Annotated in this window: 57 protein-coding genes, 4 tRNA genes and 2 pseudogenes (2 of these 63 cut by a window edge); 24 read left to right on the top strand and 39 right to left on the bottom strand. The window is 37.8% G+C overall.

Features of this window, described 5'->3' with window-relative positions; genetic code table 11:
- Window positions 1-192, bottom strand: the start of a protein-coding gene (locus ACS604_RS05410) for a heavy metal response regulator transcription factor (protein WP_474770597.1). Its footprint begins 480 nt before the window's first position; the window shows 192 of its 672 coding nt (coding positions 1-192); it begins with the start codon at window positions 190-192; its stop codon lies off the left edge, out of view.
- Window positions 193-317: 125 nt separating this feature from the next.
- Here ACS604_RS05410 and ACS604_RS05405 point away from each other — a divergent pair, with 125 nt between their 5' ends.
- Together ACS604_RS05405 and uraH are read left to right on the top strand one after the other, a co-directional pair.
- Window positions 318-785 (top strand): GlcG/HbpS family heme-binding protein, encoded by a 468-nt coding sequence (locus ACS604_RS05405; protein WP_474770984.1) that lies wholly within the window; start codon window positions 318-320, stop codon window positions 783-785.
- 11 nt (window positions 786-796) lie between these two features.
- On the top strand, window positions 797-1198 hold the full coding sequence (gene uraH / locus ACS604_RS05400; RefSeq protein WP_005046214.1) for a hydroxyisourate hydrolase: 402 nt from the start codon (window positions 797-799) through the stop codon (window positions 1196-1198).
- Between the two features lie 60 nt (window positions 1199-1258).
- Here the strand turns inward: uraH and ACS604_RS05395 are convergent, their stop codons facing one another.
- The 6 genes from ACS604_RS05395 to ACS604_RS05370 form a co-directional block, all read right to left on the bottom strand.
- Window positions 1259-1966, bottom strand: coding sequence for a PqiC family protein (locus tag ACS604_RS05395; RefSeq protein WP_474770595.1), 708 nt, complete (start codon window positions 1964-1966; stop codon window positions 1259-1261).
- Entirely contained in the window at window positions 1956-3623 is a 1668-nt protein-coding gene (locus tag ACS604_RS05390) for a PqiB family protein (RefSeq protein ID WP_174758371.1), read from the bottom strand. The genes ACS604_RS05395 and ACS604_RS05390 overlap by 11 nt, the downstream gene beginning before the upstream one ends.
- A 7-nt stretch (window positions 3624-3630) precedes the next feature.
- Window positions 3631-4440, bottom strand: coding sequence for a paraquat-inducible protein A (locus ACS604_RS05385; RefSeq protein ID WP_474770593.1), 810 nt, complete (start codon window positions 4438-4440; stop codon window positions 3631-3633).
- Complete coding sequence (locus ACS604_RS05380) at window positions 4437-5045, bottom strand: paraquat-inducible protein A (protein WP_004791338.1); 609 nt, start codon at window positions 5043-5045, stop codon at window positions 4437-4439. The genes ACS604_RS05385 and ACS604_RS05380 overlap by 4 nt, the downstream gene beginning before the upstream one ends.
- A gap of 216 nt (window positions 5046-5261) precedes the next feature.
- A complete protein-coding gene (locus ACS604_RS05375) occupies window positions 5262-5816 on the bottom strand; it encodes a TetR/AcrR family transcriptional regulator (RefSeq protein ID WP_474770592.1) in 555 nt (184 codons plus the stop codon).
- 680 nt (window positions 5817-6496) lie between these two features.
- Window positions 6497-7588, bottom strand: a complete 1092-nt coding sequence (locus ACS604_RS05370; protein ID WP_474770590.1) for a DUF6670 family protein — start codon at window positions 7586-7588, stop codon at window positions 6497-6499.
- A gap of 351 nt (window positions 7589-7939) precedes the next feature.
- Between ACS604_RS05370 and ACS604_RS05365 the strand changes: the two genes are divergently transcribed.
- On the top strand, window positions 7940-8341 hold the full coding sequence (locus ACS604_RS05365; protein ID WP_353157414.1) for a DoxX-like family protein: 402 nt from the start codon (window positions 7940-7942) through the stop codon (window positions 8339-8341).
- A gap of 27 nt (window positions 8342-8368) precedes the next feature.
- On the top strand, window positions 8369-9202 hold the full coding sequence (locus ACS604_RS05360; protein ID WP_174732348.1) for an SDR family NAD(P)-dependent oxidoreductase: 834 nt from the start codon (window positions 8369-8371) through the stop codon (window positions 9200-9202).
- An 86-nt stretch (window positions 9203-9288) separates the two neighbouring features.
- Here the strand turns inward: ACS604_RS05360 and ACS604_RS05355 are convergent, their stop codons facing one another.
- The gene (locus ACS604_RS05355) at window positions 9289-11118 is read right to left on the bottom strand and encodes a monovalent cation:proton antiporter-2 (CPA2) family protein (protein WP_474770588.1); all 1830 of its coding nucleotides are present in this window, start codon (window positions 11116-11118) and stop codon (window positions 9289-9291) included.
- 210 nt (window positions 11119-11328) lie between these two features.
- Entirely contained in the window at window positions 11329-12564 is a 1236-nt protein-coding gene (gene gltS / locus ACS604_RS05350; RefSeq protein WP_474770586.1) for a sodium/glutamate symporter, read from the bottom strand.
- A 359-nt stretch (window positions 12565-12923) separates the two neighbouring features.
- Here gltS and ACS604_RS05345 point away from each other — a divergent pair, with 359 nt between their 5' ends.
- The 4 genes from ACS604_RS05345 to ACS604_RS05330 all read left to right on the top strand — a co-directional run bounded on the left by ACS604_RS05345 (window position 12924) and on the right by ACS604_RS05330 (window position 16607).
- Complete coding sequence (locus tag ACS604_RS05345) at window positions 12924-14075, top strand: alpha/beta fold hydrolase (RefSeq protein ID WP_474770584.1); 1152 nt, start codon at window positions 12924-12926, stop codon at window positions 14073-14075.
- 152 nt (window positions 14076-14227) lie between these two features.
- A complete protein-coding gene (locus tag ACS604_RS05340) occupies window positions 14228-15061 on the top strand; it encodes an AraC family transcriptional regulator (RefSeq protein WP_474770582.1) in 834 nt (277 codons plus the stop codon).
- A 50-nt stretch (window positions 15062-15111) separates the two neighbouring features.
- On the top strand, window positions 15112-15717 hold the full coding sequence (locus ACS604_RS05335; RefSeq protein ID WP_474770580.1) for a LysE family translocator: 606 nt from the start codon (window positions 15112-15114) through the stop codon (window positions 15715-15717).
- A 548-nt stretch (window positions 15718-16265) separates the two neighbouring features.
- Window positions 16266-16607 carry a hypothetical protein gene (locus ACS604_RS05330; protein WP_443273427.1) on the top strand — a complete coding sequence of 114 codons (342 nt, stop codon included), beginning with the start codon at window positions 16266-16268 and terminating at the stop codon, window positions 16605-16607.
- On the opposite strand, the gene ACS604_RS05325 is transcribed toward ACS604_RS05330, so the two are convergent.
- From ACS604_RS05325 to ACS604_RS05290, 8 genes are all read right to left on the bottom strand, one after another.
- Entirely contained in the window at window positions 16582-17052 is a 471-nt protein-coding gene (locus ACS604_RS05325; RefSeq protein ID WP_474770578.1) for an AnBLUF65 family BLUF photoreceptors, read from the bottom strand. The two genes, ACS604_RS05330 and ACS604_RS05325, sit on opposite strands and share 26 nt — an antisense overlap.
- Window positions 17053-17334: 282 nt before the next feature.
- A complete protein-coding gene (locus tag ACS604_RS05320) occupies window positions 17335-17544 on the bottom strand; it encodes a cold-shock protein (protein WP_003650775.1) in 210 nt (69 codons plus the stop codon).
- Window positions 17545-18003: 459 nt separating this feature from the next.
- Window positions 18004-18077 (bottom strand) — tRNA-Trp (locus ACS604_RS05315).
- Window positions 18078-18145: 68 nt separating this feature from the next.
- Window positions 18146-18230 (bottom strand) — tRNA-Leu (locus tag ACS604_RS05310).
- 27 nt (window positions 18231-18257) lie between these two features.
- Window positions 18258-18331, bottom strand: a tRNA-Trp gene (locus tag ACS604_RS05305).
- A 53-nt stretch (window positions 18332-18384) separates the two neighbouring features.
- Window positions 18385-18469 (bottom strand) — tRNA-Leu (locus tag ACS604_RS05300).
- 102 nt (window positions 18470-18571) lie between these two features.
- On the bottom strand, window positions 18572-19378 hold the full coding sequence (locus tag ACS604_RS05295) for a protein kinase domain-containing protein (protein ID WP_174727812.1): 807 nt from the start codon (window positions 19376-19378) through the stop codon (window positions 18572-18574).
- Window positions 19365-20873: a DUF3336 domain-containing protein gene (locus tag ACS604_RS05290; protein ID WP_174741001.1), complete on the bottom strand. Its 1509-nt coding sequence runs from the start codon at window positions 20871-20873 to the stop codon at window positions 19365-19367. The genes ACS604_RS05295 and ACS604_RS05290 overlap by 14 nt, the downstream gene beginning before the upstream one ends.
- A 178-nt stretch (window positions 20874-21051) precedes the next feature.
- Between ACS604_RS05290 and ACS604_RS05285 the strand changes: the two genes are divergently transcribed.
- Together ACS604_RS05285 and ACS604_RS05280 are read left to right on the top strand one after the other, a co-directional pair.
- Window positions 21052-21933, top strand: a complete 882-nt coding sequence (locus ACS604_RS05285) for an ATP-binding protein (protein ID WP_151963191.1) — start codon at window positions 21052-21054, stop codon at window positions 21931-21933.
- A 108-nt stretch (window positions 21934-22041) separates the two neighbouring features.
- Complete coding sequence (locus tag ACS604_RS05280; RefSeq protein WP_474770576.1) at window positions 22042-23145, top strand: DUF6670 family protein; 1104 nt, start codon at window positions 22042-22044, stop codon at window positions 23143-23145.
- Window positions 23146-23147: 2 nt separating this feature from the next.
- Here the strand turns inward: ACS604_RS05280 and tsaD are convergent, their stop codons facing one another.
- On the bottom strand, window positions 23148-24158 hold the full coding sequence (gene tsaD, locus ACS604_RS05275) for a tRNA (adenosine(37)-N6)-threonylcarbamoyltransferase complex transferase subunit TsaD (protein ID WP_174759834.1): 1011 nt from the start codon (window positions 24156-24158) through the stop codon (window positions 23148-23150).
- 145 nt (window positions 24159-24303) lie between these two features.
- Between tsaD and rpsU the strand changes: the two genes are divergently transcribed.
- Window positions 24304-24519 (top strand): 30S ribosomal protein S21, encoded by a 216-nt coding sequence (gene rpsU / locus ACS604_RS05270; protein ID WP_001136722.1) that lies wholly within the window; start codon window positions 24304-24306, stop codon window positions 24517-24519.
- Window positions 24520-24544: 25 nt separating this feature from the next.
- Window positions 24545-24991 (top strand): GatB/YqeY domain-containing protein, encoded by a 447-nt coding sequence (locus ACS604_RS05265; protein ID WP_003650763.1) that lies wholly within the window; start codon window positions 24545-24547, stop codon window positions 24989-24991.
- 90 nt (window positions 24992-25081) lie between these two features.
- On the opposite strand, the gene ACS604_RS05260 is transcribed toward ACS604_RS05265, so the two are convergent.
- From ACS604_RS05260 to ACS604_RS05205, 12 genes are all read right to left on the bottom strand, one after another.
- Entirely contained in the window at window positions 25082-26509 is a 1428-nt protein-coding gene (locus ACS604_RS05260; RefSeq protein WP_474770562.1) for a M48 family metalloprotease, read from the bottom strand.
- 142 nt (window positions 26510-26651) lie between these two features.
- Window positions 26652-27617, bottom strand: a complete 966-nt coding sequence (locus tag ACS604_RS05255) for a 2-hydroxyacid dehydrogenase (RefSeq protein ID WP_474770560.1) — start codon at window positions 27615-27617, stop codon at window positions 26652-26654.
- A gap of 11 nt (window positions 27618-27628) precedes the next feature.
- A complete protein-coding gene (locus ACS604_RS05250; RefSeq protein WP_474770559.1) occupies window positions 27629-28276 on the bottom strand; it encodes a hypothetical protein in 648 nt (215 codons plus the stop codon).
- Window positions 28277-28376: 100 nt separating this feature from the next.
- On the bottom strand, window positions 28377-30266 hold the full coding sequence (locus ACS604_RS05245; RefSeq protein ID WP_005306963.1) for a M48 family metalloprotease: 1890 nt from the start codon (window positions 30264-30266) through the stop codon (window positions 28377-28379).
- A gap of 78 nt (window positions 30267-30344) precedes the next feature.
- Window positions 30345-31886 carry an amidophosphoribosyltransferase gene (purF, locus tag ACS604_RS05240; protein ID WP_005306965.1) on the bottom strand — a complete coding sequence of 514 codons (1542 nt, stop codon included), beginning with the start codon at window positions 31884-31886 and terminating at the stop codon, window positions 30345-30347.
- A gap of 25 nt (window positions 31887-31911) precedes the next feature.
- Complete coding sequence (locus ACS604_RS05235; RefSeq protein WP_107882606.1) at window positions 31912-32499, bottom strand: CvpA family protein; 588 nt, start codon at window positions 32497-32499, stop codon at window positions 31912-31914.
- Window positions 32500-32505: 6 nt separating this feature from the next.
- A complete protein-coding gene (locus tag ACS604_RS05230) occupies window positions 32506-33510 on the bottom strand; it encodes a quinone-dependent dihydroorotate dehydrogenase (protein WP_474770558.1) in 1005 nt (334 codons plus the stop codon).
- Window positions 33511-33599: 89 nt separating this feature from the next.
- The gene (gene gspM, locus ACS604_RS05225) at window positions 33600-34079 is read right to left on the bottom strand and encodes a type II secretion system protein GspM (RefSeq protein WP_474770557.1); all 480 of its coding nucleotides are present in this window, start codon (window positions 34077-34079) and stop codon (window positions 33600-33602) included.
- Window positions 34079-35218 (bottom strand): type II secretion system protein GspL, encoded by a 1140-nt coding sequence (gene gspL, locus ACS604_RS05220; protein WP_474770555.1) that lies wholly within the window; start codon window positions 35216-35218, stop codon window positions 34079-34081. Before gspL ends, gspM begins: the two co-directional genes overlap by 1 nt.
- 23 nt (window positions 35219-35241) lie before the next feature.
- Entirely contained in the window at window positions 35242-35697 is a 456-nt protein-coding gene (locus ACS604_RS05215) for a SixA phosphatase family protein (protein ID WP_004791265.1), read from the bottom strand.
- 56 nt (window positions 35698-35753) lie between these two features.
- Entirely contained in the window at window positions 35754-36827 is a 1074-nt protein-coding gene (locus ACS604_RS05210) for an NAD(P)H-dependent glycerol-3-phosphate dehydrogenase (protein WP_005306983.1), read from the bottom strand.
- Window positions 36828-36861: 34 nt separating this feature from the next.
- The gene (locus ACS604_RS05205; RefSeq protein ID WP_474770552.1) at window positions 36862-37437 is read right to left on the bottom strand and encodes a nitroreductase family protein; all 576 of its coding nucleotides are present in this window, start codon (window positions 37435-37437) and stop codon (window positions 36862-36864) included.
- A 208-nt stretch (window positions 37438-37645) separates the two neighbouring features.
- Here ACS604_RS05205 and ACS604_RS05200 point away from each other — a divergent pair, with 208 nt between their 5' ends.
- Window positions 37646-38026: a hypothetical protein gene (locus tag ACS604_RS05200; protein ID WP_003650739.1), complete on the top strand. Its 381-nt coding sequence runs from the start codon at window positions 37646-37648 to the stop codon at window positions 38024-38026.
- A 38-nt stretch (window positions 38027-38064) separates the two neighbouring features.
- On the opposite strand, the gene rhlB is transcribed toward ACS604_RS05200, so the two are convergent.
- Together rhlB and ACS604_RS05190 are read right to left on the bottom strand one after the other, a co-directional pair.
- A complete protein-coding gene (gene rhlB, locus ACS604_RS05195; protein WP_004791258.1) occupies window positions 38065-39216 on the bottom strand; it encodes an ATP-dependent RNA helicase RhlB in 1152 nt (383 codons plus the stop codon).
- A gap of 103 nt (window positions 39217-39319) precedes the next feature.
- Window positions 39320-39532, bottom strand: coding sequence for a cold-shock protein (locus ACS604_RS05190; protein ID WP_000126912.1), 213 nt, complete (start codon window positions 39530-39532; stop codon window positions 39320-39322).
- A gap of 375 nt (window positions 39533-39907) precedes the next feature.
- Between ACS604_RS05190 and ACS604_RS05185 the strand changes: the two genes are divergently transcribed.
- From ACS604_RS05185 to ACS604_RS05165, 5 genes are all read left to right on the top strand, one after another.
- On the top strand, window positions 39908-40153 hold the full coding sequence (locus tag ACS604_RS05185) for a sulfurtransferase TusA family protein (RefSeq protein WP_004791256.1): 246 nt from the start codon (window positions 39908-39910) through the stop codon (window positions 40151-40153).
- 133 nt (window positions 40154-40286) lie between these two features.
- Window positions 40287-41153: an RNA polymerase sigma factor RpoH gene (gene rpoH, locus ACS604_RS05180; RefSeq protein ID WP_474770539.1), complete on the top strand. Its 867-nt coding sequence runs from the start codon at window positions 40287-40289 to the stop codon at window positions 41151-41153.
- A 112-nt stretch (window positions 41154-41265) separates the two neighbouring features.
- Window positions 41266-41631 carry a DUF423 domain-containing protein gene (locus ACS604_RS05175; protein ID WP_004643452.1) on the top strand — a complete coding sequence of 122 codons (366 nt, stop codon included), beginning with the start codon at window positions 41266-41268 and terminating at the stop codon, window positions 41629-41631.
- Between the two features lie 13 nt (window positions 41632-41644).
- Window positions 41645-41842, top strand: a complete 198-nt coding sequence (gene thiS / locus ACS604_RS05170) for a sulfur carrier protein ThiS (RefSeq protein ID WP_004791249.1) — start codon at window positions 41645-41647, stop codon at window positions 41840-41842.
- Window positions 41843-41855: 13 nt separating this feature from the next.
- On the top strand, window positions 41856-42641 hold the full coding sequence (locus tag ACS604_RS05165) for a thiazole synthase (protein WP_001154366.1): 786 nt from the start codon (window positions 41856-41858) through the stop codon (window positions 42639-42641).
- Between the two features lie 198 nt (window positions 42642-42839).
- Here the strand turns inward: ACS604_RS05165 and yaaA are convergent, their stop codons facing one another.
- Window positions 42840-43619, bottom strand: coding sequence for a peroxide stress protein YaaA (yaaA, locus tag ACS604_RS05160; RefSeq protein WP_474770502.1), 780 nt, complete (start codon window positions 43617-43619; stop codon window positions 42840-42842).
- Between the two features lie 125 nt (window positions 43620-43744).
- Here yaaA and ACS604_RS05155 point away from each other — a divergent pair, with 125 nt between their 5' ends.
- Window positions 43745-44377, top strand: a complete 633-nt coding sequence (locus ACS604_RS05155; RefSeq protein WP_474770501.1) for an alpha/beta hydrolase — start codon at window positions 43745-43747, stop codon at window positions 44375-44377.
- Window positions 44378-44436: 59 nt separating this feature from the next.
- On the opposite strand, the gene rtcR is transcribed toward ACS604_RS05155, so the two are convergent.
- The gene (gene rtcR, locus ACS604_RS05150; protein ID WP_474770500.1) at window positions 44437-46035 is read right to left on the bottom strand and encodes an RNA repair transcriptional activator RtcR; all 1599 of its coding nucleotides are present in this window, start codon (window positions 46033-46035) and stop codon (window positions 44437-44439) included.
- 67 nt (window positions 46036-46102) lie between these two features.
- On the opposite strand from rtcR, the gene ACS604_RS05145 reads away from it, so the two are divergent.
- The 5 genes and pseudogenes from ACS604_RS05145 to rtcA all read left to right on the top strand — a co-directional run bounded on the left by ACS604_RS05145 (window position 46103) and on the right by rtcA (window position 50475).
- Window positions 46103-47080, top strand: coding sequence for a ribonuclease Z (locus tag ACS604_RS05145; RefSeq protein WP_474770498.1), 978 nt, complete (start codon window positions 46103-46105; stop codon window positions 47078-47080).
- 251 nt (window positions 47081-47331) lie between these two features.
- Entirely contained in the window at window positions 47332-48600 is a 1269-nt protein-coding gene (locus tag ACS604_RS05140; protein ID WP_086262597.1) for an RtcB family protein, read from the top strand.
- Window positions 48601-48604: 4 nt separating this feature from the next.
- Window positions 48605-48697: pseudogene (locus ACS604_RS05135) on the top strand (DUF7684 family protein); the annotation flags it as partial.
- A 12-nt stretch (window positions 48698-48709) separates the two neighbouring features.
- Window positions 48710-49168 carry a DIP1984 family protein gene (locus ACS604_RS05130; RefSeq protein WP_353157348.1) on the top strand — a complete coding sequence of 153 codons (459 nt, stop codon included), beginning with the start codon at window positions 48710-48712 and terminating at the stop codon, window positions 49166-49168.
- Window positions 49169-49428: 260 nt separating this feature from the next.
- The gene (rtcA, locus tag ACS604_RS05125; protein WP_474770497.1) at window positions 49429-50475 is read left to right on the top strand and encodes an RNA 3'-terminal phosphate cyclase; all 1047 of its coding nucleotides are present in this window, start codon (window positions 49429-49431) and stop codon (window positions 50473-50475) included.
- A 33-nt stretch (window positions 50476-50508) separates the two neighbouring features.
- Here rtcA and ACS604_RS05120 read toward each other — a convergent pair whose 3' ends face one another.
- The 5 genes and pseudogenes from ACS604_RS05120 to pheA all read right to left on the bottom strand — a co-directional run.
- Window positions 50509-51969 (bottom strand): aminoacyl-histidine dipeptidase, encoded by a 1461-nt coding sequence (locus ACS604_RS05120; protein WP_474770495.1) that lies wholly within the window; start codon window positions 51967-51969, stop codon window positions 50509-50511.
- A 149-nt stretch (window positions 51970-52118) separates the two neighbouring features.
- Window positions 52119-53549, bottom strand: a pseudogene (locus ACS604_RS05115) (formylglycine-generating enzyme family protein).
- Between the two features lie 233 nt (window positions 53550-53782).
- On the bottom strand, window positions 53783-54166 hold the full coding sequence (locus ACS604_RS05110; protein WP_474770493.1) for a hypothetical protein: 384 nt from the start codon (window positions 54164-54166) through the stop codon (window positions 53783-53785).
- Window positions 54167-54293: 127 nt separating this feature from the next.
- A complete protein-coding gene (locus ACS604_RS05105; protein ID WP_049837095.1) occupies window positions 54294-56540 on the bottom strand; it encodes a bifunctional prephenate dehydrogenase/3-phosphoshikimate 1-carboxyvinyltransferase in 2247 nt (748 codons plus the stop codon).
- A gap of 107 nt (window positions 56541-56647) precedes the next feature.
- Window positions 56648-57671, bottom strand: partial view of a prephenate dehydratase gene (gene pheA / locus ACS604_RS05100; protein ID WP_003650703.1) — the 3' portion only. The gene runs 86 nt beyond the window's last position; 1024 of the gene's 1110 nt are visible here — the last part of the coding sequence; its start codon lies beyond the right edge, outside the window; the stop codon is at window positions 56648-56650.

Genomic DNA, 57671 nt, shown 5'->3' with positions numbered 1-57671 from the left:
CTGTAATACACTCCAACCGTCTATGTCCGGTAACATGACATCAAGAATAAGCAAATCATATTGATCTCTCTTTAGCAATTCCAACCCTTGCAGCCCTAAGTGAACACACTCTGCTTGATATCCAGACTCTTTTAATCCTTTGACCAAATAAGTAGCAATCTTGATCTCGTCTTCAATAATAAGGATACGCATTTTGTAGAGACTCATTTGAAAGATGACAACTTTGTAATGTGATTGTCACGCTTGAAGTTAAGCAATGTGTTTAAGATTTTCAAAGCGACATAGAGGCGATCATTATGAAAAAATTAAACTGGCTGATGTTAACAGCCTTGCTATTCGGTAATAGTACTTTTGCACAGCCCCCTGCTTTGAATCAAGTTTATTCGTTAGATCTAAAAACCGCACATCTGCTAGCCGACAGTGCTAAAGAGGCCTGCAAAAAACTAAATCAAAACATTGCAGTGGTTGTTGTAGATCGTGGCGGTAATCCTTTAACTGCCGAACGGCATGAGCTGGTGGGTCCGCATAATTTAATGGCTGCCGAGAAAAAAGCCTATACCGCGTTATCTACCAAAACATCGACCTTGGTTTTAAGCCAAAACAGTAACCAAAACCCCGATGCAAAAAATTTAACCACCGTAGCGAATTTACTTTTGTTAGGCGGCGGCGTACCTGTTCGTTTTGAGAACCAAGTGATCGGAGCGATTGGGGTTGCAGGTGCTGGCGGCGCACAAAATGACAATCAATGCGCAAGCAAAGCCATTGAAACCGTTTTTCATTCATAAGGAGCTTTACCATGCCTAAATCATTTATTGCTTTATCTTCGTTATTTATTGCTTCAGCTACATTTGCACAAACTAATCCACTAAGTGTGCATGTGTTAAACCTAGAAACGGGTTTGCCCTCTTCTCAGGTTGAAGTGGTTTTAGAAAAAAACACCAATAACCAGTGGGTTAAGCTCAACCAGCAAGTGACCGATTCAAATGGTCGTATCACTGCGCTCTATCCAGAAAACAAAAAACTAGAGCAAGGGGTTTATAAAGTTACCTTTAAAACTGAAGACTGGTTTAAAAAGAACAAACAACAAACTTTTTTTGCTGAAGTACCTGTAATTTTTAAAGTCGATGGAAGCGTAAATCACTACCATATTCCGTTACTACTTAGCCCTTACGGTTATTCAACCTATCGAGGCAACTAAAATAGAAAACCCCTTTATCTGTTGTACACAAATAAAGGGGTTGGTTAAAAGCGATGCGTTTTACGAACAAACACCATTGCTAATAACCGATTTTTTATTTGAATCTAACGCCACAATTGAAGAAGAAACCGTATTAATAATTTGAGTCATGGCCTCACTTGAAGCACTCACAATTGCATCCATCTTTTTAGCTTTTTGATCAATCGGCTGTTTAAAAGCAATTCGACAATTGAGCTGGGATCCTACATTAGTGATGACTTTTGCATTATTTGACTCTAATTGAGTGGGTGGTATTTGACGCTTCACCACCCAAGATACCGCAATATTAATATAGCTTTTATCTACAATATCAAAATGAGAAAAGTCCGTAGAAACTCGATATAACGGTTGATTGTTTCCAGCCAGCCCACTGCTATAACTGTCAATTGCCCCTAATTTTTGCTGTAAACCCGCCGACAAGGTATCGCGTAATTGCGTACCCATAGTCGATGTCCAGCGTTCATTATTTAATACCGTAGATTTACCACTACTGTCTTGTAGCACCAAAGGCGCACGGTCCAATCGGTCTGGAATCCCGACCGGTAATACCTCAATCACCTGCACAGTTGATTTTGTAGCCGCAGTGATTTTAGGAGACATCGTATAATAGTTTGGCGTTGGCGAACTCGAACATGCCGTCATGGCAACTGCTGTTAAAAACAGGCCGCTCCCAAGCAGCCATTTGACTGCTTTGGGATGCTGAAAAGATAGAGTGTTTTTATTTTTCATCATCGGTCTCTGGTGTTTTACCACGAATAATTGATTCAGGGTGTTGTTCAATATAGTCTGCCATTAACTGTAATGAAGCTGCCGCACGTGTCATTTGCTGCAATGCTTTACGTACGTCTTGTTGTAACGGCGCATCACTCGACAAAATAGACTCAGATGATCTTACCGTTTTACGGACATCGTCCAAGGTTGCTTGTAAACCAGGTGCAACTTTTCCATCCAACTGCTTAACCAGTTTGTCGGTAGAGGCAATGGCCGTGTTCATATTGTTGAGCGTTTTACGTACATCTTGCCCAATCTCAACTAACGGGAATTTCGTTAACTTGTCAGCAATCTGAGAAACTTGTGCTTGTAAGCCACTGAGTTCGGTCTGTGTAGTTGGAATCACTACGCGATCATCACTCAAAATTTGTAATTTAGCTGGTTTAGCTTTAGGGAACTTATCTAGGGCAATATAGTTTTGACCCGTGAGTAAGTTGCCTGTTCTCATTTGAGCACGCCATCCATGTTCAACAAAGTCTTTGAAGATTTCACTATTCGGATTAAGTGCCAAACCTTTTTCAACACGTGAAGGATAAAAGACCGCATCAACACGCATACGCATCTGCTTATAGTCGTTAGTAAATTCAGCATTAATCGCTTTAACATTACCAACTTCAATGCCCATGAAGTCAATTGGTGCACCGACTGCCAATCCACGCAATGAATGATCAAAATACATAATCACACCACGAGGTTGTCCATCTGGATCTTTCAATGCATCAGATTTTGAATCCCAAAGGTTAAAGCGGCTATGATTTGCTGCTGTGGTCGCATGTGAGTTTTCAGGGTATCCAAAAGCAATACCACCCGCAACAATACTTGCAAGCGACTGGGTATCTAAATTAAAGCCAGAAGCATTTAAAGTTACATCAATTCCGCTCGCCTGCCAAAAACGTGCATCGGTAGTGACAAACTTGTCATACGGTGCACGAATAAAGGTTTGCAGTTCAACATTTTTACCATCATCAGATAATTTATAAGCTGTAATTTGCCCCACATTAATTCGACGATAATAAATCGGAGAACCGATATCTAAAGATCCCAAATCATCTGCATTTAAGAAAAATATTTTTCCGGGCACATCTGAAGATATAACTGGCGGTATCTCTAACCCAGTAAATTCAAGTTTTTTCTCCTCCGATTTACCCCCATCCACTTCAATATATGAACCTGACAATAAAGTATCGATGCCTGAAACCCCACTCGTCCCAATACGTGGTCGCACTACCCAAAATCGTGAATCTTTTGCTGCAAAGTTACTCGCGTCTTTACGCAAATCAATTCTGGCAATCACGTGGGAACGATCTTCCGAAAGATCAATTTGTCGTACTACACCAATATCCACCTGCTTATAACGAACAGTTGTTTTACCTGCAACCAGCCCCTCAGCCGTCCTAAAAGATACGTCAATTGTAGGGCCGTGAGACAAGAGCGCTTTTATCGCTAATGAAAGCGCAATTAAAAGAGCAATCAATGGAATGAGCCAAATTAAAAGAGGTCTCCATCGACTTTTCTTTTCTTGGGGTTCTGGTAAATCATTCATGCTATCCAGTTCAACATCTGTATCACGACGATCTGAGTTACCAGGGGTTATTTCATTTTCAGACATACTCATTGTTCTTTTATTGACTGGGATTAATGGAATCATTATTCAACGGCGGATGTTCTGCCTGAATAATCGTTGATTTTTCTGAAGCAAAAGAAGAAGGTTTGTTTGTATTTTGAGATGCGTAGAAGTTATCCCAAATCAGTCGCGGGTCAAAACTTAAAGATGCAAACATGGTCAACACCACAACCGCACCAAAAGCAATCGAACCTGGCCCTGCTAAAATGGTAGCAAGCGATTGAATCTGAATAAGCGCTGTTAAGAGGGCTACCACAAAAACATCAATCATTGACCAGCGCCCGATAAACTCGACAACTCGATATAATTTAACGCACTGCTCAGGTAAAAATTTCCAAGCTGACGATTGTTGAAGATATACTGCTACCAATAAAAAATACAAAATCAGCAGCTTTAACATTGGAATAAAAATACTGGCCATAAAAATGACCACTGAAACCAGATAGTCTCCACTTTGCCAAAAGTAAATGACACCACTCATGATGGTATCTTGCTGACTACCTAAAAGTGAGTCAGTTACCGTCATTGGAAGTACATTGGCTGGAATATACAGAATAGTTGCAGCCACAACTAAAGCAAAAGTTCGATTTAAACTCGCTGGCTTACGTGAATGCAGTACGCTATTACAGCGAATACAACGTAAAACTTGAGAGTTTTGGTTGAGTCGTTTTTTTTCATTTTTAACAGAATTTACGATACCACAGCAGTGACACACAATTAATAAGAGATCTTTGGCTCTTGGATATTGTTGAATCATCGATGCTTGCTGCGAGCTTTTTGTCTGGGTCACGCTTTTTATCGTTTTCATGGCAGTGACCTATCAATTTCGTTCCAAATATCACTCACCTTTATAGAAGTAATATAAACCAACAATACACTCAAGATCGCAAATGCCCATAAAGCAATCTCTGGAATGACTAAGACCATTCCGATTAACTTCACAAGTGTGACCAAAATCCCGATTAAGAACACCTCAACCATTCCCCACACTCTCATAAAATAGAGTGTGCGTAAGGCAAACACCAAAAATGTGGGTCTTCTCTTCAATATACTCACTGTACCCAGCACATAGGAAAGTAATAAAAGATAGGAAAGCGGAACAATAAAAGTAGTAATTAAGATCAGTACGCCAACAAAAGCCCGATCATAATGAAACATCACCCAAACCGCACCAAGTAAAGTGGTTTCAGAGATATTTCCCTGCAATTCAATTTTTACAATAGGAAAGCTATTGGCAAGAATAAATACGATTAATGCAGTTAAGATTAAAGCTAGCAATGTCGAAAAAGGCTTGGTGTGCCGATAGAGTTCAGCGCCGCAACATACGCAATAAGCTCTTTTCCCATAAGCAAGCGGGGTTCTACGATAGACTGTATCGCACTCCTCACAACCTGCTAATTCTTTAAGCCGCATAGTTATACTCTGAAATTTATAATTTTTACTTTGTCAGAACTGCTTGCTACAACGCTTGCATAAAATTCTACTTCTAAGCAATGTGCCAAACTAATCTCATTTCTTCAAGAGAAAATTGAATAACGACTCTACCGTTTACTTTATTAAATTATATAAATAACAGAAAAGGATATAAAAAAGCCCCTTTCTAAAAAGGAGCTTTCACTTAGTCTAAACCTAAGAAATCATCAGTAAAAAGTAATCCCACAGCTTATCTCGATCATCTATCTGATTCTCCCCTGCAAGCTGAACCATTGCTCCATCAATCAAAAATAAAAACATATAGGCATCTTGGACTGAGGCAGTCGATTTTAGCGTTAAAAGCAGCTTATAAATTTCATTAATTAACCAGTTACGATAATCAATTACCACCTTATAGGCATTGGGATAGAGCTTTTCAATTTCAAAAATGGCTTTAAATGGCAAATGGTAAAATCCCTCTAGATAGGCATGCAGAAAATAAATCTCCTTGAGTTTATCGAGCACCATTTGCTCACGATAAGAATTGGAAATTGAAAGTACTTTTACTTTGAGTGCATCTGTTTGAAAAGTCAGACTCATCTCGATGAGTCGTGCTTTTGAATGAAAGATGTTATAGAAAGTCGCTTTGGGAATTTTGGCCTCAGCAATAATGCGGTCAATACCCACCTTATTAAATCCATATAAATTAAATAGGTCTGTTGCCGCGTGGAGCACTTTTAATGCTCTAAATGAAGCCTCTAAATTTGGCATAAATATTCTGCTCAAAGATAATTTTTTGTTGTATATAAAAGAGATAGAAATGCCGTCACTCTTAAAATGAGCGATAAAAACGAACATTCTCATGCACACGAAACCGTGCCTGAACTTATCTCAAGCTTTATTGTTGAAATGATTTTTTAGTCGTAATGATTTAAAGGTTAAACCTATAAATGTTTAAACCGTTTTAAAGACCAGTTGAGCGGTATGGGTAGAGAGAATCTGGCAAAGGCCAAAAAATAAAAAGAATTAGTACACATAGAGGACTCCTCATGTCTAAAGAAGTTCTACCGAATTACTGTCAAATAATTATGGTGGCAGAACGAGAGAAGGTTGACAGACTGGTTAGACGCCAGCACACCCGTGGGTGTCCCTCTCCCGTCCTACCGCAACGGGAGGGAACGAGAGGTACACACGCAAAACTATTCCTCAGAAGAAATAATTCTGATGCGGTCTAAAACAGCCTGTCAAAGCCGGCTGGCGATGTAGGCCAGCAGGCAAAGGATAGTGCTCAACCCTATTACAGTCAAGCACACAAAATGACATCTGTTTTAAAATAGATCATTAAAAAGTAAGGATAAATAATTAAAATCTATTGTTAAATTGGGTTTATAAACCAGATATTTTCCCAATTCGCTTAAAGCTATAGATAAAGATTAAGTTTTAAATTGATTTTATCTTCGGTCTATATATTCAAGATAACCTCTACCCTCCAATGCCTGATCATGAAATTCACCTTGCCATGCATATGAAGAAACGAAACCGGCAGCCAATCCAAAACAATATGGGGTATCTACATGTGCTGAAATATCTAAAACTTTTTGGTTATTATGATAAGCAACCCAGCGAAAAGTATTTGGAACATTCATTGAAAAATTATCAGGCGTAATTTGTGGTTCTGGTTGAAGACTCGTTACTTCAAAAAGGATATCGCCGTTATATTGAATTGACGTTCCATCTATATGACGGTAGTAAACAGAAGTCATAATCGGTTGATCTTCATAGCAGATAAAAGCCAACAACAACTGCTGTTCATGATCAATATTGATGACTTGATAGCTAAAGACTTTTACGGGAAGTTGTATATTCTCAACCAACCATTTGTTCTTTAGCATTGAGGTAGCTATGGCTTTCCACGACTCAAGTGTACATAGCCCCTGAACGGTCTCACTATTTCCCTTTTGTTTGATATGACCTTCATATTGTATGAGCACACTAAAGTGCTTATACAGGCCACTGTAAGCAAACCATGAAATAGCTTTAGTGGGCTTTAAATAAAGTTCTAGCTCTAAGTCTTCTCTTTTGGTAATGAGTACGAACCCATCGCCTTGCTCATGCATGATAGTTTGATTGTCAAAATTAATCCCAAAAGGATTTTGGCTAAATTTAATATCATTTTTAATTGAATATATTCTATAAGCTTCAGACGTTGTCGATAATGCGGTTCCATGCACTAACGAAGCGGTATCACCTTTTCCATCCTTAGACATTTGATAGTTGGTATCTGTAATCGTAAATCCTACATAACCTAAAACTGAAGCCCAAGATAAGTATCGAAATGGTTCAGGTAAGTCAGGTACCATGATCCCATAATGTGTGCTCCCAAAGCGTTTATAAAGAGTATGAGGAGTGAGTTCAAAGTCTTTTGGCAATGTTGACTGCCGCTCAGGTGTAACAGCGCCTAACAATGAACCTGAAAGTTTAGCAACTTTTCGATTGGCTTTGTCCTTAAGACCCTTTGGTAATCTATAGCTTGAGATTAGCATTGTTTTAAAATCCTTTATTTTAATTTGCTCAACAATAGAGTTCCATATTAGAACTTGATAATTTTCAAATGAATGTTAATAAGGGACATTTTGATTTACGAAGAAGCCAATCTCTATTAAAAAAAGATTTCACGCTAAAGTACTCATAGACATATTTAGCAAGATATTGATAGTAAAGTAATTTATTTCTTATAAAAGAATGATTTCTATATTTAAAAACTGATGTTAATCAATTTTAATTTAAAACAATAAGAGAATTTAAAATCTATAATAATACATATTATATAATCATTTACTTATTATCCCCTCTCAGAACGAGTAGCAACCTTTAAAAAGCTCAGAGTAGTTTTAATGACAAATATTAGAATCTTCAAATTTATAAACCTTATTCTCGCTCTTTTATGGATTTATCAAGGACTTGTTCCCAAATTTCTATTTCTTAATTCTGATGAAATCTTCGTGTGGCAATGGGTGGGATTGTCTTTAGAGAAGGCGAAACTTGCAGGCCATGCGAGCGGTATTACCGAAATTATTTTTGGTTTATGTTTTCTCTTTTCTGCGCATAAATATATTCATTATTTAAGTATTTTGGGTTTACTCGGCCTGCTTGTTTTAATTGGCTTTTTAATCCCCTCTACCCTTATTTTGCCTTACAACCCTATCGTGATGAATATTTCGATGATAAGTTTATCAATTATCTATCTACTTTTATTAAAAGAGCAAACTACTCATTTGCATAGAGTCGCTCAATAACATTCTAATTTTTATATAGAGATTTCAATGAGTTTATCTAAAAGCGACGTTTGTTGTGTAGTCATTACGGGAAGCACCAAAGGTATTGGTTTGGCACTCGCCGAAGCTTTTTTAAAACTAGAATGTTCAGTTGTGATTGCTGGACGAAACTTAGAACACTTAAATCATGCCCTCACCCACTTAGAAACTCAGTTCAATAAAGAAAAATTTATGGGTCTATGCTGTGATGTGACTCAAATTTCCGATGTACAAACCCTATGGAATGGTGCAATTGAGCATTTTGGACATGTAAATGTTTGGATTAATAATGCTGGAAGCTGCCACCCGACCAAAGACTTTGTCGACCTTCAACCTAACGAATTAAACGCGGCGGTTTCAACCAATATTTTAGGTACGATGCTAGGTTCGCAAGTGGCTTTAAAAGGCATGCTCAAACAAGGTTATGGTCAAATCTTTAACATGGAAGGTTGGGGAAGCAACGGCGAATGGAGTGCCGGCATGACTCCCTATGCAACCACCAAACGAGCTGTAAGTTATTTTAGTAAAGCACTTTATAAAGAAACAAAATCGACGCCGATTTTAACAGGCACGCTTAGTCCAGGTATGGTTGCAACTGATCTTTTAGTTTCTTCTTGGACCAATGGAAACATCCAAAACTGGAAAAAGATGAAGCGGTTATTTTTCTTTGTGATTGATTCACCAGAAGTGGTTTGTGCGTATTTAGCTAAGCAAATTATGCAAAATAAAAAAGCCAACCGACGTATCGCGTGGATTACACCATGGAAGCTTTTTCTTAGATTTTTGCAACCTTATTACTGGCGCAGAAACCCAGTTAAAGGCACAGCATTAGAGCACTTATAGTCAAATTTAGCGCTTTAAACTCTTCTCGCCATGAAATTGTTCAGTAGAAGTTCTTCTTAAAAGGCTTCTACTGAACTTCATACATATCAAGAATCGCTATCTGAGCTATCTTCTTTATTTAAAATCTGCCCTTCTCTTTTTGGTCGAATTAACGGTGCTGTTGGTCTTGGATGATGAGCATGTGTATATTGCAAACCAACTCCAGCGTATACATCATCTGCTGCAATTTCAGTTTCAAAACGCTCATTATCCAGATCTCGAATTTCCTCGCTAATTCTTATTACTTCGTCTTCATCTACGCCAAGTTCTTGTAAAATAATTTCGCCAAACTTAATCGCAGATTCAAAGGTTTCGCGAATCATAAAGTCCACTTTTTGTTTGACTAAATGCAGTGAGTGCTCACGGTCATACGAACGGACTAATAATTTTGCTAAAGGAAATTCATGGGTAACCAATTCTACAATTCTATTGGTGGTGTCTTTACTGTCGACACACACCACAATTGCCTGTGCAGTTGCAGCACCAGAAGCATGTAAAATATCTAGGCGACAACCATCGCCATAATAAATTTTAAAACCAAATTTTTCGGCGTTTTGAATCATGTCGGTATTATTATCAATAATGGTGACATCGACACCTCGTGCTAACAACAATTGACTGGTGACCTGACCAAAGCGTCCGAATCCAATCATTAAAACACTACCGCTTAAACCCTCGGCAATATTGACGTTTTCTAATGAAACATCCACTTTAGTTTGAGTGAAACGTTTAAAAAGAATACCAACAATTGGGGTCAATACCATCGAAAGTACCACAATAGCAGTCAGATTAGATTTAACGGTACTATCAATAACTTGTGCACTTAACGCGGCAGAGAAAAGTACAAAGGCAAACTCTCCACCCTGAGCCATAAGTAAGGCACGATCCAACGCTTCAGTATGAGGACTTTTCGTTACTCTGGCGACAATATAAATCATGAGCGCTTTGGCAAACATCAGGGCAATTACACCGCTCACAATCAGTTGCCAGTTTTGCTCAACCACTGATAAATCCAGTGACATGCCAACACCAAGGAAAAACAGGCCCAGCAAGATTCCTCGGAATGGTTCAATATCCGCTTCAATTTGATGTCTAAAGGTCGACTCAGATAAAAGCACACCCGCCAAGAAAGCACCCATCGCCATAGACAATCCGCTCACTTGCATGAGTAACGCTGCACCCAACACCACCAATAGTGCGGCGGCAGTCATGACTTCTCGTGCTTTAGCGGCAGCCAAGAGTCTAAATAATGGATTAAGTAACCAATAACCTGCTGCAATAAGACCTGCAATTGCGATTAAACCAATTCCTATATTTTCCAAACGTACCGATGTGCTTTCAACTACATGATTCGGTGCCATAAAAGCGACAATAGCCAGTAATGGAACAATCAATAAATCTTCAAAAAGTAAGATGGCTACAATTTTTTGCCCACGAGGTTGGGTCAAATCACCGCGATCGCCCAATAACTGCATCACAATCGCAGTCGAGGTTAATACAAACCCTGCCGCACCAATAAAAGCCACTTGCCACGTGAAGCCAAATAACAGCCCAACGCCAGTCAAAGCCAGCGCACAAATGATGATCTGTAGTGTGCCTAAGCCAAAAATTTCGCGTCTAAGACTCCATAAATGTGAGGGTTGCATTTCCAAACCAATCACAAATAGATACATCACAATTCCCAACTCGGCAATGTGCAAAATCGCGGCAGAATCTTGAAAAAAAGCAAACCCGAATGGGCCAATAATCAGACCCGCAATTAAATAACCTAATACTGAGCCCAAGCCAATACGTTTAAAAATAGGGACTGCAATAACAGCTGCTGCCAATAAAACTACGGGGGCAACCAAGCTAATTGAATGTGCTTCTGAGCTCATACATTTCTCATTTTATTTATCAGCAATTTATTCTATGTGAAAGTAGATTTGAGGGCGATTATTAGTTTTGAGAAAAAGCATCCTAAAAATACAATGACTTTAATCGTCCGAAAATTAAAATTTAGAGTATCCATATGAACAAAATATATCTCTATTTTTAAGGTTCATAATTAAGCACTCATAAAAAAAGCCCTTACGGGCTTTTTTTGATTAAACAACGAATTTCAACATGAGCTGAATAACCGTTGCATTAATTAAATCGACAAAGAATGCACCACAAAGCGGAACAATTAAAAATGCCTTATGCGATGGACCATACATGTTGGTAATCGCCTGCATATTTGCAACTGCTGTTGGCGTTGCTCCCATACCAAAACCACAATGGCCTGCTGCTAGTACTGCTGCATCGTAGTTTTTGCCCATCACGCGGAAAGTTACAAACGCTGCATATAAAGCCATGGTAAGTGTTTGAGCACCTAAAATAACCACAAGCGGCCCAGCTAAGTCAGCCAGTTGCCAAAGTTTTAAAGAAAGCAATGCCATTGCTAAATAAAGAGACAAAGACGCATTACCAAACACATCAATCGCACGGTCAAAAATATCAATTTTCAACACGCTTTCTAAAATATTTCTTAAGATTACACCGCCGCCGAGTGCCCAAACAAAAGTTGGTAACTCAAACCAAGTTCCCTTACTAAAACCTGTCATAAATTCAGCAAACGCCAAACATGCTGCAAACATACCTAGTGTAGTAATTGCATTATCGGCAGTAATTAAACGTACTTGATGAGGGTTTTCAAACGGTGCAAGGTCATCCGAATTTTGCTCAACATGCGTATCTCTATAATGAATTTCATTATTGGTTTTTGGTTGAGCCAGACTGTAACGGTTGATAAGCAGTTTCGCTAATGGTCCACCTATCACACCGCCAATAATTAAACCAAAAGTTGCACTCGCCATTCCTAAAGCTAGAGCACCTTGAATACCATGCTGAGTTTCTAAAATTTCTCCCCAAGCTCCTGCTGTACCATGACCACCTGTTAAGGTAATTGAACCAGCAATTAAGCCAATTAATGGGTCAAGACCAAGCAAAGTCGCAAGACTCATGCCTACCGCGTCTTGTACTACAATAAAAGAAGCTACACAAACTAAGAAGATAACCAAAGCCATACCACCTTCTTTAAGCTTCATAAAATTGGCGCTTAAACCAATTGAAGCAAAGAAGACAAGCATAAAGCTGGTTTGCAACTCACTACTGAAGACAACGCTATATCCCCATAATGTATGGACAAGTAGCGAAATGACCGCAGCCACCAAACCACCTGCTACAGGTTCGGGAATATTATAGCGCTGTAAAAAATTAATCTGATTAACAAGAAAGCGGCCTAACAACAAGACGATAACCGCCGAAATTAGTGTATAAAAACCATTAAAAACAAATTCCATATATGCTACTTTCTAATTAAATTCCTAATCGATTGTAAAATAATTATATTTTATTTTTTCATATGTAAAAAAAACACAAACAAACTTTACAAAATTACTCTACCAATAAACTTTTATTATTCTTAAAAAAAGCTTAATTTCTTAAATATTTTATATAAAAATTTAGATAAAAATAATTTTACTATTAATTTCAAAACCTTAAATAAAGTCATTCTTAAATATAAATAATTAACCTTTGATACCTTAAGCAGAAAATACTGTCTTTTGGGTCACTGAACTTAGAACTCATTCCCTTTAATATCCCTGAAAAGACCAGCTCCTTATCGCTCTGGGCAACATTTTTATAGGTTTTATATTCAATGAGTTTATTGCTTAAAATTCGTCAGAACGTTCCTCAGCTACAGTCTATTAAAAAATCTCTTCAGACACGTGCGGGCCAAAAACTGCCTCACATGCTGATCAATGCATCGGATCTATTTTTTAGAGGTCCTGAAATTGCCTTGTCAGGAAAAATACCTTTTGACGTGATCTATAAGCATGAAATTATTAGCTTACGCCATTATAAAAATGAGATCGATACATCTACACCTAAACATCGCGTACCGTTGGTGATCGTTCCACCGCTAGCAGTAAATATGCTCATTTATGATTTGTTCCCTACACGCAGTTTTATACGTTTCTTCTTAGCACAAGGTTTTGATGTTTATTTAATTGACTGGGGCGTGCCAACTCGCCACCAAGCTAAATACAATTTCGGCACCTACATTAAAGTTTTTATGCCTGAAATGTTAAAGCAGGTTCGAGAACACAGTGGTCAGCAACAGCTTTCTTTACATGGCTGGAGCTTAGGCGGTGCACTTTCGCTCTGCTATACCGCATTATTTAAAGATAAAGATATTAAAAATCTAATTATTCTTGCTTCCCCTATCGATACCCATAAAGCGGGTTATATGGGGAAACTCTACGGCAGTCTGACTAAACCTGCCGAATGGGTTCGCAAACATACGCCATTTCGCATTCGTCACCATGTGCCAAGTGAAGCATTTCATATTCATGGCTGGCAAAACACGCTAGGTTTTAAATTAACGGATCCGATTGGAAATTTGAAAACATATTGGGAACTTTTTAAGAATCTTGATAACCGAGAATTTATTGTCGACCATGCAACCTCAAGTTCATTCATCGATAATATGCTGGCCTATCCGGGTGGTGTCATGCGTGACATTATTCTCCGTTTCTGGATTGATAATGAACTATCCAATGGCGTAGTTAAATTCGGCGAACTTACAGCCTATCTAAAAGATATTGAATGTTCAGTACTCGCAGTGGGTGGTAGCACAGATATTATTGTGACGGCTGATGCTGTTAGGCCACTTATGGATTTAATTAGTAGCCAAGACAAAACCTTTAAAGTTGTTCCAGGTGGTCATATGGGTGTGGTTTCTGGAAGCCAAGCCCCTACTGCGGTTTGGCCAGAAATGAGTAATTGGTTAGCTACACGTTCAGATTAATCAATTTAAATATTAATAAACCGACGTAGTAGACTATACGCCAGTAAATGGTCTATATAAATTTTAAAGTTTTTGCACAAATCTTCTAGAACTGTACTTAGCTATTTTGTACTGTTCTAATAGCTAAACTTAAAAATTTCTGGTTGGATCTTATGGGTAATTGGGTGGATATTTCAAAAGATACCAACACAGGTATTGAAACCATCCGTGCCCATTTTACTGGCCATGCCTATGACCCACACTGGCATTCAAGTTATTTAATCGGTGTAACTGAATCTGGCATTCAGCAATTTCACTGTCGAAAAAAACAAATCAATAGTCATGCTGGGCAAGTCTTTATGCTTGAACCCGAAGAAATTCATGATGGTCATGCTCCTGTATCTGATGGGTTTACCTATCAAATGCTATACCTACATCCAGACTGGTTAAAACAACGTATCCAAGGTTTATTTCATAATAGTCCTGATCACTACGAGTTAGTGATTGATGCACCATTAAAATCAGATGACCAGCTCGCTATTATTACGTCTCAAGCGTTTCAACATTTGCACTATAAAGAAATGAATATTGTGAAAGATAATAGTCTAGACCTGCTTATTCAGTATATCGCACAAGGAAAATGGTTAAAAAAAACTCACCAATCATCTATTGCTCATACACCTCGAATTGCATATCAAATTCGAGATATTTTGCATGATCATCTATTTGAAGATATCGGACTCCAAGATATCTCTAAAATGATGGGTTTAGACCGATACCATATTCATCGCATTTTTAAAGCAACATTTCATTTGGCCCCTCATCAATATCTGATTCAACTCAGACTTACTCGAGCACGTGATTTACTCGCCAGAAGCATTACCCCCGCACAAGTTGCTTCAGATTTATGTTTTGCAGACCAAAGTCATTTAAGTCGCTGGTTCAAACGTTGCTATGGTTTAACTCCCGCAGCCTATAGAAAAATCTGCACAAATCTTCAAGATTAAAAATCTTAATTATTTCATCTTGTATGCCCCTATTAACTTAAGTCGACAAGATGGAAAACCTCACTGCATTTTTATTATTTGCTATTGTTGCCTCAATTACTCCCGGCCCAACCAATTTTATAATTTTGAGTTTAAGCAGCCGTCATAAAATTTCTAAAACACTTCCTGTCATTTTAGGTTCGTGCATCGGGGCTGCATTACTTGTGCTCATTGTTGGCATTGGACTGGGTTCAACTCTTCTGGCTTACCCAATTATTCAAAAAATAATGACATTGATTGGTTTAATCTGGCTCACTTCATTGGCTTGGAAACTATATAACTACAACCCTATTATTCCTTACGAACAAGACAACAGAAAAGATCCGATTGGTTTCCTTGCTGGATTTTTTATGCAGGCAGTTAATCCTAAAACATGGATGATGGCTTTTGCTGTGATTAGTGTTTACACAAAACAAGGACAAGATATCTGGCTAAATGTCTCAATTTTATCCTTCATTTTTTTAATTATCGCGATTCCTTGTCTTTACATCTGGGCCTTAGTTGGCAGGTTAAGCAACCGATTATTTTCAGAACCAAAGCAAATAAACATTTTTAATAAAATAATGGCGCTAACACTACTCATCTCTGTATGGCTGCCCATCTTATATACATTTTAATCATCAAAACTGGATAAGGACATCTGCTTTCTAATATAAAGCTTAGATCATATAACTTTTAATAATTACTTGTTTTTATAATTTCTTAAAATAACTTTTAATGAATATTCATTTAATAACTTAATGACTTTTATTTTTAGAAACATACCTCCCTCACAACACATGTTGCTTTTTGTTATTTATGTAAAGCTTATCTTAACAATAAAATCCAATAACCATATGTTAAATATAATTTTTCTAACAACATTGCTTTGTAAATTTCGTCTATTTTTTATACAAATGTAGGCAATTTCTCACAACCATGTAAGTTAAAACGTACAACATAAACAATTGTTTTTCCTATAATTAATTTCAGTACATATAAGCACTCTTTACTATTAAATAGAAAGCTGAGTATTAATGAAGAGATCTGGAGAAACGGCAACGTTATCTTTATTAATATAAATACTCTTAATAATAGAAAAAGAATCTCAAAAAATTAATATGTACTATCTTTCCTCTGGAAACAGAGGAAAGATCTTTTTTAATCATCAGATAGGGTATAGAGAATGTTTATTGCAAAAAATATATTTGTATATTTACTATCAATGTTAGCTTTATGCTTAATGATTATTTTCTTTAATTACCTTGGAATGAACGAGACGATTAATCTTCTGCTCTCTTCAGCACTTTTTGGAATATTTATTACTTGGTATTTCAAAGGGAGCGGACTATGTCTCGCCTTATTTAGTTTTTTTTACTGGGCAATGTTTGTAATTAGTCAAAGTCTAGAGGTAATATGGATGCTCGCAAGTTCAGTCATTGTCTATCTAGTGATGACCAAAATGATTCCTAAATTCAAGACCATCCATTTCGGCGTTATAGCTAAAAAGGGTTCACCCCACGCTTAACCATACCTACTTTCTTAACCACATTAACTTTGCTTTGTTCAGCACTTAATAATTCATTTAAGAAAATTTTTAAATTTTTCTCATCAAGACAAATGGGATTAAAACTAGTTTCTCCCATATTTAAAAAGAAAGATTCAATATTTGTATTACGCTGTACATATTTCATTGACCAACGTTGAAAAGAGTTCTTCTCGATGGAATATGTACACAACCATTTAACATTGTAGTGTCTTTGATCATCTTTAATTTTTTCAAATAATCGCTCCACTAACTCCTGTTCGCCTTCTAAACATTGAAAAAAAGCATTATCAGCATAATAGAGCACACCACAAATTTGATTCAAATCATTAAAATTTCTAGCTTCTGTTAAAATATCACGTAAATCTTGCAATAAATCTTCATTTTTTTCGTTTCGTTGACTGGCATAACACAGGCGAACGTTCATTAACAATTCCGTGAAATATAAAATTTCTTTATCTAAAGATTTTTCAATCTAACATATATTTCTTCCTGATAATTGATATTTCATCCATACACTTAATATCTATTCCAAACAAACCACCGGTAAGAGAATAACGAAAGTTATCAGACTTACAAATGATTAGATATAAAACAAAAAAAGCCCTCTAGTGAGAGGGCTTTTATAGCCTGTAAAAGAACAATTAAATTTCTTTTAAAGACTAAAATAAAAAAAAGCACTAAATAGTGCTTTTTTCTTACTGAAATATTATTGTGGAATAATATTTACAGCATTTGGGCCTTTTTGACCTTGAGTAACAGTAAACGTTACACGTTGACCTTCGTGCAAAGTTTTGAAACCTGAACCAGAGATCTCTTTGAAGTGTGCAAACACGTCTGGACCATTGTCTTGTTGAATGAAACCGAAACCTTTAGTTTCGTTAAACCATTTTACTGTACCGCTTACTGTATTAGACATGATATATCCTACTGATTTCTAATATTTTAGTATCATTTAATAATGACACTAACATAACTTTGAAAAAAGAATAACAAATTGAGTTAAGATCTTAAAAAACGAAGGATTATGACTAAAACTACGATACTTTAAAGAAGATTTACTAACAAGACTTTTTTCTAGTTAAGAACATGATACATGAAATAAATTTCTATTCAAGCTTTTTATGAGAAAAATTTTATAAATTATAATAAAAAACCCAAAAACAATAACTTAATAGTGTCACTAAAAACTTAGCATATTCCCTACCTAACCAACTACTTACATCCAATTAGATAAAATGTTGAAGAATAGAAAGATCAGCACTTAGGACGCATGAGATGACTGAATAGAAATATAAAAAAGACTTTAAATAATTTGAATTTTAGAAATTCAGGCAATAAAAAAAACTCCTAAACAGGAGCTTCATTTTTAAATTATTGGCAGAGGATCAAGGACTCGAACCTTGACGAACGGTTTTGGAGACCGTCATGCTACCATTACACCAATCCTCTATATTTATGATTAAACAACTAATGATTTAATCATAAAAAAAGCAAGAACATCGTCTTGCTTCTTTTAATGGTGGGGGCGAAGAGACTCGAACTCTTACACCTTGCGGCGCTGGAACCTAAATCCAGTGCGTCTACCAATTTCGCCACGCCCCCATCTGGGACATTTATTTAAAATAAATGTGGCAGAGGATCAAGGACTCGAACCTTGACGAACGGTTTTGGAGACCGTCATGCTACCATTACACCAATCCTCTTCCAAAACATAGATGACTTAACATCTACATTAACTTTAAGTTTTAACTTAAAGTGGTGGGGGCGAAGAGACTCGAACTCTTACACCTTGCGGCGCTGGAACCTAAATCCAGTGCGTCTACCAATTTCGCCACGCCCCCGATGGCTGTGTATATTAGCGATAAGATCTAACAGTGACAAGTGTTTTTTTTCTAAAAAAAACTGACCGTGTAAATTGTATACAGATACTAGATCAATGATTTTTATAAGTTTGAATGGGCTTTTAAACAATTCATCGCTTCAAACACGTTTGCAAACCTATTTTTTTGTTGTTTTTGCAATAAACCCGAAAGTAATGGATAAAAAATCATAAGTTGTGTCGGTAATTGAATGGTTAAATTTTGGCAATGCAATACTGCCCAATCATAGTAACTTCCTGCTTCTAAGCGAGTTTGAGTTAACCATTCATATAGAACGATACCAAATGCGTATAAATCGCTTTGTATATCCTTAAAAGCGCCTCTAAACAGCTCTGGAGCCATATATCGTGGTGTAGCATCCATTCTTAAATCTGAGCTCGATATAAGTCGGGCTTTCTCAAAATCAATCAAATAAGCATTTTGCTCAAACTTTCGAAAATGTTCTTTCTTAATATCTCCATGAATCCAACCAAATTCGTGGAGTTCAGCGAGCTTATCTAGTGCGGACCAAATCGCATGATATACATCAGTTAAATCCGTTTCATGGGACAATGAACCAAACCACAAATCAGTATTGGGTAAAATTAAAACCCTACCTAAAGAATGGTTTAATTGAGAAATAGCACTAACTTCAATTAAGTTATGAGGTAAAAGCCACGCAGATTTCTTATGAGTAATTTCTTCGTAAAATAATTGCTCATGAATGAAATCTTGCTCACTTTGAACATCTGTTTCAGGTAAATGATATTTTAACCAATAGTCTTTATTATCTATGCTGCATGTCCATAGATACCGCCCTAAAGCGGCACTCACAGGTTTTGTCACACTTTTTAAGTCTTGTATATGCGAAGCAAAATCATGCTTCAGCATAGTAAGACTCTGGCTGTTGTTGCTTTTCTTCAAAACGCAAAACTTCTAAACAATGCTGAATCGTCTTGCCAATACGAGCATGGGTCTCAATCGAAGAAATTTTTGGCCAAGTCGCACGCTCCCCTTCTCGCTGTAAGCGTTTAAACAAATGTGGACGTGGATTTTGCAAAGTATAGGTATAGTGACTCAAGCCATATTTAGCAATGATATTCACATCGCCATAATAACGCTGCCCCATTACACCATAGCCATGATCGAGTAATCGTCTAATCGGAGAAATAGAACCAAGTCTTTGACGTGTAAAGTCCATAAGTCCCATGGATAACACTTTACCTTGACGTCTTAAAATCCGTTCAGGCCAACTTAAAACATCTTTACGAAAGCGGTCTGCATCATTTTGCATAAATGGAACAATATGTGGATTCACCTGACTAGCGATGGTGTAATTTAAATTATAAAGTCGGGCCATTCTTTCTTGTGGAAAATCATTTCTTACACTGCCGTCTACCCATTTTGTGTTTGCCATGTAAGGCGTGTGTTCACCGTCATAACGTTTGCTAGTTAAACGTACGGGTGGAAATAACACAGGTACAGCACATGAAGCCAACACAGCACTCCAAACTAAAACGTTTGGCGTCATAATGGCATTCATGATGCGCGGGTTTTCTGTTGCATCATACGGTGCAACTGCCACATTAATGTTTAAACCAGATTTTTTGAAAGCCTCTTCAAATGTGAGATCCCCCAGATTTTCAACAAGGAATTTTTTCAAATATTGCACATCGGCAATTCCACCATTTCCTTTAATGAGTTCACGAAGTTTTCTAAAATGAAAAGCATCACTAAAGAATTGTTCTCCATTTAATAAATTTTGAACATCTTCACTGGCTGAAGTTCCAAGCATGCCCGTCATAATTGCCCCAGCACTTGAGCCAGACAACACTTTAGGCATTAAATCTTGTTCAATTAAAGCCTTACATACCCCAGTATGAAAAAGGCCTAAAGTTGCTCCACCTGAGAACATAAGGGCTGGTTGGCCATATGCTTTTTCACAATTTTCAAAAAACTCTATTTTTTCTTTTCTTTGGAAAGTAATACATTCACTTGAAGCAATATAGGCCAAGCTTTGGCTCACCTCTTCAATATAATCTTCAATTAACTTTTTCGTTCCCACATGAGTTGCAGCAAACAACATAGGATGACCAATATTTGCAATATCGTAGGTTAGACCTTCTTTTAGTAAATAAATAAGATCTAGCGTTCGATGTTGCTGGCGATATCTTTTGAGTAAGGTATACCGATAAGAAATGAGCTCGGCATCGAAGTAAGGTGAACTATTATCAAATTTCCACTCTTGCACTCCTGTTTCTTCATCTAGTTTTAATGCAAAAGACTTCCATTCTTCATAAGATTCAGCCATGTCTAATTGACGTTGTAATTTTTTGATACGGTAAGCCTGATGTGGATTCATATCACTTCGTAATTTTTCAAACATATTTCGTCCTCATCTTCTCAGATGATTTTACTAAATAGACATGACAACACTATGCTCGGTCTGAACATTTCAATCAATTGCAAAACCGATAAAGTGTATAGGCAATAAGTTTTTTGTCAGCCTGTTAATTTCGGTGTTAGTATCCTAGTAAATTACTGTTTAACATGATTGATTAACCATGGCTACCATTGATTTACCAGAGAATTTAGTTCAAACATTATCACTTGTATTAAATCAGCTACAGCAGGTCTTACCTGAACCTCGAGAAGAGACAGATTTTACTGCACCTGCTTTTAGATGGGAAAATCAGCAACTTAAAGCCATCCACACACCGAAAAATATTTATCTTGATGACTTAAAAGGCATTGAACGTCAGAAAGAAAAAATCATTCAAAATACTTTGCAATTTTTAAATGGCTTACCAGCCAATGATGTGCTTTTAACAGGCTCGCGTGGTACGGGAAAGTCATCTATTGTGCGTGCTTTATTGACTGAGTATGCCCCGCAAGGATTACGTTTAATTGAAATTGAGCGTGATGACTTAGCAGATTTACCTAAAATTCAGAAACTCATTCAAAACCGACCTGAAAAATACATCGTGTATTGTGATGACTTAGCGTTTAATGCTGAAGATGAAAATTATCGTAGTTTAAAAAGTGTATTGGATGGTTCATTACAGTCTGGTTCAAGTAATTTTATTATTTATGCAACCAGTAACCGTCGTCATTTATTACCAGAATTTATGCATGAGAATACGCCTGTAACCAAGGTCGATGTACCACAATATACTGAGTTACACCCACAAGAAGCGATTGAGGAAAAGATCTCTTTGTCAGATCGTTTTGGTTTGTGGTTATCTTTTTATCCAATGGACCAGAATTTATATTTAGAAATCGTGGAGCATTACATTCATAAAGCAAACATGGTTTTTAATGATGAAGTTCGTGCTGAAAGTTTACGTTGGTGTCAAATGCGTGGTCAACGTTCAGGACGTGCTGCATATCAGTTTTCTAAGCACTGGATTGGTTTAAATGGCTTAAAAGAACTGTCTAACAATTAAACAAAATGTCCCGCAAAGCCTTAGCTTTGGCCTGAAAACCGCTTAGTTTTGATAGTTGTTTTTCATAACCTAAAACAAAGATAGTCCTATCCTCATTTAGGTTTATATATGAAAAAACAATTGCCCAAAATTTCTATAGGCAGTAAAGTTTTAGGTCAAAGCTTATTGCTCGCGCAAAGTGTTATAGATAAAGCAGAAAAATACTCAACTCTTCCTTTTTCTCAGTCTCATATCATCCAGCCCCGAGTCGATGAAAAATATTATAGCTGGACTCATTACGGCATCTTTTTCCCACTTTTGCCAGAGCCGCATCGCTATTTAAATATTATGATTTTATTAGGCACTCCCGGTGCTCTTGCATTTGATCATGATGACATAATTCATGGAAATCCTCGAAAAACAGCGACTTTATTTTCAAGTACAGCCGCAGTAGAGAAAGCTTTGCTTAAGGCCTATATCATTCCTGAAGATACAAAAATTAATGAAGATGGAAGCTTAATCGAACTAGGTCAAGAAATTTCAATTCAAGGAAAATTCCCAAAAATTCATATTAATGGACATTATGAGGGGCTTGATTTCGACTTTGACATTGATGTTACCTCCCATGTTTCATGGTTTATAAAAACACCGATTTATGATCATTTTAGCTTGTTGGCAAAGTTTAAAGGTTTCTTAACCTATCAAGCAGAACGTATTGAAAGTGAGGGACTCTGCACTTATGAATATGCTCGAGCAGTTGGAGCTCATTCCATCGCAGATAAACTTATTCCTGAAGCCTATAAACTGCCGCTTGATTTTTTTACTTATCAAATTATCAATTTAAATGAGACTACTCAACTTCTTCTTACCAAAGCAGATATTGCCGGTCAGACAGCAGCTTATACTTTGCATATTAGATATCTTGATCGACCCGCAGAAGTTTATACAGATGTCAGTTTTGATATTATTTCTCACCAAGTTGATGATTACATCTCACCAACTGGGCAAAAGATGCGACTTCCTAAATTCTTTTCGTGGATTGCTCGAAATGAAGCTAAACAAATTATTTTAAATATTCAGGCAGAAATTGACTGCCCACTCCGCTACGGTCATGGGCGAGGTTATGCAAGTAGTTATATATTTACTGGTAATTATTTCGGTAATGAAGTTCAAGGCCGTGGGTATATCGAATATATAGATATTGAAAACCAACAAGCCTTTGAAGATAACTAATTTTACTCAGGAATAGACAACTCAGTCATTGGCCAACGTGGTGTTGTGGTTACAGCTAAACCATCATGTTGGCCTGCTTTTAAGCGTTGATAGCCTGCAAAAGCAATCATTGCCCCATTATCAGTACAAAGAGCAGGTTCTGCGTAATAAACTTGTGCCTTAATTTTAGCTAATGAAGTTTCCAACTGTTCACGTAGTCGTAAATTTGCACTTACTCCACCCGCAATAACTAAACGCTTAAGTCCAGTTTGCTTTAAGGCTTTTACTGATTTTTTTACCAATGTATCTACAATTGCTTCTTGGAATGAAGCTGCAATGTCTGCGTCTCGGTTTTCACCATTCAACTTTTTCAATTGCACAGAAACAGCTGTTTTTAAACCACTAAAAGAAAAATCTAGACCTTGGTGAAGCATTGGTCGTGGAAATTCAAACGCTAATGGATTACCACTTAAAGCCAATTTCGCAATATTAGGACCACCCGGGTATGGCAAACTCATCATTTTTGCAACTTTATCAAAGGCCTCTCCAGCTGCATCATCAATCGATTCACCTAAAAGCTCATATTGACCAATAGCGTGAGCTGCCATTAATTGTGTATGCCCACCTGAAACCAATAAAGCAACAAATGGAAATTCGGGCGGTTGACTTGAGAGTAAAGGTGCCAACATGTGCCCCTCCATATGGTGAACACCAATGGCAGGTTTATTTAAAGAAAAAGCTAAAGTTCTTCCAAATAAAGCCCCTGTCATTAGGGCTCCCATTAAGCCAGGACCACGCGTATAAGCAACAGCATCAATCTCTTGTTTTGTTACACCACTTTGCTCAAGCAATTGATTCATTAAAGGAATTAATTTTCGAACATGGTCACGAGAAGCAAGTTCAGGTACTACCCCACCATATTCGGCATGAAGTTTAATCTGGCTATAAAGAACCTGTCCCCGCAAGCCGAGTTCGCTATCATAAAGTGCCAACCCTGTTTCATCACAAGAAGTTTCCAAGCCTAAAACAATCATCAAAACTGCCTTTTATATGAGTCAAAATATTGCAATCGCTATTATAGACTTGTGATATGAGTTGTAAATGAGTAAAATACTGACCTTCACTTGTGATCCGGCACAATAGTGTGCTTGATCTTATCCATAATCTAGAGGATTTTACATGCCACAAGTTAAGTTGAAAGAAGGCGAACCAGTTGACGTAGCTATCCGTCGTTTCAAACGTTCATGCGAAAAAGCTGGTGTTTTAGCTGACGTTCGTAAACGTGAATTCTACGAAAAACCAACTCAAGAACGTAAGCGCAAAAAAGCTGCTGCAGTTAAACGCTACCAAAAGAAATTGGCTCGCGAATCTGTACGTACTACTCGCCTTTACTAATTAATTTGTGATTGACTGCTGAATTATGACTACTTTAAAAAACCAAATTACTGATGCATTAAAAACTTCTATGCGTGCCAAAGATATGGCAACAGTGACGGTTTTGCGTAGTCTACAAGCAGCAATTAAGCAAATCGAAGTCGATGAGCGCATAGAGCTTGGCGACGCTCAGGTTCTTGCGGTCATTGAAAAGCAAATTAAACAACGTAAAGAATCGATCAAAGCCTTTGAAGGTGCTGGTCGTGATGATTTAGCTAGTAAAGAACAAGCCGAAGCTGAGATTTTATCTCAGTTTCTACCAGAAGCTATGACTGAGGAAGAGCTTGATTCTCTCATTGAGCAAACGATTTCTGCTCAAGAAGCAACTAGCATGAAAGATATGGGTAAGGTGATGAATTCTCTACGTCCGATCATAGCCGGGCGTGCCGATCCTTCTATAGTTTCAGCAAAAATTAAAGCTAAATTAGCTTAATTTCTTCTCTTAAATCTTATATTCCTTCAAACCAAAATTCCTTTTAGTTTGCGAATATTTGCATATCTGAAAATTTTGAAAGATCTATCTTCAAATTTTCATTCTTCGCTCATCTTGCATTTGCTTTAATCTACTGTCTATTCTAGCCGACATTGCTTGATTATCTTTTGCTAATCGCTGAGCATGCAATATCGATTTAATCGCATTCTCTTCACTCCCCGACCAATATTCAGCTTCTGCTCGATAGCGTAAAACATTGACTGCTCTCAGCGGTCCTGTCTTGTCCAAATTAGCAGCCTGCTGCAAAAATTGCCAACCTTGGATATCTCTTGGGTTTTTATTGATAAACCGTTGAACAAGAGTTTGAACCTGTGAAAATTTTCCTTGGCGCAGCAACACTTCAGCCAACTTATAACTGAAAGCTCTATTTTCAGGCATAGTCATTTGTGTAGAAGCAATTGAAGTATAGGCTTGATCCAACTTGTTTTGCCCCAGATAAATATCTGTCTGCAAGAGTGTAACGAGAGGTTTTCCACTAGATTTAACTTGATCTAAAGTAGATTGCGCTTGTGCATAATCACCTTGTTTTACATAAAAAGCTGCCAAAGCAATAAGACCCGCAATATTTTTTTGTGAGGCTAAACTCTGTAGTTGGTTTTCGGTAGCCTGATTTGAAACTACCATTGTGTACCATTTTAAAATTTCAAAATCGACATCATATATACGATTTTTAACTTTAGGCATCTGGTTCGCACGAAGTCGGGCCTCACTCATGCGTTCGGTCGTCAATGGATGAGTCAGCCAGAAATCTGGTAAAAAACTTACCCGACTAGTCGCACGATGCATTGTTTCAAAATAGTCTGCCATACTTTGCGGGTTATAACCGGCTGCATACATATATTGCATACCAATACGGTCTGCTTCACGTTCCTGATTTCGACTATATGTTAACTGGCTATCCATTAATGCAGCCTGTGTTCCCAACATGACCGCAGCCCCTGCATCTCCACCGCCCTGTGCAGCTATTGCCACGCCCGCTAAAAGCCCAGCTAAACTCAATAAGGTTTGCCCCTTAAAGGCTTCCTCTGAACGACTAAAATGTCTTTGTGATACGTGTGCAATCTCATGTGCCATAACCCCAGCAATTTCATCAATATTGCGAGCTGAGGCAATAAGCCCAGTATTAAGCGCGAATAAGCCACCTGGAACCGCAAAAGCATTAATTTGTGGATCTTTAATAACAACCAGACCAATAGGCTGACCGAGTTGTGTCTCACTTAAAATATTTGAAAATACTTGGAAAAATTGGTCTTCGAGCCAAATATCTTGAATAACTGGCATTTGCTTATGAACTTCACGGAAAACTTTTTCACCAATAAATTTTTCTTTTTGTTGATCAAGCAAGCCTATCCCACTTCCAATATTTGGAATTTCCACCTGATTCACAGATGGTTGAGGGTCGAAAGACTGTGCATACGCAGCATTTGCTATAAAAGTCGCACTTAAAATAACTGGCAAAAATCTCAAAAGTTTTTCTCTATTAAAATTAAACCATAAAAAAAGCCTACTGATATGAACCATAAAAAATTATGTTCAATCAATAGACTTTTACTATATCACTCGAAATCGACTAGTTTTGCAATGAAGTGTTATTAATCACTTATATAAAGTTTTGGTTTACCAAATATCTAGGTGTTTTATCTTCTAAAGCTTCAACCAAATTTCTATAGGCAAGATTTGCCATTTTTTTACGGGTTTCAGCAGTCGCCGATCCCACATGAGGCAAAGTCACTACATTCGGTAATTTAAAAAGTCCCGAATCTTGTAAAGGTTCTTTTTCATACACATCTAAGCCAGCAGCAAAGATCTGATTTTGCTGTAAAGCTTCAATTAAAGCTTGCTCATCAACCACTGAACCACGGGCAATATTAATAAAAATAGCGTGCTTTTGCATAAGCTCAAACTGAGCTTTGCCCATTAATGCTTTCGATTCATTATTTAAATCAACTGCAGTTACTACAAAATCGGACTGCTGTAGCAATTGATCCAAACCAAGATATTCTGCATTTAATGGCTCAGCCAATTCAGGCTTTTCGCGACGATTATGGTAAACAATATTCATGTTAAATCCATAAAAACCACGACGTGCAATTGCAGCACCAATATTACCAAGTCCAATAATACCTAATGTCTTTCCAAAAACATCTAAACCGAACTGCTGAGGCCCTACTGTTCTTTTCCATTCGCCTTGTTTAGTCCAATGATCAAGAAAAGGAACTTTTCTAGCAGCGCTTAGTAACAATGTAAAAGCAAGATCAGCTGTTGTTTCTGTTAAAACATGGGGCGTATTTGATAACCAGATTTTTCTTTGGTTTAAATAAGCCACATCATAATTGTCATAGCCTACCGTCACAGATGAAATAATTTTTAGTTTTTGGGCAGGTGCAAGGTTATTTTCATTCAGCACCCGTCCTGCGCCGATCATTCCATCAGCATCGACAACGTGTTGCCGTATTTGTTCATTAATATCACCCAATTTTGGGTTAAGAACCACAACATGATAATCCTGTTGTAATCGAGACAAAATTTCTTCATCAATTTGGCTAAAAACTACAACTTTTTTCATGTAAATCCCTACTACTCGTTGTTATCTTGCATTAATTTCCATAACCTTTTTTTAAGGAGTGGTTTCTCCAGCATTTCCTTTAAACTTGCCAAATGGATAATATTGGCATGTTGAATATAAGAACACTCACCAAGGCATAAGATCTTTTTATCTGCTGCAACAGCATCCAAGAAGCCTTGTATATACGAACCAACTCCCCGCTGATCTTGATAGGCAACTAAAGGAAAAGGCCATTTTAATTCAGCATACTGCCCTATTTTCGCTTTTTGTATGTTATTCCAAAGCTGTTTTTCTTCTTCACATAAATTTGTAACATCTAAAAAAATAACGCATTTTTCAAGAGAAAAAGCCTGCAACTCAAATGATGCAATCTTGATGGCAGGTGCTTGCACTTCATTACGAGGTTCTATAATAGGTTGAACCGGCATTGAAACTGGCGCCACAATTTCAGGTTCAACTTTTGGAATATCGTTAATTTGTGGCTTTGTAGTCTGCTCAAGAACTATGGGTTCTACAGAGGGTAATATGATCGGTTCTTGTTCTTCTACAACATGATCTCGCCAAAGGCTTTGAGCATTATTTTTTTGGCACACCTGTGTCTTAGGAATCCATACATCAATCCCTAAAGTCGCCAATATATTTCTTTGCTGCCCAATCATGTTTGAATCAATACCTCTGCTTAAGCTACATTCTAACGGGCTTGAGTTTTTTTTTCAGTGTTTTATTTCGTTCAGCTGTTTTTATAATCGTAGATGTCTTTTAAATAATCATCACACTATTTCTTTTTTGCATTTGCTCAACAATTTCTTCTGTTTCAAAGCCAAATCGCCAATAAAGTAATTCAAGTACATCTAGTTCGTCTTGCGTGATAATACGATCACTCCACAAGCACATTTCTGCAATCGCAAGAATACTAAGACGGTCACGCAATAATAAACCTGCAATGTCATTTAAAATTTCAGCCAAATCTAAAGGCTCGTCTGAAATCTCATCATAGACATACATTTCATCTGGATTAAGTAACGAACGTAAAATACGTTCACGTACTTCTAACTGATTTGGACTATTAATTTGCTGAACATGAAGCAAGGCATCAATTAAACGAACAATTTGAGGTTTTACTTCTTCAAATGCTGTTGGCAAATGTAACGGCATTAAATTCAACTCATATTTAACCCGTTCCAGCAAAAGCGCATCTAACAGACCAATCTCGCCATCTTCTTGAATAATGAGCGCTAGTTTTGTTAGAAATTGTCGCGCAATGCTTGCTGGCATATGCCCAATGTTTTTACAAGCATCATGAAATATCTGAATATGGATACGCCCATCAAGATTTAATAAGGCATCAATAATGGCATGGCTAACTGGTGCATCTTTTGGGATAAATTCTCGATATTGGCGAATCATCAAAATAGCGACCATTACCTCACGTGAACCCGTAGCAGTTTGTAGGGCACGCTGAATGAGCTCAGGACGCTTTTTATTGCGACGCACATCACTACTAAGAGGCTTAATGGCATCATTTAATGCAAAACTAATGGGTGACAATCTTAATAAAGGCAAAGGCTGTGGAGATGACCATGGAACATAAATTTCTTTTTCAGATTCTTCTAAAAAATGAAATAAACTAAATAACGGACGATTGCGAAGCTTTTTTAAATTTTCTAATTGTAAATCTTGTAGCAAAGTCGGATTTAACTCGTAAATACGTTCACGAATACTTGGGTGAATATTCATCCAACTCTGCGGACTCAGTGAGTTAGCAAAACACATATGCGCGATTGATTCAGAATAGGCACTATGAATTTGTGAGCCAGAATGGTGAACATAAATACGCAACAAAGTCTGCGTATTAGCACTATTTTTTAATAATCGTACCGTTTTTTGGTCATTACGAAATGTGCGTCCACTCAAAGTTAAATATTTAATAAATCGGGTAATTAATACGCCTAGGCTTCCAGCTAGCCAAATAACACCACCCACTGCAACAAAGACTGTTTCAAATTTATGTTTATAACCTGGACTGTAGCGTTTAAAACCTTGTTTTGCTAATTTACTGCCCCACTGACTAAATGTCGTCAATCCACTATATAAAATCTTTAATTTAGTATTTTCAACAGCTTCACCTGATAAAATCTGATTAAACTCATGACCTAATAAACCATATAATTCAAGTTTATCCAGATTTTGCAAAGCCCCCCATGTCAAAATGATCACAATATCTTTAGGGTGAAAACCTGCGGTAAGCGCATTTACGCCTACTTCATCAGGTAAAACATATAAGGTTGGAACTTTAAGTGAAAAATTTTGCGCCAAATATTCAGTAATTTTTAATGCTTCCAGCTCTTCTGGCGTACTTTCTTCTTTTACTAAACGACGCGCTTTCAGTTGTTTTGCTAAAGAATGTCCACCTTTACGCAAGATATAAAGTTCAGTAACTACCGACCAAACCATAATAAAAAGCAATAGCGCGACGAAATAAGGACTTAAGGTATGCCACCAAATGGGCTGACTATAATCAAAAAAATGGACAAGTAAACCTAAAATTAAATTTAAGATAAAAATAGTAAGCAGCACAGCAACCAAACACATAGTGATGGACCATGCCATATTCTTATTTTCGATTAGATAGTGGCTTACTTCTTTCAATGTAAATATTCCCAATTACATTGTTAGTTTTCATCATAAAAGAAAAAAGCGGGAAACACCCGCTTTTTTCAGCTATTTCTATTCTTCTTTAATGCCTGTTAAATCTACAGAAGCAGCATCAACATTCACATCAATGTAGCCATCTTTTTTCTTTTTAGCAGAATCATTACGCTTCTGCTCCAAATTATTTAGATAAGCACCATCAATATCGCCTGTTACATAAACTCCATCAAACACAGAGCAATCAAACTCAGTTAGATCAGGTACCTTGCTAGTACGTACAGCATTTTTCAAGTCTTCCAATTCTTGGAAAACTAAACGATCAGCACCAATAATTTCCTGGATCTCTTCTACACTGCGTTCTGAAGCAATAAGCTCAGCTTTAGCAGGCATATCAATACCATAAACGTTTGGATACATCACTTTTGGTGCTGCTGACGCAAAGTATACTTTTTTTGCACCAGAATCACGCGCCATCTGGATAATTTCGTTACAGGTTGTACCGCGTACAATTGAGTCATCAACCAGTAAAACATTCTTACCTTTAAACTCAAGTTCTACAGGGTTTAATTTTTGGCGTACTGATTTTTTTCGTTGTTGCTGGCCTGGCATAATGAAGGTACGACCGATATAACGGTTTTTCATAAAACCTTCACGGAACTTCACACCTAGAATATTTGCAAGTTCTAATGCTGAAGTACGGCTCGTATCCGGAATTGGAATAACCACATCAATATCGTGGTCCTCACCCCAGTCACGTAAAATTTTATGGGCAAGTTTTTCACCCATTTTTAAACGAGCTTTATAAACTGAAATTCCGTCAATAATCGCATCAGGACGTGCAAAATAAACATATTCAAAAATACATGGACGGTATTTTGGATTAGCTGCACATTGTCTTGAGAACAATTCACCATCTGAATTGATGAAAATTGCTTCACCTGGCTCAATATCACGCTCAATTTTGAAACCAAGTGCTGTAATAGCAACTGATTCAGAAGCGATGATGTATTCCATCTCGCCTTTTTCAGTCATACGTGAACCATAAATCAGTGGGCGAATACCGTTTGGATCGCGGAAACCAACCAAACCATGACCAGTAATCATTGCCACTACGCCATATGCACCTAGACAGCGCTCGTGTACACGAGAAACTGTGTGAAAGATATCATCTGGTGTAGGATTTAAAGTACCGTTCTTTTGCAACTCATGCGCGAATACGTTCAAAAGAACTTCTGAGTCAGAATCTGTATTCATATGACGTAAATCTGTTTTAAACAGGTCATCATGAATATCTTCGGCATTGGTTAAGTTACCATTATGTGCAAGCGTAATACCGTAAGGTGAGTTCACATAAAATGGTTGTGCTTCAGCACTGCTAGCAGAACCAGCAGTTGGGTAACGTACATGGCCAATACCATAATTACCAAGTAATGCTCTCATATGACGAGTATGAAAAACATCACGCACCATACCGTTATCCTTACGAAGGAAAAGACGGCCTTCATGGCAGGTTACTATTCCAGCTGCATCTTGCCCACGATGTTGCAACATCGTTAAAGCATCAAACAACATTTGGTTCACTGGCGATTTACCGGCTATACCAACAACTCCACACATAGCAACCTCGCAGACAAGCTAGGAATTAATAAAAAGGATTCTTTGTCGAATGGTCGGATCGGTTTTCTAAATCTTCCGATTCGTCCATTGGTTTTGAAGGGGTGCTTGATGCACTACCTCCAGATGTTATTTGATGAAATGCCTCACTTGCAGCATCTTTAGACAATTCGGTCGCTAAAGGTGCATAAGGCAGTAAAAATTGTATAAGTACGGACTGTTTCCAGTTTGGTGAACTTTCAACCCAAGGCCCAACGCCTTGCATTGTAATCAACACAACCAACAAGCCCTTTAAGGAACCAAAAGCACCACCTGCTAAACGATTTAATGGCCCCAATTTCAGACTTTTCAAGAGGCCATTTAAAAATGCAGTGACGATCCATGTTAAAACAATGATCATCAGTGCTATAAATGCGAAAGCTGCAATTTTTTGAACAACCGGATCATGACTCAAACCAGACATGGACGGCGCAAGAAGGACAGCATATTTTGCACCCATAATTAATGCAATGATCCATCCTACCAAGTTCGCAAAGGCTTTGATAAATCCTTGTCGCAAACCGTTTAGCCCCCCAATGAGCAAAAGTATCAGAATAATGATATCAATTGTGTTCATATTCACTTAAGTCATGGCTGCAACACATTGTTTTACTAATATAGGACCGGTGTAAATCAATCCGCTATAGATTTGTACTAATGTTGCTCCAGCTTGCTGTTTGACTGCTGCTTGTTCACCCGACAAAATTCCACCCACGCCAATCAACGGGATTTGTCCTTTTAACGTTTGGGCAAATAAACGTAAGCATTCGGTACTTTTTTCAAAAACAGGCGCACCTGATAATCCGCCCGATTCGTTACCATTAGGAAGGTTTTCCACACCGTCTCTAGATAAAGTCGTATTGGTAACGATTAAACCATCAATCTTAAATTGCAATAATTGTGCTGCAATAAACTCAACATCTTCAGCTGTTAAATCAGGTGCAACTTTTAAAACCAAAGGAACATAATGGTTATATTGCTCGGCAAGCTCAAGTTGTCTTTCTTTTAATGTTTGCAATAATTCAGTTAATGCATCGCCACTTTGTAAACTTCTTAAGTTTTTAGTATTTGGAGATGAAATATTAACAGTAATATAAGAGGCGTAGTTATAAACTTTCTCAAGGCAAACTAGGTAATCATCTACAGCCTTTTCTACAGGCGTATCTGCATTCTTACCAATATTAATGCCTAGAATTCCTTTAAATTTTGAAGCTTTGACATTCTCAACAAGCTTATCAACACCATCATTATTAAAACCCATGCGGTTAATAATGGCTTTAGCTTCAGGAATACGAAACAATCGCGGTTCTGGATTACCCGACTGAGGACGCGGTGTAATTGTTCCAATTTCAATAAAACCGAAACCCAGTCCAGCTAAAGAATCAATATGTGCACCATTCTTATCAAGTCCAGCCGCCAAACCCACCGGATTTGGAAATTCAATTCCCATACAGGTTGTTGGTTTTGATTCTACGCTCTGGCGTAGCAAGCCGAACTTATGTGCTTTATCAAGCATAGATAATGTTAATTCATGGGCACGCTCTGGTGCTAAACTAAACAACATCGGGCGAGCAAGTGAATATAACATACCAATCACAGTCTACTGATTTTAGGTAGGCATATTATAGGCACAGGCAGCACAAAACACCATGCTTAAGAACAGCATATTTTAATATGTTATTGAACCGTCGCTGTTAATTTAATCTGTCCGTCACTTGAAACCATTTCCATTTTTTGAATACTTAAGCCCATTTGTGCAAGTTGGGTTAAAAAGTTCGCTAAAATTGCATAATTCTGATGAGTAACAATAATTTGTAACTGCTCACCATTTTGTTGAGAAGTAACGGTTAAGCCTTGTTGCTGAGCTAAACGTTGTATTTTTTCCGATTGACCCAACTCAAGTTCATTTGCGGGTTTCATGGTAACTGCATTGCTCTGCATCCATACCATCAAATCTTTTAAATCATTTAAGCGTTGTTGTTGTTGTTCTGCCAAAGAATGCATTTTCCAAAGTGAAGCTCCTACAATAGCCACAACTACAAAGATTGTAGTAAAGACCACCATAATACGTTCACGTACAGTTAAGCGATCCAAATATTGAACGATCTGTTCAACCCACTGATCAAAGCGGTTTTGCAATTGAGTTATCATTTTCATTATTGTATTTTCACCACCCCAATTGCCCCACCACCGTCGGCCTGGACATTACCGAGCTCTGCTTTAAATCCCTGCTGGTTAAGTTGCTGAGTTAAAGCTTGTAAATCATCTGCCGACTTTGCTTTTAATGCCATTGTTAATATTGACGCATCATAATTTAACTGCTGAGCTAAAATTTGTCTTTGCATTAAAATAGGTCCAACACGACTCAATAAAGAAAGTGCTTGTGTATCACCTTGCTTACTCATGCGTAAATGACTTTCAAATTGGCTTTTTATGTTCTGCTCATTTACACGACTAGAAGAACCAAACCAATATTTATATTGCTCAATCGTCTGTTCAGCGGTTTGATTCGCCACACTTTTTAACTTTACCCAGCGCAATAAGTCATAGCTAAACTGAACCACTATAATTGCTAAAATAACAGCAGCACATGCTTTCCAATAACCTGAAACTGTTTGCTCTTGCCCTTTAGCTTTAGGTAGAACATTAAAAGGATGCTGTTTAGGTTTATCTAAAGCCTGAAATTGATAAATAAACTCTGAACGCTGCTCAGCACTTGATGCTGCCATCAAGCTTTCTAGTTGCTCTGTTGTCAAACCACTATATTGATAATGAGTTTCAACTGGCTGGAACTCTAAAAACAACCCTAGATCATCTAGTGAATTACCCACCCATTTACTTTCACGCACAAGTAATTTCTGGTCAATATTGCATAAGACCACTTGCTGCTCTTGAGGTTCCGGTAAAATTAAAAAGTCTGGCAATAAAGCAACGAGTTTAATAGGCAGCAAAGCCATTGCATGTTGCCATGTTTCTACTGTTGTTTTTGCCACTCCCAATACGGTCAATTGATCAGCATGAAAATGATGAACCACTTTCATATGATCAATCGGCAAAGTCACAAATTCTTCAAGCAAATATTTAACACCATCTGCGCCGAGTTGCTTGTAATGAGACTTTGCCATGTGCTGCTGGAGTACCTGAGCATGGCGACTAGGGAAAAAGATGACAGCTTCTTTTCCTTGATGTAGTTGCAGATCTTGTATTAATTGATCAAGACTTGCTGCCTGCAACCAGTTTTCTCCGTTAGACCAATGCCATATTCCATTGGTTTCAGGCATCCATAAATACAGCATAATGGGCTAAATGACCTTTTTAATTATATTGTGGGTACAAAACTATTTTTTTGTGTTGATAAACCAGTAGCAATCACCGCCTGATCATAAATTCGAGCTTCGGCAAGTGCAAATGGATTAAAGTTTTCATGAGTCAGTAGTTCAGCAATATGCCCTACTACATTCATATGACACACGACTACAATTGACTCATACGGAACCTGAGACAACCACTCAACCGCCTCTTTCGCATTATCGTCTGGTTTAATTTTATCGCATAACAACACGGGAACATCTTTAAAGTAAGTTTGAATATGCGCTAATGTTTCTTGAGCACGCAATAATGGACTCACTACAAAAATATCAGGCTTAACAATATCTTTTAAAAATGTTGCTGTCTGTTCAGCTTGAGCATGCCCACGAGCAGTAAGTGGACGTTTAGTATCATTACCATTTACTGGAGGAGCAGCTTCCCCATGACGAACTAATGTCAGTTGCATAAATATTCCTTGTTAATAATTCTTGCATTATAACCGTAATTTATGACATTTCTTCTTCAGACTTCATGATGAGGTAAAACAAACTCAACATCACTACGGTGCCCATTCTTCATAAGAGATAATGCAATATTCAAAGGAGGTGCCCCTTCAAAGATAACCTCATATAAAGCGTTGGTAATTGGCATATATACGTCTAGTTCTTCTGCTTTACCGCGCACCTGAACAATCGTATTAATTCCTTCAGCGGTTTGCCCCAATTCTTTACTCGCTTGGTCAAGTGTTTTACCTGAACCCAAAGCATAACCAATTTGATAATTACGGCTTAATGGACTATTACAGGTTGCAAATAAGTCACCAACGCCAGACAAACCTAAGAAAGTTAATGGGTTTGCACCTTGTTTGACTGCAAAACGGCTCATCTCGGCCAAAGCACGCGTTAAAATCATACTCTTGGTGTTTTCACCAATTTTATAAGCTGCACCAATTCCCATTGCAACGGCATAAATATTTTTAAGTGCTCCACCCAGTTCAACACCATGCACATCATCACTACCAAAAACTCGGAATAACGCACTATGGAGAGCATGCTGTACAGCATAACGAACGAGTTCAGAATCACTGGCAATAACAGTACCAGATGGCATACCTGCCATAATCTCTTTAGCGAGGTTTGGTCCAGACAATACCCCATAAGGCACTTCTGGCAATTCTTCGCGAATAATATCGCTCATGAAACTAAAAGTTTTAGCCTCAACACCCTTGGTTAGAGAGACAATCGCTTGTGCAGTAATAAAAGGAGCAATTTGTTTTAAGACATCACGAAATGAATGGCTAGGAATGGCCACTAAAATAATATCTCGATCACATACTGCTTGTTCAAGGTCAGACACAGCACGTAATGAGGACTCTAAAACAAAGTCTGGCAAATAACGTTTATTAATATGGGTTTTATTGATTTCTTCTGCTGTATCAGCATCACGAATCCAGATCATGGTGTCGCAGCCATTACGTGCAGCTAAATTCGCCATAGCCGTACCAAAACTGCCTCCACCTAAAACAGTAATACGTAATGCTGTTTTTTTATCGACCGCAACAGGTTCCACTAAATCTGTAAACTTAAATTCAGTCATGCTTTATTATCCTATTTCTTACTTCTACAGACTTTTATGCCTGCCAAACTTTTACGAATTCTTTACTTTCAATATCTGCACGCGGTGCAATCGCTTTAGCTGCTGTGCCCACATAAATAATACCTGAGATTAAATCGTGCGGTTGCAATCCTAAATGCTGTTTTAACCAGTTTGATTCGACAACAGCACCACTACGCCACATGGTAGAAAAACCTTGAACTTGTAAAGACAATAAAAGGTTTTGTACAGCAGCCCCCGTACTTAAAATCTGTTCAAAATGTGGAACCTTTGGATGGTCTTGCAATTGCGTAAGCGCTAAAATGAGTAAAGGCGCGCGGAAAGGATGTTGCTTAACCCGCTCAAGTTGTGCTGAGTCGGTTTCACCTAAATCAGCCAAAGCTTTTGCTAAAACCTCACCAAAAGCACCACGTTGATCAGACTCAATAACGACAAAACGTGTTGGTTTAAGTCTATGGTGGTCAGGAGCAGTTAACGCAGCTTGAAAAGCCAATTCTAATTGATCTGCATTTGGCGCAGGCTCAATCAATTGACCAATAGATTGACGTTGGTGAATATTCTGATGAATTATCTGTATTGCTGAATCCGTCATTAATATTGATCTAACTCAAAAAATTCAAAATAGATTAGCATAATCTACAGATAATCCACCATCGTATCTAAAACATAAAAACAATCAGGTCATGCTTTGACATTTTTTAATACAAAACATCAAAACTCATACAACGTCTTCAAAAACAATTAGAAAAGCTGTGTTCAAATATATAATTATTTTGGCAATTAGCGATATTAGGTGAAACATGAAAAAAATAATTTTAGCGAGTGCGTTGAGTAGTGTTGTTTTATTACTAGGTGCTTGTGCCACTACCCCTAAGAACACTTTGGCAGTTCAAAAAGAAAATAATCAATTTGAAGTCACAGGTATTGGTAAAACGAATCTAATTGCAAAAAATAATGCGATTACTGCTGCTCAAAAAACTTGTTCAAAAAGTACCAGTCCTGTTGTAGTAGATGAAAAAACAACATACAACGGTGTATTAAAAGATGTTGTAAGCGAAAAAACTGGCCAAATGGTTGAAGCAGCGGCTGGTGTCATTGGCACCTTAACTGGCAAAAATGCATCACTTGCAAAAGATGATGATTATCAAACAACCCTTACCTTCTATTGTAAAATTAATTAATCAAAAAAAATCCCAATCAACTGATTGGGATTGTTTTATTAGCAATAACCATCTAGACGGGTTAATGGTAATTTCTTACCAATTGCTTTTTCAATTTCCGGCAAGTAAAAAGCATCATCTTCAGATAAGAAACTTATACTTACACCTTGTGACCCAGCACGACCTGTACGTCCAATGCGGTGCACATAATCATCTGATTGCTCAGGTAAAGTATAGTTGATCACATGAGATACGCCATCCACATGAATACCACGACCTGCAACATCCGTTGCGATCATGACGTTATTTTTACCCTGCTTAAACTGCTCTAACATTTTTAAACGTTTATCTTGAGCAATTTCACCTGAAAGCATACCGACCCGATATCCATCTCTCTTTAAATGATCATAAAGACGGCGTACTTGATCACGTCGATTCGCAAAAATCATAACTTTATCGATAGGCTCTTCACGCAAAATATCTTGTAGCAAACGATATTTATCTTGTTTAGCGACGACATAAACGCGCTGCTCAACATCATTGTTAGTTTTTTGCTCAGGCTCAATCTCAACAGTGATTGGTTCAAACAACCATTGTCTTGCCAAATTAAGCACATCATAACTAAAAGTAGCCGAGAACATGAGCGTTTGACGTTGTTCCTTACGTGGGGAATAACGCACAATACGTTTTACAGAAGGAATAAAACCCATGTCCAATAAGCGGTCAGCTTCATCGATGACTAAAAATTCAATTTGATCGAGCCAAACTTCTTTTTGTTCTACAAAATCAATTAGACGCCCAGGAGTGGCAACGATGATGTCGACAAAATTAGCATCCAACTGTTTCTTTTGCTTATCGAAATCTACGCCACCCAACAGTGTCACGATGTGTAAATCTGAAAATTTTGTGAGTAACTTTGCATCGCTTTCGATTTGCAATGCCAATTCACGCGTAGGCGCCAAAATCAAGGCACGTGGCTCACCACGAAAACGCTGCTCTTGAATTGGGTTATGTAACAAGTCATTAATTACACTAATAAGGAAAGCAGCAGTTTTACCTGTTCCTGTTTGCGCTCTACCAATCGCATCATGCCCGCCCAACGTATATTTTAAAACCTTTTGCTGAATCGGGGTCATTTGCTTAAACCCTAAAGCATCAATCGCCTTTTTAAGTTGCGGATGTAAATTCAAGGTTTCAAAACCAGATGTCATAAATACGTGCTCTAACAAACAATCTCTCTAATGAGAAGATCATTATAAACAAAAACGCCCCAATTCAAAAATTGGAGCGTCCATGATTCATCAAAAAGATGAATTAGTCTAAAGGCTGAACGTTTTCAGCTTGAAAACCTTTTTGACCTTGTACTACACTAAATTCTACGCGTTGGCCGTCACGTAAAGAACGGTGACCGTCACCAACGATTGCGCGGAAATGAACAAATACGTCATCACCACCGTTACGTTGAATAAAGCCAAAACCTTTAGTGTCGTTAAACCACTTTACTACGCCTTGTTCGCGAGCTGTCATAAGTCAATCCTCAGATGTTGAAAAAAGGACCTTCCGGTGTTGCAAACAGCAGAGCAAACAAGTGTTTAAAATATTTATAATCTTAAAGCTTGTAATCATTCTGTAAAACTATCAACAATTTCCGGTTACATCCATTTGTTATAAGATTTTTAAACCAATTTAAGTGTGTGGTAAATCTTAAAACGGTTCGAGCTTACCACGGGTTTATGACAATTAATAGAATTTTTTTCAATTATTCCCCGTATTTTTAGTCGTTTTTTTAAACAGCTTATTACAATATTTTTTATAGGTAATTGCTTGTTTCTTCTTTTATAAAATGTGCAGCATTTATAAAAAAATTTGTTAGAATAATTTTTTTAGTTGTTTTGATGATGAATGACCAACACTTCTTCTACTACAGCGCCCATTGAAATTAATGCTTTAGGCCAACCCTGTCCGATGCCTTTATTAATGCTAAAACGCGAACTCAAAAAAGTATCGGGTAAACAGCTATTCTTATTAAAATCTTCTGACCCACACAGTGAAATAGATGTAACTCGTTACTGTGGTTTACATCATTTTATGTGTCAGACAACACATATATCCGAAAGAGAATTTCACTATTTAATTGAAACTCAATGATTCTTTGATAAACTAAAAGATTAGAAATTGCATAAAATTTTACATTTCTCTACCCAATTTTCCTTAATTATGAAGCTGATTCAAATTAAGATGAATTTATTGGTTATCCCATCCGATCCTACAAGGAGAAATCATGAGTGACAGCAGCAATCAATTGATGCCCCTGTCATTGTCTGCGCCCGGTGTAAACCTTGGTGCATATATCAGTACTGTCAATCAGATTCCTATTTTAACGGCCGAGCAAGAAAAAGAACTTGCTGAACGTTATTATTATGACCAAGATCTTGATGCCGCAAAAATGCTGGTAATGTCGCATTTACGTTTCGTCGTTCACATTGCGCGCAGCTATGCAGGTTATGGCCTACCACAAGGCGACCTTATTCAAGAAGGTAATTTAGGCTTAATGAAAGCCGTGAAGCGTTTCGACCCAAATATGGGCGTGCGTCTTGTATCTTTTGCCGTCCACTGGATTAAAGCAGAAATTCACGAATACGTTATTCGTAACTGGCGTATTGTCAAAATTGCAACGACCAAAGCACAACGTAAATTATTTTTCAATTTACGTAGTTTAAAAAAATCGAGTAAAAAATTAACGCTCGAAGAAGCTCAATCGATTGCGAATGACTTAAATGTTACTGCAGAACAAGTTCTGGAGATGGAAGGTCGTTTAACCGCTTATGATGCTGCTTTCGAAGCTCAAGGCGACGACGACGATGACACTCCGCATACTGCACCTGCATTGTATCTTGAAGATAATCGCTACGATCCAGCTCGTTTAGTTGAAAATGAAGACTGGGAAGAGCAAAGTACATCTGCTTTACATGATGCAATGAATCAGTTAGATGATCGTTCGCGTAATATTCTACAACGTCGTTGGTTAGATGATGATAAATCTACTCTCCACGAGTTAGCAGCCGAATATAATGTATCAGCAGAGCGTATTCGTCAGCTTGAAAAGAATGCAATGGAAAAAATTAAAATTGCTATGTCTGCAAGCTAAAAAATAAGTTTAAAAATAAAAGGGCGTTTAGCCCTTTTGTTTTATCTGGCTATGTTTAGCCAACCCAATCTATGATAACGTTGCCTTTCATTATTCATTTGCGTTTTTTGTTATGTGGATTGCCATTTCAGCCCTTAATCTTGCCTTTGCAGTCATGTTGGGTGCTTTTGGAGCACATGGTCTTAAAGCTCACGCGAGTCCCGAGCAACTTGTTTGGTGGCATACTGCAACTGACTACTTTTTCTACCATGCTTTAGGCTTATTAGCACTTGGTATTTTAAGCAAAGTTATCCTGACGTTCCCCATTAAATTACCATTCATATTGATTCAGATCGGTATTTTATTTTTCTGTGGTTCACTCTATATCATGGCACTTGGATTACCGAGAATTTTAGGGGCAATTACACCAATTGGCGGAGCATTTATGATAGCTGGATGGCTCGTTTTGGCTTGGAATGCCCTCAAATACGCAAAATAATTGGAATGTGATCATGCAAATTTATTTAAATGGCGAATTAACGGACACGCCTTGTCAAAACCTGTTGCAACTCATTCAGGAAATGGCACTTGAAGGAAAACGCTTTGCTGTCGAACACAATCAGCAAATCGTTTCTAAAAGCAAATTAGAGCAAATCACTATTGCTCAACATGACCGTATCGAAATTATTCACGCTGTTGGCGGCGGCTAAGTCGGAGTTATCCATGCAAGACACCCCTCTCATTATTGGTTCACGTTCTTTTCAATCTCGTTTATTGGTAGGAACTGGCAAATATAAAGACTTAAATGAAACGGATTTAGCTATTCAAGCCAGTGGTGCAGAAATCGTAACTGTCGCAATCCGCCGTGTGAATATTGGACAAAATCCAGATCAACCGAATTTACTGTCTGTCATTCCACCAGAAAAATATACAATTTTGCCAAATACTGCAGGTTGTTTTGATGCTGATAGCGCAGTTCGTACTTGTATGCTAGCGCGTGAGCTACTCGATGGTCATAACCTAGTAAAACTTGAAGTTCTAGGCGATGAAAAGACCTTATATCCAAATGTAACCGAAACTTTAAAAGCAGCTCGAACTTTGATTGATGATGGTTTTGAGATTATGGTCTATACCTCTGATGACCCGATCATTGCGCAAGAACTTGAAAGTATGGGCTGTGTTGCGATCATGCCTTTAGGTAGTCTAATTGGTTCAGGTTTAGGTATTTTAAACCCTCACACCATTTCAATTATTAAAGAAAATGCAAAAGTACCAGTTTTGGTAGATGCAGGCGTTGGTACAGCGAGTGATGCAGCTATTGCTATGGAGCTTGGTTGTGACGGCGTACTGATGAATACAGCAATTGCAGCTGCTCAAAATCCTATTTTGATGGCTTCTGCAATGAAAAAAGCTGTTGAAGCTGGACGTGAAGCATTTTTAGCTGGTCGCATGCCACGTAAGCGTATGGCAAATGCAAGCTCACCAGAAACAGGTTATTTCTTTAAATAATTTATTTCTTGCAAGAACACAGCCTTTAATTGCCGTTGTAATTTTAGTGCAACTTGTATAGGCATTTTACTTTTCAAAGATGAAAAGTAACAAAAATCTTTTGTTTCGCTGATATTACATCCATGTAATACAGCGAAACGGTGGCATCCATGCCACTTCACGATAGTTACCGCTTACAAGAGTTTAACTTGAGTAAGGCTAAGCCACTTGCTCATCGCGCTTAAATACCAACTCTTTTGCTGATGAATTCTCAACATCAAAGTAGTATCCATCGGTATTGAACGCTTTAATATCCTCAGCTTTATCTAATTGGTTTTCAATCATAAAACGAGCCATTAAGCCGCGTGCTTTTTTCGCATAGAAACTAATGACTTTATATTTGCCATTTTTCTGATCTAGGAAAACAGGCTTAATAATTTCAGCCTTAATTTTTTTCTCATTGACCGATTTGTAATACTCATCTGAAGCTAGATTTACCAACAATTCAGATTTAATTGCAGCCAAATCTTCATTAATTTGATTGGTGATAATTTCACCCCAGAACTCATACAAATTATGACCACGCGTATTTTTTAATTTAGTGCCCATTTCAAGACGATAAGGCATCATTAAATCTAAAGGACGTAATAAACCATATAGACCAGAGAGCATACGCAAATGCAGCTGTGCAAAATCAATATCTTTGTCTTTTAAATGGTACGCATCTAAACCCGTATAGACATCGCCTTTAAATGCATAAATTGCCTGACGAGCGTTTGAAAAATCAAATTCGGGCTTCCAATCTCTAAATCGGTCTGCATTCAATGTGGCAATTTTTTCACTAACACTCATTAAACTCGCAATTTCCGAAGCAGAAAGTTTACGGCTAACATCAATTAATTGTTCTGAATGTTCTAACAAGCGAGGCTGAGTAAACTCATCTGTAGGTAACGCTGTTTCATAATCCAAAGTTTTTGCAGGAGAAATTAAAGCAAGCATACATAACCTGAAAAAATTATTCTTAATACCAACTATAACAGTAGATATTTTTTAATGCTAACTCGTGTTTTCAATGACGACTATCGGTAAAATAGCATCACGTATTGTTATTTAGCGGTTCTTATATGTCTGAGCAAACTTTCATCCAGGGTCCAGTAGGTAAAATTGAACTTTTCGTTGACCGCCCTGAAGGTGAAATCAAAGGCTTTGCGGTTGTTTGTCATCCGCACCCATTGCAAGGTGGAACCCCTCAACATAAAGTCCCTGCCCTTTTAACCCAAATCTTTAATGAATATGGTTGCATTGTTTACCGCCCGAGCTTTCGTGGTTTAGGCGGTAGTGAAGGTGTTCATGATGAAGGCCATGGTGAAACTGAAGATATCTTAGCTGTCATTGAACATGTTCGTAAGCTTCATGAAGGCCTACCATTTTATGCAGGCGGTTTTAGCTTCGGCTCACATGTTTTAGCAAAATGCTTTGCACAGCTTAATGCTGAATTACGACCTATACAGTTAATATTATGCGGTTTACCGACGGCTACAGTAGTAGGTTTACGCCACTATAAAACTCCTGAAATTCAAGGTGACATTCTACTCATCCATGGTGAGCAAGATGACATTACCTTACTTTCAGATGCAATTGCATGGGCAAAACCGCAGAAGCACCCAATTACGATTTTACCGGGCGCTAATCACTTCTTTACAGGCTATTTAAAACAGCTTCGTCAAATCATCACACGCTTTATTATTATGAAATAAAGTGTATTTGATGGACATAGATCGAGTCTATGTCCATCATTTCATAAGCACTGTAACTGCTAAAAATTATTCCAACTTAATCCAAAACGGGCCAAATATTTTTTCACTCGGTCGCTATCGTTCGTTGTATTACGTTGTCGACGAGATACTGAAAAGAGTTGTCTTCCCGCCTCTGCCATTGATTTTGAATTTTCACAGACTTTGAGCACACCTCGTAATTGAATCTGATCAAATTCATCTATTTGTTCTAGCTGCTCAGGACTCAAATAGTTCAACAAAATATCTGTATTTTTATCATTGTAAGATTCATCCTGAGTAAGCCAAAGTTGCTTTAGGCGTTGAATTTCTTTTTCTACAGCTTCACGACGAATTAACTCACCATGAGATAAAGTTGCCAAACGAGTTACGCTCGCTGCTAAATCTCTAAAATTTCCTTGCCATGATGCATCTACTGATTTAGCAAACTTTAAATATGTTTCTAAAGCATCACGTTGAAAACGTAATTGTCTTTGATGAATTGCAGCAAAACGCTGTAGCTCAAAATCAATATTGGGTGCAATATCTTCTACACGGTCTTTTAAATTGGGTAAAAAGAACGTCCACGTATTCAAACGAGCCCATAAATCTTCACGAAAACGGCCAGCTTGAACCTCATTACGCAAATCACGGTTAGTACCTGCGATTAGTTGAAAATCGGCCTGAATTTCCTTATCACTTCCAACAGGAAAAAAGCTTTTGTCTTCTAGCGCTTTTAGCAGCATAGCTTGTTCATCAAGTCCCAATTCACCAATTTCATCTAAAAATAAAATGCCTTGGTCAGCACTTTTTAATAAACCAGCACGAGATGCAGCTGCTCCTGTAAATGCACCTTTTATATGACCAAATAAAGTTGACATGGCACTATCACCACGCAAGGTTGCACAGTTAACATCAATAAAACGGCCACTTAATTGAAATTTATCTTTCTTTAATTGAAAAATCTGTTTTGCCAAATGAGACTTACCAACACCTGTTGCCCCCATAATTAAAATAGGCGCACTAGAGCGAGTTGCAACTAACTCAACCTCCTCAATAAGCTGATTAAACGCTTTATTATGAGTAGAAATATTTTCTTTAAGTTGTTGCCAATTTTGCTTTTGTTCATCATCGAAGCGCTGTTTTAAAACATCGTATCGAGATAAGTCCAGATCAATAATTCTATATTCACCTTCTGATGTCTTTTGTTGATTAGGTGAACTTTGAATGAGTTGGGCTGGTAAATAATGTGCATCTACCAATAAATACCAACAAATTTGAGCAACATGCGTTCCGGTTGTGATATGCAATAAATAGTTATTTTTTTCGACATCAAACGGATAGGTTTTTACAAAGTCATAGAGTGCACCATAAACTTCCGCAAAATCCCAAGGGTCTCTAATACTCACCTTATGTCCAGAAACCTGAGTTTGTGGAGAAATTTCTTTTGCGTCTGCTGCTATAGATTTAACTAAATTATGATGTTGTCGATCATGTAAAAGCACCAATTCATCTACAAGCAAATCTTCATGCATTAACAAGCTAATCGTAGGACGCCAACGTTGCCATCGATCTGGCTTTCTCCCCTGATCAAGTGTAGAACCCACAAAGCCAATAACGACTGTTTTCTTTGCATCCGCCATAATTTCTATAAAATTTTATAAGTGTCTATAATATACAATACGCATTTGACCAAAAAATTCCAAGAATATGCTTCATTTTACTTTTTTAGGCACATCTTCAGGTGTACCGACCCTGACACGTAATGTTTCAGGATTAGCAGTTCGTAACAGCAAAAATAAGGACTGGATTTTAATTGATGCTGGCGAAGGGACACAGCATCGCATTCAACAAGCCAAACTTTCACTACAAAACCTAGTTGCCATTTGTATTACACATGTTCATGGCGACCATTGTTATGGTTTAGTTGGTTTATTGGCAAGTGCAGGCATGAATGCCCGTAGCAAACCCTTAATCGTAATTGCACCGAAAGAAATTCAGCAATGGTTTGAAGTCACTGCCCAACTTACAGATTTACATTTTCCCTATTCCCTTCAATTTATTGATGTGAATGAAGCAATACAACCACAACAGATCACTAATGAATTCATTGTTCAAGCACATCCACTAAGCCATCGTGTTCCAAGTTTTGCTTTTAGCATTTATATCAAATCTATTCAGAAGAAGTTAGATACCGAAGCTCTAACTCAGCTTGGCGTACCTCAAGGTGATATGTGGGGCCATTTAAAACGAGGCTACAATGTTGAATTTGAGGGAAAAACTTTAAAAGCTCAAGACTTTATCAAAATACAAAATCAACAAGTTCATGCAATTATAGGTGGTGATAATGATCAACCTGAACTATTAGCTGATGCTTGCAAAGATGCTCAACTCCTTATTCACGAATCGACTTACTTGCAAACGGTTTTAGATAAAGTCGGCAAAGGTCCAATGCATAGCTCAGCAAAAATGGTGGCTGAATTTGCAGAACAGCAATCTTTAAGTAATTTAATTCTGACGCATTTTAGCCCTAGACATCAGGATAAAGCTGGGCAGCAAGCTATTACCGAAGAAGTTCGCCAGTTTTATAAAGGTCATTTTTATTTAGCAAATGATTTTGATGAATTTACTTTAAATGAAGCTGGACAGCTTTTAAAAGTCAATAAAACCGTAAAACCAATTAATTAAATATATCCAAAAAGATATTTAAATATATTTTTAGATATACTTTCAATATTCAAAACCGCCAAAAAAATTCATCTGATATAAAATAAAATTATTTTTATTTATTATTTTCAATAATTTACACTTAAATTAAATGCTTTTTAAAAAAGTTGGCACATTCAGTGCAATAGTACAAAGCACACAACATCATTCGGATATTGTGAATAACACCTGCCTGCAAACGCTTGGCAGGCAGGCTTTGAAAGGAAAAGAAAATGTCTGTCATTGAAGAAATTAACCAACAAGCTCAATTTGAACAAAAGCAGCAAGAACGTTCTTATCAAGTTCTGCAAAATGAAAAAAGTATGCCAGTCAAAATGTGGACTAAAGGCGTGCTTGTTGATGACAACTCAAAACAACAATTATTGCAAACTGCTCAAATGCCTTTTATTTATAAATGGATGGCTGTAATGCCAGATGTACACTTCGGTTTAGGAGCAACTATTGGTAGCGTGATTCCAACTAAAGGGGCAATTATTCCTGCTGCTGTGGGTGTAGATATTGGTTGTGGAATGATGGCAACCCGTACAAGCTTAACTGCTTCAGATTTACCAGATAATTTACATGCTCTACGTACTGAACTTGAACGATTAATTCCACATGGAATGACTAAGCGCGGACGTGATCGTGGGTCATGGGAAACTCCACCAGAAATGGTAGATCAAGCTTGGGCCGATCTTGTTGCAGATTTTGAATATATTTGCGCAAAACACCCACGTTTAAAAAACACCAACAACCGCAAACATTTGGGAACTTTAGGTACTGGAAACCACTTTGTCGAAATCTGTTTAGATGAGCATGATCATGTTTGGATTATGTTGCACTCAGGTTCTCGTGGTGTAGGAAATGCTATTGGTAATCATTTTATTGAACTTGCCCGTAAAGACATGCAGAAGCATTTCATTAACTTGCCAAATAAAGATTTAGCATACTTGGTTGAAGGAACTGAACACTTTGATGATTACTGGTTTGCTGTAGGTTGGGCTCAACGCTTTGCGATGAAGAACCGAGAAATCATGATGCAATCTGCGATTAAAGCCTTGGCTACTATTGTACCAAAGCCTTTTCAGGCACGTTTGGAAGCAGTGAACTGTCATCATAACTATGTGGAAAAGGAAGAACATTACGGTGAAGAAGTAATGGTCACTCGTAAAGGTGCAGTCCGTGCGCGCTTAGGTGAATACGGAATTATTCCAGGTTCAATGGGAGCGAAGTCGTTTATTGTCCGTGGGCTTGGAAATCAGGAATCTTTCTGTTCATGTTCGCATGGTGCAGGCCGTGTTATGAGCCGTACTGAAGCAAAACGACGTTTTACTGTTGAAGATCAAATTGCACAAACTGAAGGTGTGGAATGCCGTAAAGATGCTGCTGTTATTGATGAAATTCCTTCGGCATATAAACCGATTGAAGATGTAATGAAAGCCCAAAGCGATTTGGTTGAAGTGGTTTATACATTAAGACAAGTTGTTTGTGTTAAAGGGTAATCGTGAAGATGAAACTTTAGAAGACATTACTGAATGTGCAAAAACTACTATGCAATTAGAAGATATTTCGAACTTAGTGATTGTACATATTGAATAAAAGGTAAATAAAATGAAACTCGCAGAAGCACTTTTACTTCGAAGCGATCAACAAAAAAAGCTTGCTTCGTTAAAACAACGAATTAATGCCAATGTATTGGTACAAGATGGTGATGAACCGAGTGAAGATCCAAATGAACTGATCAAACAGATATTTGCTTTAACTCAGGAAAGCAATCAATTGATTTGTCGTATTCATTTGACCAATGCACAAGCAAAACTAGAAGATGACAAAGTATTGTTGTCTCTATTAAGTTTGCGCGATAGTTATGCTGAACAGCATAAGATTTTAATAGATGCGATTGCCAATACACATCGAGAACCTGATCGTTATAGCTCACGTGAAATTAAGTGGAAGAAAGTCATTCCTGTTTCTAGCTTACAAAAGCAGGCGGATGATATCAGTGCAAAACTCCGTGACTTAAACGTTAAAATTCAGGCTGCTAATTGGCAAATTGATCTAATCGATTAAACAATAGATTTTGTGAAATCATTTTTCACAATCAAAGTTTGGACATACTGGGCGAGTACAAGATCCTGCATTACTCCGATCTGAGGGATTGAAAATAATTCAGGCGGCTATGGCAGCATGTGAGCCGTGCATCGATATTCACTTATCAGGCTCAGCACTATGCACCTAGCAAACCTTTGTCGAAAGCAAAGTTACACGTTACTTCGCATTACCATGTACTGACAGTATGTTCATTAAATTAGAAAATAAGGAAAATAGAAGTGAATACAGTTTTGGCAAATATGCCAAAAGCCATTCAAATTGATGGCTCACAAGGTGAAGGTGGTGGACAGATTTTAAGAACTACCCTTGCGCTTTCAATGATTACAGGCCAACCGTTTGAATTAATTAATATACGTGCAGGACGTAAAAAACCAGGGCTAATGCGTCAACATTTAGTTTGTGTACAGGCATCTCAACAAATTAGCCAAGCTTATATAGAGGGTGCTGAATTACATAGCCAGCGTTTATATTTCGCACCTCAGCATATTCAAAGTGGTAAATATCAATTTCAAATCGGTTCAGCGGGTAGTACAACACTGGTTTTACAAACGCTTCTACCTGTTTTGTTATTACAAAATGAAGCTACCGAACTCACCATTTCAGGGGGCACACACAACCCCCTTGCACCAACAGCAGATTTTATTGAACACTGCTTTTTACCTACTCTAGCGAAGATTGGAATTAACGTCGATTTTAGATTAAATAAAGCTGGCTTTTTTCCGATAGGTGCAGGTGAAATTCAGGTTACCGTTCAGCCATGGCAACATCGAAACAGCTTAAATTTATTAGATCGTGGTGCTTTGCAATGCAATGAAGCTTTTGCAGCTGTATTAAATCTTTCAGAAGAAGCTCAAATAGCACAACGTGAATTAACGACATTAAGTAAAAAGCTAAACTTAAGCTCTCAGCAGCAATTTCATTTAACTGGAATTAGCCAAGGCAATACAGTATATGTGAAAGTTACTCATCAATATCACACTCAACTTTTTACAGCTTTAGGTGAAATGCGTAAAAGTGCTGAGCAAATAGCTGATCACTTAGCAAAAGATGTAAAGCTATATTTATCTTCGCAGGCTGTTGCAGATGAGTATTTGGCAGATCAATTGCTTCTACCTTTAGCTTTAGGTCAAGGTGGTGAATTCACCGCACAATGTATTAGCGAACACACTCGTACCCAAGCAGCCATGATTGAAAAATTTATTGATTGTGAAATCGAATTTGTCGAGTTAAATCCAAATCATTTTCATGTAAAGGTTAAAGTTTAAGAAGCTCATGATTGAGCTTCTTATTTATAAAAACTACTCTACAGATGCCAAAGCCGTTACCAACAGCTTCCAGCATTTCTCTACAGTGTCTACTTTTACTCGTTCGCCCGGCGCATGCGCCCCTTGAATATCCGGGCCAAAAGAAACCATCTGTAAATGTGGATAATGCTCGGCAATAATTCCACACTCCAAGCCTGCATGAATCACTTTGAGATTTGGCTCAATATTAAATGCATTTTGATAGGCTTGTTGTAAGCACTTTAGAGCAGCCGAGTCAGGATTTGGTGTCCAACCTGAAACTAATGGGGTGAGTATAGAGGCGATATTAAATTGACTAAAATGTGCCTGAATTTTTTCTGCAAAATCTTGAGCTTCTTGATTCACCATTGAGCGAACCATTAAAACAGCTTTTCCGCCTTCTCTATTTAGTCTCACCACCCCAATATTATTTGAAGTCTCAACCACCTCTGAGAGAGCTTGACTCATACTTGCAACGCCATAAGGACTTGTTGCCAAAGCTTGTAACCATTCGTCTTGCTGTTGTTGAGCAATCACTTCCGCCACTTCAACACTATTAGGTTGAATAGTTAATTGCAGATTGTCATCAATACCTTGTAGTTGTTGTTTCCAGTTTTTCTGATATTCAACGAGTAATTTTTCTAGTTCTGGTAAATGATTAGGTGAAATTGCAATAGTTGCTACAGCTTCGCGAGGTAGTGCATTACGAGCTGAACCACCTATAAACTCAACAAGTCGTCCACCAAGCTTTGCTAAATACTCATTTAAAAAGCGGGCTAGAATAACGTTGGCATTACCACGCCCTAAATGAATATCTACACCAGAGTGACCACCTTTAAGGCCAGCCACCTGAATATTTACAACCGTCAAATTTTCAGGAAGTGGTTCATAAGTAAGTGACTGTTCAACTTCAACATCAATACTGCCAGCACATCCGAGATATAGCTCGCCCCACTCTTCTGTATCAATATTAAATAGCCATTTCCCTTTTAGCACACCTCCCTGTAAAAGCCGTGCACCACTCATACCTGCTTCTTCATCAACAGTTAAAAGAACTTCAATTGGGCCATGAGCAATATCATTTGAGTCTAAAACTGCCAAGGCTAAAGCTACCCCGATGCCATTGTCTGCACCTAAGGTAGTGTCTTTAGCAATCAACCAACCATCCTCAAGAACTGGATGAATTGGGTCTTTAAAGAAATCATGTACTGTGCCAGTGTTGGCTTGTGTGACCATATCTAAATGGCCTTGAAGAATAACGCCAGACACATGTCCTTTACCCGCAGTCGCATTCTTACGGATAATTAAATTACCGACTTCATCTATGTAAGTTTCTAAATTTCGACTTTCAGCCCAGTTTTTTAAAAACTCACTAAGCTGTTGTTCATGCTTTGATGGGCGAGGAATAGTGCAAAGTGTTTGAAAATGCTGCCAAACTACTTGAGGAGATAAGTTCGAAAAATCAAATGGCACCATATATTTATACTCTCACAAATATTCTTAATAAACGTAGGTTTATTGAAAGATAAGAATTTATCAGCGCAGTTTTAGCTTTTATTAAAATCGACGCTGATAAATTAAAAAATGACTTTAAATGTAGAATATATTAGATATAAAAATCAAAGCTAAATTTCACGAACCAAACGGAATCTCCACATAATTGAACGAGCTTGTGAAGTTACATACGCATTACGATAAGCAGTTCGCACGTTATAAGTGTTATATATCCATGCCCCTCCACGTAAAACTGGGAAATTACACTGTCCATTATTTTCTTCACCCCAGCGACGATTCACATTAGGAGCATTTTCATAATTTGAATGCCAGCAGTCATCCACCCATTCTCGTGCGTTAGCACTCATATCATATAAACCAAAATTGTTTGGTAAAAACTTTCCAACTGGTGACGTAAATGCATAACCATCCGTGCATTTAAATAGACTCCAACCACTGGTTTGGGGTAATGCTGCCGCTGTAGATGGATCTAATACATTTGCGTATTTACAAGCTTGGTCAAGATTAAGGTCATCTCCCCAATAATATGCTGTTGTCGTTCCAGCACGCGCCGCATATTCCCACTCAACTTCTGTTGGTAAACGGTAGGTCTGACCTGTTTTTTTAGATAACCATTTCGCAAATTCTCTTCCATCTTCACGGCGTACACATACAACAGGATCCTGAGGTGTTTGATTCATACCCGAATTATTCGGATTTAAATCATCTCGATACCACATATTGAAGACCCCATTGCGTGTTTCCCAATTACGACACCCCTCGACTTCCCATCCAGTTTCCTTTTGGAAAGCCTGAAACTCAGCAATTGTTGTTTCATAAGTTGACATTGCAAATGGTTTTTCGACTTGTACTAAGTGCTGAGGTAATTCGTATGGTCGAGATTGAGCTGGTACATTTTGTTGCTCTTGCTCATTTATATTTCCACCCATTAAAAAGCTACCAGCTGGAATAACCGTCATTTCTGGACAAAAACTATCTGAACAATCTTTGAATTTAGACTTTGCTAGAGTTGATTGATTAATATTGGTGTTGGTTAATGACGCTAATTTAATTTAAGGATTCATATTTGGCGGGTTATTGATTTGACGAATTAATAAATTAATTGTTCCTTGCCATTCACTTAACATTTCCCTTAGCATGGCAGGTCATTCAATACTTACGCCTGTTCCATCATAGTCTGGAGCATTACACCTCGCTCTTAATACAGTTGACTCATCGGTAAGCTGAGCTAGTTTCGGGATAATTTGATTATCAAGAAAAACTCCCAAATTATTTGAACTAGCGATATTAGCTCTTAGTTCTGCCGCTGATTTTTGAGCAATTGCTGCCTCACTGATAACTTTAGAATAGACACTATCACACTGATTTTCTTGCCATACTAGATTTTGCTTAAGATTCTCTAAAGAAGTAATTGTTCCTTCTAGCAACTTCTGGTTTGTTGAGTTTATGGTCGTATCTTTATCATCACTATTACACGCTGATAATAAGGAGATAATCAATATACCAAAGCCTTTTGAATAATTACTGGAAATTATTTTCATGTTAATTCTCTGTAAAATAATATAAATAAGAAGAGGAAATTGAGTAGTTCTTTGTTAAAAAGCATTTTTAAATTAATAGAAAATTAGTTCAAAATTCAAACAATATTATTTTTTCGTTTGTTAATTTTTATTAAATAATGTCACTACAAAAATAAATAATTCTTATCAATATTAATAAATAAAAAGGGTGAACAAATATGTTCACCCTTACTTCATAAAATATATTTAATTGATCAAGACTTCCAAACAAATTGGGAAAAACTATGATCGGCTTTCAAACTATTTTCAACGGCCTGTGCAAGCTGGCGAATAATGCTTTGTGTTTCAATTTTCTCAAACCAGTCTTGTTCTTCATCTGGATTGGCAGAGATTTCACACATCAAATGCCCTTCATGGTCTGTTGTCTGGCAAGTAATTGATAATGGCAAAAGATGATTATCAATACTCACTTCTACTTTTTCATGTTCATGCACAATGTGCTGCGCATCAAAACCATAATGCCCCAATTGCTTAAACAGTAAAGCCGCTACATATTCTTGAGTGATATGGCATTCATTTGGTGGATGATCAAGCACCCCATGTTGTGGGCAACTGGCAATAAATTGTAATTTTTTCATCCTTTGTCCTAACACTTTTATCATTATCTGCGCTTAGCATAAGCAATAAACAAACAGCAGCCAAGCCTTTAGCCCGCTGCTGCCGTTGCTATTGTGTTAGCAATTATAAAATGTGTTAGGTCAAAAGTTATTGGCTAACTTCGATTGTTAAACCTGCACGATTCGCCAACTCAGTGAAAGTTGGGAAGCTTGTCGCCACAGTTTCAGTACCCTGAATTGTAATCGGACCAGAATTACGAAGACCTGCCATACTAAAACTCATAGCAATACGGTGGTCATGATGTGATTCAATTTCACCACCAGCAAAGATTGGTGACCAATCACCTGACTTACCTTTGCCTTCAATGATGATGCCATCATCAGTTGGCGTACAGTCAATGCCCATAATTTTTAAGCCATCAGCCATGACTTGAATACGGTCAGACTCTTTCACACGAAGTTCTGCCGCGCCAGTCAGTACCGTTTGGCCTTCAGCACAAGCTGCTGCAATAAATAAAGCTGGGAACTCATCAATTGCCAAAGGCACTTGGTCTTCAGGCATATGAATGCCTTTAAGCGTGCGTGAACCTTTAATATGAATATCAGCAATAGGTTCGCCACCAGCAATACGTTCATTTTCAACAGTCAAGTCAGCACCCATCTGTTTTAAAATTTCAATGACGCCAGTACGTGTTGGGTTAATACCTACAGCTTCCAGAACAACATCAGAACCCTCAGTAATCGCAGCGCCCACCATAAAGAAAGCAGCTGACGAAATATCTGATGGTACTTGAATGTCAGTACCCACTAATTTACCGCCACCAACAAGGGAAATCTTATTGCCTTCAGTCTTAACATCATAACCAAATGCACGAAGCATGCGCTCTGTATGGTCACGAGTTGGCTCTGGTTCTGTAACAGAGATTTCACCTTCAGCCCATAGGCCTGCAAGTAAAATACCAGACTTCACTTGAGCAGATGCCATAGGTAAATCGTATTGAATCGCTTTTAATTGTTGACCACCAGTAATGCTTACAGGGGGTGTACCTTTCTCACCTGTTGTCTGGATTTGCGCACCCATTAAACGCAATGGCTTAGCAATACGCTCCATTGGACGTTTAGAAAGTGAAGCATCACCTGTCATCACTGAATCAAACTTTTGTGCTGATAACATGCCTGAAAGCAAACGCATGCTTGTACCAGAGTTACCCATATACAATGCACTTGCTGGTGCTTTTAAACCATGCATGCCCACGCCATGAATAGTCACTTCACCATTTTTAGGGCCTTCAATGCTTACGCCCATATCACGGAAAGCTTGCAAAGTTGCCAAAGCATCTTCACCTTCGAGGAAGCCAGTTACATGGGTAGTGCCTTCGGCAATAGCACCAAACATAATGGAGCGATGTGACACAGATTTGTCACCCGGTACGGTAAATTTACCTTTAAAGGCCTTATTTCCCGGTAAGATACTGAATTGCTGTGTCACCTTATTTTTCTCCATTAAAGGTTTTTTGGCTAACATATGATTGAAATGCTGACGTGCTGCCTGAGCATGGCCGAGTAAACCCATTAATGCATGAGAATCTTCGTTTTCAATCAATTTTCTAAGTACGGTAAGTTGCTTTTCGAAGCCATCTACAGCATTTAATATCGCTGTTTTATTGGCAAAAAAAATGTCATGCCACATTTGAGGATCACTGGCCGCAATCCTTGAAAAGTCACGGAAACCACCTGCTGCATAACGGAAAATATCAAGATTATCTTCACGGTTTGCAAGTTGCTCGACCAAATTAAATGCCATCAAATGTGGTAGATGACTCGTATGCGCCAGCACTTCATCATGCTTGGCAACATCCATACAAATGACTTCAGCTTTAGCAGCTGACCATAGTTGAATCAGTTTATCAACAGCCCATTCTGCACTTGTCGGTAATGGCGTTAAAATTACTTTGTGATTTGCAAATAGGTCAACCTTACCCGCATGAACACCCGTGTGTTCACTACCCGCAATAGGATGCCCCGGTACAAAACCTGCTGGTAAATCTTCACCAAATACAGCTTTTGCTGCATCAACGACATTACCTTTTGTACTTCCCACATCAGTTACAATCGTGGTTTCTGACAAATAAGGTTTAATTTGCTCAAGCACTTTTTGTGTAGCACGTACGGGCAAGGCTAAAACAACTAAATCTGCCCCTTTCACGGCTTCAACAGGATCAGAAAATCCTTCTTGTATTAAGCCAAGTGATTTTGCATCTTCTAAAGTTTTCTGTGAGCGTGTAGATGCAACAACAGTTGTGGCCAACTTTTCTGCAACAATAACACGAGCTAAACTCGACCCGATGAGTCCTAAACCAATAAATGCAACTTTTTTAAATAGGGGTTGTGACATAACTTCAACTTTGCTTTTGCTCAAAGTTATTTAAACCATTGAGCAATTTGTTTTTAAGCATAATGACATGCTTATCTTGATGCATGTCATTATTCCAACATAAGTGATTACAGAACAGCAGCAGGATAAGAACCTAAAATACGAATCTCTTTCACCATTGGGCGAATATCATTAATCGCAGCAGCAACATTCTCTTGTTCGATATGACCTTCTAAATCGATAAAGAATACATATGCCCACTTTTCAGGTAATGCTGGACGAGTTTCAATACTTGTTAAGCTAATATTATGTTTTGCAAATGGTGCTAAAATTTCTAGTAAAGCACCCGCACGGTCATGTGCTGAAATCAATAACGATGTTTTATCATTGCCGCTTTGTGGAATTTTTTCACGGCCAATCACTAAGAAACGCGTGGTATTTTCTGGATTATCTTCAATATTGCTATGTAAGATTTCAAGGTTATACATGCCTGCTGCAATATCAGATGCAATCGCTGCCGAATGCCATTCGTTGCGAATACGGCGTGCAGCTTCTGCATTTGAGTTTAAAGCAACACGTTCAACACCTGGATAATGCGCATCTAACCATTGGCGACATTGGGCCAGAGTTTGCTGATGAGCATAAATCTGCTTAATACTGTCTTTACGTGTATTTTCAGAAACAAGAAATTGATGATGAATACGTAATTCAACTTCACCAATCACATTTAAATTCGATGTTTTAAAGCAATCTAAGGTATGGTTTACAACACCTTCAGATGAATTCTCGACTGGAACTACACCGTAATGTGCACTACCTGCTTCCACTTCACGGAAGACTTCATCAATCGTTGGAAGTGGGCGTACAACCGCATCCTTACCAAAATGCTTAAGCACAGCAGATTGAGTAAAAGTACCTTCTGGCCCTAAAAATGCAATACTTTGCGGTGCTTCTAAAGCGAGGCAAGCAGACATAATTTCACGGAACAATCGCGCCATGGTTACATCAGACAAAGGACCTTGGTTGCGCTCCATCACTTTACGTAAGACCTGCGCTTCACGTTCAGGACGATAAAACAAAGGATTCTCTTCGGATGCAAATTTAGCTTTCGCAACAGCTTCAGCAAGGCTTGCGCGTCGATTTAATAACTCT

This window comes from Acinetobacter sp. Li1LvA2 (assembly GCF_056156705.1).
The sequence above is the reverse complement of the archived record's forward strand: the minus strand, read 5'-3'. Positions and strand labels throughout refer to the sequence as shown.

Excerpts from the sequence above, each read along its gene's own strand:
- ACS604_RS05405 (WP_474770984.1), top strand. The coding sequence starts at position 318 with ATGTTAACAGCCTTGCTATTCGGTAATAGTACTTTTGCACAGCCCCCT.
- uraH (WP_005046214.1), top strand. The coding sequence starts at position 797 with ATGCCTAAATCATTTATTGCTTTATCTTCGTTATTTATTGCTTCAGCT.
- ACS604_RS05395 (WP_474770595.1), bottom strand. The coding sequence starts at position 1,966 with ATGAAAAATAAAAACACTCTATCTTTTCAGCATCCCAAAGCAGTCAAA.
- ACS604_RS05390 (WP_174758371.1), bottom strand. The coding sequence starts at position 3,623 with ATGAGTATGTCTGAAAATGAAATAACCCCTGGTAACTCAGATCGTCGT.
- ACS604_RS05385 (WP_474770593.1), bottom strand. The coding sequence starts at position 4,440 with ATGAAAACGATAAAAAGCGTGACCCAGACAAAAAGCTCGCAGCAAGCA.
- ACS604_RS05380 (WP_004791338.1), bottom strand. The coding sequence starts at position 5,045 with ATGCGGCTTAAAGAATTAGCAGGTTGTGAGGAGTGCGATACAGTCTAT.
- ACS604_RS05375 (WP_474770592.1), bottom strand. The coding sequence starts at position 5,816 with ATGCCAAATTTAGAGGCTTCATTTAGAGCATTAAAAGTGCTCCACGCG.
- ACS604_RS05370 (WP_474770590.1), bottom strand. The coding sequence starts at position 7,588 with ATGCTAATCTCAAGCTATAGATTACCAAAGGGTCTTAAGGACAAAGCC.
- ACS604_RS05365 (WP_353157414.1), top strand. The coding sequence starts at position 7,940 with ATGACAAATATTAGAATCTTCAAATTTATAAACCTTATTCTCGCTCTT.
- ACS604_RS05360 (WP_174732348.1), top strand. The coding sequence starts at position 8,369 with ATGAGTTTATCTAAAAGCGACGTTTGTTGTGTAGTCATTACGGGAAGC.
- ACS604_RS05355 (WP_474770588.1), bottom strand. The coding sequence starts at position 11,118 with ATGAGCTCAGAAGCACATTCAATTAGCTTGGTTGCCCCCGTAGTTTTA.
- gltS (WP_474770586.1), bottom strand. The coding sequence starts at position 12,564 with ATGGAATTTGTTTTTAATGGTTTTTATACACTAATTTCGGCGGTTATC.
- ACS604_RS05345 (WP_474770584.1), top strand. The coding sequence starts at position 12,924 with ATGAGTTTATTGCTTAAAATTCGTCAGAACGTTCCTCAGCTACAGTCT.
- ACS604_RS05340 (WP_474770582.1), top strand. The coding sequence starts at position 14,228 with ATGGGTAATTGGGTGGATATTTCAAAAGATACCAACACAGGTATTGAA.
- ACS604_RS05335 (WP_474770580.1), top strand. The coding sequence starts at position 15,112 with ATGGAAAACCTCACTGCATTTTTATTATTTGCTATTGTTGCCTCAATT.
- ACS604_RS05330 (WP_443273427.1), top strand. The coding sequence starts at position 16,266 with ATGTTTATTGCAAAAAATATATTTGTATATTTACTATCAATGTTAGCT.
- ACS604_RS05325 (WP_474770578.1), bottom strand. The coding sequence starts at position 17,052 with ATGAACGTTCGCCTGTGTTATGCCAGTCAACGAAACGAAAAAAATGAA.
- ACS604_RS05320 (WP_003650775.1), bottom strand. The coding sequence starts at position 17,544 with ATGTCTAATACAGTAAGCGGTACAGTAAAATGGTTTAACGAAACTAAA.
- ACS604_RS05295 (WP_174727812.1), bottom strand. The coding sequence starts at position 19,378 with ATGCTGAAGCATGATTTTGCTTCGCATATACAAGACTTAAAAAGTGTG.
- ACS604_RS05290 (WP_174741001.1), bottom strand. The coding sequence starts at position 20,873 with ATGTTTGAAAAATTACGAAGTGATATGAATCCACATCAGGCTTACCGT.
- ACS604_RS05285 (WP_151963191.1), top strand. The coding sequence starts at position 21,052 with ATGGCTACCATTGATTTACCAGAGAATTTAGTTCAAACATTATCACTT.
- ACS604_RS05280 (WP_474770576.1), top strand. The coding sequence starts at position 22,042 with ATGAAAAAACAATTGCCCAAAATTTCTATAGGCAGTAAAGTTTTAGGT.
- tsaD (WP_174759834.1), bottom strand. The coding sequence starts at position 24,158 with ATGATTGTTTTAGGCTTGGAAACTTCTTGTGATGAAACAGGGTTGGCA.
- rpsU (WP_001136722.1), top strand. The coding sequence starts at position 24,304 with ATGCCACAAGTTAAGTTGAAAGAAGGCGAACCAGTTGACGTAGCTATC.
- ACS604_RS05265 (WP_003650763.1), top strand. The coding sequence starts at position 24,545 with ATGACTACTTTAAAAAACCAAATTACTGATGCATTAAAAACTTCTATG.
- ACS604_RS05255 (WP_474770560.1), bottom strand. The coding sequence starts at position 27,617 with ATGAAAAAAGTTGTAGTTTTTAGCCAAATTGATGAAGAAATTTTGTCT.
- ACS604_RS05250 (WP_474770559.1), bottom strand. The coding sequence starts at position 28,276 with ATGATTGGGCAGCAAAGAAATATATTGGCGACTTTAGGGATTGATGTA.
- purF (WP_005306965.1), bottom strand. The coding sequence starts at position 31,886 with ATGTGTGGAGTTGTTGGTATAGCCGGTAAATCGCCAGTGAACCAAATG.
- ACS604_RS05235 (WP_107882606.1), bottom strand. The coding sequence starts at position 32,499 with ATGAACACAATTGATATCATTATTCTGATACTTTTGCTCATTGGGGGG.
- ACS604_RS05230 (WP_474770558.1), bottom strand. The coding sequence starts at position 33,510 with ATGTTATATTCACTTGCTCGCCCGATGTTGTTTAGTTTAGCACCAGAG.
- gspM (WP_474770557.1), bottom strand. The coding sequence starts at position 34,079 with ATGAAAATGATAACTCAATTGCAAAACCGCTTTGATCAGTGGGTTGAA.
- gspL (WP_474770555.1), bottom strand. The coding sequence starts at position 35,218 with ATGCTGTATTTATGGATGCCTGAAACCAATGGAATATGGCATTGGTCT.
- ACS604_RS05215 (WP_004791265.1), bottom strand. The coding sequence starts at position 35,697 with ATGCAACTGACATTAGTTCGTCATGGGGAAGCTGCTCCTCCAGTAAAT.
- ACS604_RS05210 (WP_005306983.1), bottom strand. The coding sequence starts at position 36,827 with ATGACTGAATTTAAGTTTACAGATTTAGTGGAACCTGTTGCGGTCGAT.
- ACS604_RS05205 (WP_474770552.1), bottom strand. The coding sequence starts at position 37,437 with ATGACGGATTCAGCAATACAGATAATTCATCAGAATATTCACCAACGT.
- ACS604_RS05200 (WP_003650739.1), top strand. The coding sequence starts at position 37,646 with ATGAAAAAAATAATTTTAGCGAGTGCGTTGAGTAGTGTTGTTTTATTA.
- rhlB (WP_004791258.1), bottom strand. The coding sequence starts at position 39,216 with ATGACATCTGGTTTTGAAACCTTGAATTTACATCCGCAACTTAAAAAG.
- ACS604_RS05190 (WP_000126912.1), bottom strand. The coding sequence starts at position 39,532 with ATGACAGCTCGCGAACAAGGCGTAGTAAAGTGGTTTAACGACACTAAA.
- ACS604_RS05185 (WP_004791256.1), top strand. The coding sequence starts at position 39,908 with ATGACCAACACTTCTTCTACTACAGCGCCCATTGAAATTAATGCTTTA.
- rpoH (WP_474770539.1), top strand. The coding sequence starts at position 40,287 with ATGAGTGACAGCAGCAATCAATTGATGCCCCTGTCATTGTCTGCGCCC.
- ACS604_RS05175 (WP_004643452.1), top strand. The coding sequence starts at position 41,266 with ATGTGGATTGCCATTTCAGCCCTTAATCTTGCCTTTGCAGTCATGTTG.
- thiS (WP_004791249.1), top strand. The coding sequence starts at position 41,645 with ATGCAAATTTATTTAAATGGCGAATTAACGGACACGCCTTGTCAAAAC.
- ACS604_RS05165 (WP_001154366.1), top strand. The coding sequence starts at position 41,856 with ATGCAAGACACCCCTCTCATTATTGGTTCACGTTCTTTTCAATCTCGT.
- yaaA (WP_474770502.1), bottom strand. The coding sequence starts at position 43,619 with ATGCTTGCTTTAATTTCTCCTGCAAAAACTTTGGATTATGAAACAGCG.
- ACS604_RS05155 (WP_474770501.1), top strand. The coding sequence starts at position 43,745 with ATGTCTGAGCAAACTTTCATCCAGGGTCCAGTAGGTAAAATTGAACTT.
- rtcR (WP_474770500.1), bottom strand. The coding sequence starts at position 46,035 with ATGGCGGATGCAAAGAAAACAGTCGTTATTGGCTTTGTGGGTTCTACA.
- ACS604_RS05145 (WP_474770498.1), top strand. The coding sequence starts at position 46,103 with ATGCTTCATTTTACTTTTTTAGGCACATCTTCAGGTGTACCGACCCTG.
- ACS604_RS05140 (WP_086262597.1), top strand. The coding sequence starts at position 47,332 with ATGTCTGTCATTGAAGAAATTAACCAACAAGCTCAATTTGAACAAAAG.
- ACS604_RS05130 (WP_353157348.1), top strand. The coding sequence starts at position 48,710 with ATGAAACTCGCAGAAGCACTTTTACTTCGAAGCGATCAACAAAAAAAG.
- ACS604_RS05120 (WP_474770495.1), bottom strand. The coding sequence starts at position 51,969 with ATGGTGCCATTTGATTTTTCGAACTTATCTCCTCAAGTAGTTTGGCAG.
- ACS604_RS05110 (WP_474770493.1), bottom strand. The coding sequence starts at position 54,166 with ATGAAAAAATTACAATTTATTGCCAGTTGCCCACAACATGGGGTGCTT.
- ACS604_RS05105 (WP_049837095.1), bottom strand. The coding sequence starts at position 56,540 with ATGTCACAACCCCTATTTAAAAAAGTTGCATTTATTGGTTTAGGACTC.